This window comes from Nocardiopsis ansamitocini (assembly GCF_030268225.1).
Taxonomy (GTDB): Bacteria; Actinomycetota; Actinomycetes; order Streptosporangiales; family Streptosporangiaceae; genus Nocardiopsis_D; species Nocardiopsis_D ansamitocini.
Map to the genome: position 1 here is coordinate 54,936 of NZ_BSQG01000003.1, position 57,671 is coordinate 112,606.

The 57,671-nt window shown below is 68.5% G+C and carries 48 protein-coding genes and 2 tRNA genes (1 of these 50 only partly in view); 33 read left to right on the plus strand and 17 right to left on the minus strand.

What is annotated here, in order from left to right:
* Window positions 1-139 precede the first annotated feature (139 nt).
* Entirely contained in the window at window positions 140-1,135 is a 996-nt protein-coding gene (locus QSJ59_RS09985; RefSeq protein ID WP_285758901.1) for a hypothetical protein, read from the plus strand.
* 86 nt (window positions 1,136-1,221) lie between these two features.
* Here QSJ59_RS09985 and QSJ59_RS09990 read toward each other — a convergent pair whose 3' ends face one another.
* On the minus strand, window positions 1,222-3,054 hold the full coding sequence (locus tag QSJ59_RS09990; protein ID WP_285758903.1) for a UvrD-helicase domain-containing protein: 1,833 nt from the start codon (window positions 3,052-3,054) through the stop codon (window positions 1,222-1,224).
* 407 nt (window positions 3,055-3,461) lie between these two features.
* Between QSJ59_RS09990 and QSJ59_RS09995 the strand changes: the two genes are divergently transcribed.
* Both QSJ59_RS09995 and QSJ59_RS10000 read left to right on the plus strand, forming a co-directional pair.
* Window positions 3,462-3,791, plus strand: a complete 330-nt coding sequence (locus QSJ59_RS09995; protein ID WP_285758905.1) for a DUF3817 domain-containing protein — start codon at window positions 3,462-3,464, stop codon at window positions 3,789-3,791.
* A 784-nt stretch (window positions 3,792-4,575) separates the two neighbouring features.
* A complete protein-coding gene (locus tag QSJ59_RS10000) occupies window positions 4,576-5,157 on the plus strand; it encodes a DUF1707 SHOCT-like domain-containing protein (protein ID WP_285758906.1) in 582 nt (193 codons plus the stop codon).
* A 17-nt stretch (window positions 5,158-5,174) separates the two neighbouring features.
* Here QSJ59_RS10000 and QSJ59_RS10005 read toward each other — a convergent pair whose 3' ends face one another.
* The 9 genes from QSJ59_RS10005 to QSJ59_RS10045 form a co-directional block, all read right to left on the minus strand.
* Entirely contained in the window at window positions 5,175-5,921 is a 747-nt protein-coding gene (locus QSJ59_RS10005) for an amino acid ABC transporter ATP-binding protein (protein WP_285759549.1), read from the minus strand.
* 26 nt (window positions 5,922-5,947) lie between these two features.
* Complete coding sequence (locus QSJ59_RS10010; RefSeq protein ID WP_285758908.1) at window positions 5,948-6,838, minus strand: amino acid ABC transporter permease; 891 nt, start codon at window positions 6,836-6,838, stop codon at window positions 5,948-5,950.
* Window positions 6,835-7,713, minus strand: a complete 879-nt coding sequence (locus tag QSJ59_RS10015; RefSeq protein ID WP_285758909.1) for an ABC transporter substrate-binding protein — start codon at window positions 7,711-7,713, stop codon at window positions 6,835-6,837. Before QSJ59_RS10015 ends, QSJ59_RS10010 begins: the two co-directional genes overlap by 4 nt.
* Before the next feature lie 436 nt (window positions 7,714-8,149).
* Window positions 8,150-8,596: a hypothetical protein gene (locus tag QSJ59_RS10020; RefSeq protein ID WP_285758910.1), complete on the minus strand. Its 447-nt coding sequence runs from the start codon at window positions 8,594-8,596 to the stop codon at window positions 8,150-8,152.
* Between the two features lie 191 nt (window positions 8,597-8,787).
* Entirely contained in the window at window positions 8,788-9,858 is a 1,071-nt protein-coding gene (locus QSJ59_RS10025) for a hypothetical protein (protein ID WP_285758911.1), read from the minus strand.
* Between the two features lie 626 nt (window positions 9,859-10,484).
* Window positions 10,485-11,114 carry a hypothetical protein gene (locus tag QSJ59_RS10030; protein ID WP_285758912.1) on the minus strand — a complete coding sequence of 210 codons (630 nt, stop codon included), beginning with the start codon at window positions 11,112-11,114 and terminating at the stop codon, window positions 10,485-10,487.
* 239 nt (window positions 11,115-11,353) lie between these two features.
* Window positions 11,354-13,063, minus strand: coding sequence for a hypothetical protein (locus tag QSJ59_RS10035; RefSeq protein WP_285758913.1), 1,710 nt, complete (start codon window positions 13,061-13,063; stop codon window positions 11,354-11,356).
* A gap of 141 nt (window positions 13,064-13,204) precedes the next feature.
* Window positions 13,205-13,654, minus strand: a complete 450-nt coding sequence (locus QSJ59_RS10040) for a hypothetical protein (RefSeq protein WP_285758914.1) — start codon at window positions 13,652-13,654, stop codon at window positions 13,205-13,207.
* Window positions 13,655-13,740: 86 nt separating this feature from the next.
* Window positions 13,741-15,879 carry a UvrD-helicase domain-containing protein gene (locus tag QSJ59_RS10045; protein WP_285758916.1) on the minus strand — a complete coding sequence of 713 codons (2,139 nt, stop codon included), beginning with the start codon at window positions 15,877-15,879 and terminating at the stop codon, window positions 13,741-13,743.
* 240 nt (window positions 15,880-16,119) lie between these two features.
* On the opposite strand from QSJ59_RS10045, the gene QSJ59_RS10050 reads away from it, so the two are divergent.
* On the plus strand, window positions 16,120-17,046 hold the full coding sequence (locus QSJ59_RS10050) for an NADP-dependent oxidoreductase (protein ID WP_285758917.1): 927 nt from the start codon (window positions 16,120-16,122) through the stop codon (window positions 17,044-17,046).
* Between the two features lie 47 nt (window positions 17,047-17,093).
* On the opposite strand, the gene QSJ59_RS10055 is transcribed toward QSJ59_RS10050, so the two are convergent.
* The gene (locus QSJ59_RS10055) at window positions 17,094-19,964 is read right to left on the minus strand and encodes an ATP-binding protein (RefSeq protein ID WP_432707461.1); all 2,871 of its coding nucleotides are present in this window, start codon (window positions 19,962-19,964) and stop codon (window positions 17,094-17,096) included.
* Window positions 19,965-19,978: 14 nt separating this feature from the next.
* Between QSJ59_RS10055 and QSJ59_RS10060 the strand changes: the two genes are divergently transcribed.
* The gene (locus tag QSJ59_RS10060; protein ID WP_285759550.1) at window positions 19,979-20,650 is read left to right on the plus strand and encodes an esterase/lipase family protein; all 672 of its coding nucleotides are present in this window, start codon (window positions 19,979-19,981) and stop codon (window positions 20,648-20,650) included.
* A gap of 61 nt (window positions 20,651-20,711) precedes the next feature.
* On the opposite strand, the gene QSJ59_RS10065 is transcribed toward QSJ59_RS10060, so the two are convergent.
* A complete protein-coding gene (locus QSJ59_RS10065; RefSeq protein WP_285758921.1) occupies window positions 20,712-21,731 on the minus strand; it encodes an alpha/beta hydrolase in 1,020 nt (339 codons plus the stop codon).
* Window positions 21,732-21,899: 168 nt separating this feature from the next.
* On the opposite strand from QSJ59_RS10065, the gene QSJ59_RS10070 reads away from it, so the two are divergent.
* Window positions 21,900-22,538 carry a SanA/YdcF family protein gene (locus tag QSJ59_RS10070; RefSeq protein ID WP_285759551.1) on the plus strand — a complete coding sequence of 213 codons (639 nt, stop codon included), beginning with the start codon at window positions 21,900-21,902 and terminating at the stop codon, window positions 22,536-22,538.
* 7 nt (window positions 22,539-22,545) lie between these two features.
* On the plus strand, window positions 22,546-23,916 hold the full coding sequence (locus tag QSJ59_RS10075; protein ID WP_285758923.1) for a hypothetical protein: 1,371 nt from the start codon (window positions 22,546-22,548) through the stop codon (window positions 23,914-23,916).
* A gap of 52 nt (window positions 23,917-23,968) precedes the next feature.
* On the opposite strand, the gene QSJ59_RS10080 is transcribed toward QSJ59_RS10075, so the two are convergent.
* Window positions 23,969-25,522, minus strand: a complete 1,554-nt coding sequence (locus QSJ59_RS10080) for a DUF885 family protein (protein WP_285758925.1) — start codon at window positions 25,520-25,522, stop codon at window positions 23,969-23,971.
* Between the two features lie 74 nt (window positions 25,523-25,596).
* Here QSJ59_RS10080 and QSJ59_RS10085 point away from each other — a divergent pair, with 74 nt between their 5' ends.
* Window positions 25,597-26,298, plus strand: a complete 702-nt coding sequence (locus QSJ59_RS10085) for a SanA/YdcF family protein (RefSeq protein WP_432707462.1) — start codon at window positions 25,597-25,599, stop codon at window positions 26,296-26,298.
* 159 nt (window positions 26,299-26,457) lie between these two features.
* Entirely contained in the window at window positions 26,458-27,372 is a 915-nt protein-coding gene (locus QSJ59_RS10090; protein ID WP_285758926.1) for a DUF4429 domain-containing protein, read from the plus strand.
* Window positions 27,373-27,480: 108 nt separating this feature from the next.
* Here QSJ59_RS10090 and QSJ59_RS10095 read toward each other — a convergent pair whose 3' ends face one another.
* The gene (locus QSJ59_RS10095; RefSeq protein ID WP_285758927.1) at window positions 27,481-28,395 is read right to left on the minus strand and encodes an N-acetylmuramic acid 6-phosphate etherase; all 915 of its coding nucleotides are present in this window, start codon (window positions 28,393-28,395) and stop codon (window positions 27,481-27,483) included.
* An 86-nt stretch (window positions 28,396-28,481) separates the two neighbouring features.
* Complete coding sequence (locus QSJ59_RS10100) at window positions 28,482-29,438, minus strand: MurR/RpiR family transcriptional regulator (RefSeq protein ID WP_285758928.1); 957 nt, start codon at window positions 29,436-29,438, stop codon at window positions 28,482-28,484.
* Between the two features lie 197 nt (window positions 29,439-29,635).
* Here QSJ59_RS10100 and QSJ59_RS10105 point away from each other — a divergent pair, with 197 nt between their 5' ends.
* The 6 genes from QSJ59_RS10105 (at window position 29,636) to QSJ59_RS10130 (ending at window position 35,072) form a co-directional block, all read left to right on the plus strand.
* On the plus strand, window positions 29,636-31,204 hold the full coding sequence (locus QSJ59_RS10105; protein WP_285758930.1) for an AfsR/SARP family transcriptional regulator: 1,569 nt from the start codon (window positions 29,636-29,638) through the stop codon (window positions 31,202-31,204).
* A 634-nt stretch (window positions 31,205-31,838) separates the two neighbouring features.
* Entirely contained in the window at window positions 31,839-32,783 is a 945-nt protein-coding gene (locus tag QSJ59_RS10110) for an N-acetylglucosamine kinase (protein ID WP_285758931.1), read from the plus strand.
* Between the two features lie 130 nt (window positions 32,784-32,913).
* Window positions 32,914-33,099: a hypothetical protein gene (locus QSJ59_RS10115; RefSeq protein ID WP_285758933.1), complete on the plus strand. Its 186-nt coding sequence runs from the start codon at window positions 32,914-32,916 to the stop codon at window positions 33,097-33,099.
* A 156-nt stretch (window positions 33,100-33,255) separates the two neighbouring features.
* Window positions 33,256-33,328, plus strand: a tRNA-Lys gene (locus tag QSJ59_RS10120).
* A 150-nt stretch (window positions 33,329-33,478) separates the two neighbouring features.
* Window positions 33,479-34,915 carry an MFS transporter gene (locus tag QSJ59_RS10125; RefSeq protein ID WP_285758934.1) on the plus strand — a complete coding sequence of 479 codons (1,437 nt, stop codon included), beginning with the start codon at window positions 33,479-33,481 and terminating at the stop codon, window positions 34,913-34,915.
* Between the two features lie 84 nt (window positions 34,916-34,999).
* A tRNA-Lys gene (locus QSJ59_RS10130) sits at window positions 35,000-35,072 on the plus strand.
* Between the two features lie 141 nt (window positions 35,073-35,213).
* Here the strand turns inward: QSJ59_RS10130 and QSJ59_RS10135 are convergent.
* Window positions 35,214-36,290: a serine/threonine-protein kinase gene (locus QSJ59_RS10135; RefSeq protein WP_285758935.1), complete on the minus strand. Its 1,077-nt coding sequence runs from the start codon at window positions 36,288-36,290 to the stop codon at window positions 35,214-35,216.
* Window positions 36,291-36,548: 258 nt separating this feature from the next.
* Here QSJ59_RS10135 and QSJ59_RS10140 point away from each other — a divergent pair, with 258 nt between their 5' ends.
* Both QSJ59_RS10140 and QSJ59_RS10145 read left to right on the plus strand, forming a co-directional pair.
* Window positions 36,549-37,526: a DUF2157 domain-containing protein gene (locus QSJ59_RS10140; protein WP_285758936.1), complete on the plus strand. Its 978-nt coding sequence runs from the start codon at window positions 36,549-36,551 to the stop codon at window positions 37,524-37,526.
* 164 nt (window positions 37,527-37,690) lie between these two features.
* Window positions 37,691-39,535 carry a bifunctional metallophosphatase/5'-nucleotidase gene (locus QSJ59_RS10145; RefSeq protein ID WP_285758937.1) on the plus strand — a complete coding sequence of 615 codons (1,845 nt, stop codon included), beginning with the start codon at window positions 37,691-37,693 and terminating at the stop codon, window positions 39,533-39,535.
* Between the two features lie 48 nt (window positions 39,536-39,583).
* Here the strand turns inward: QSJ59_RS10145 and QSJ59_RS10150 are convergent, their stop codons facing one another.
* Complete coding sequence (locus QSJ59_RS10150; RefSeq protein ID WP_285758938.1) at window positions 39,584-39,976, minus strand: PPOX class F420-dependent oxidoreductase; 393 nt, start codon at window positions 39,974-39,976, stop codon at window positions 39,584-39,586.
* Between the two features lie 165 nt (window positions 39,977-40,141).
* Here QSJ59_RS10150 and hrpA point away from each other — a divergent pair, with 165 nt between their 5' ends.
* The 16 genes from hrpA to QSJ59_RS10230 form a co-directional block, all read left to right on the plus strand.
* The gene (gene hrpA / locus QSJ59_RS10155) at window positions 40,142-44,095 is read left to right on the plus strand and encodes an ATP-dependent RNA helicase HrpA (protein WP_285758939.1); all 3,954 of its coding nucleotides are present in this window, start codon (window positions 40,142-40,144) and stop codon (window positions 44,093-44,095) included.
* Between the two features lie 785 nt (window positions 44,096-44,880).
* Window positions 44,881-46,113, plus strand: a complete 1,233-nt coding sequence (locus QSJ59_RS10160; RefSeq protein ID WP_285758941.1) for a sensor histidine kinase — start codon at window positions 44,881-44,883, stop codon at window positions 46,111-46,113.
* 60 nt (window positions 46,114-46,173) lie between these two features.
* Window positions 46,174-46,599 (plus strand): roadblock/LC7 domain-containing protein, encoded by a 426-nt coding sequence (locus QSJ59_RS10165; protein ID WP_285758942.1) that lies wholly within the window; start codon window positions 46,174-46,176, stop codon window positions 46,597-46,599.
* Window positions 46,600-46,657: 58 nt separating this feature from the next.
* Entirely contained in the window at window positions 46,658-47,020 is a 363-nt protein-coding gene (locus QSJ59_RS10170; protein WP_285758943.1) for a DUF742 domain-containing protein, read from the plus strand.
* Window positions 47,021-47,033: 13 nt separating this feature from the next.
* Window positions 47,034-47,591 (plus strand): GTP-binding protein, encoded by a 558-nt coding sequence (locus tag QSJ59_RS10175; RefSeq protein ID WP_285759553.1) that lies wholly within the window; start codon window positions 47,034-47,036, stop codon window positions 47,589-47,591.
* Between the two features lie 194 nt (window positions 47,592-47,785).
* Window positions 47,786-48,517 carry a thioesterase II family protein gene (locus QSJ59_RS10180; RefSeq protein ID WP_285758944.1) on the plus strand — a complete coding sequence of 244 codons (732 nt, stop codon included), beginning with the start codon at window positions 47,786-47,788 and terminating at the stop codon, window positions 48,515-48,517.
* A gap of 98 nt (window positions 48,518-48,615) precedes the next feature.
* Window positions 48,616-49,665, plus strand: coding sequence for a lactonase family protein (locus tag QSJ59_RS10185; RefSeq protein ID WP_285758945.1), 1,050 nt, complete (start codon window positions 48,616-48,618; stop codon window positions 49,663-49,665).
* 172 nt (window positions 49,666-49,837) lie between these two features.
* On the plus strand, window positions 49,838-50,422 hold the full coding sequence (locus QSJ59_RS10190; protein ID WP_285758946.1) for a biotin transporter BioY: 585 nt from the start codon (window positions 49,838-49,840) through the stop codon (window positions 50,420-50,422).
* Window positions 50,423-50,450: 28 nt separating this feature from the next.
* Window positions 50,451-51,134 (plus strand): energy-coupling factor ABC transporter ATP-binding protein, encoded by a 684-nt coding sequence (locus QSJ59_RS10195; protein ID WP_285758948.1) that lies wholly within the window; start codon window positions 50,451-50,453, stop codon window positions 51,132-51,134.
* Window positions 51,131-51,727, plus strand: coding sequence for a CbiQ family ECF transporter T component (locus QSJ59_RS10200; protein WP_285758949.1), 597 nt, complete (start codon window positions 51,131-51,133; stop codon window positions 51,725-51,727). The genes QSJ59_RS10195 and QSJ59_RS10200 overlap by 4 nt, the downstream gene beginning before the upstream one ends.
* Before the next feature lie 336 nt (window positions 51,728-52,063).
* A complete protein-coding gene (locus QSJ59_RS10205) occupies window positions 52,064-52,927 on the plus strand; it encodes a serine hydrolase (protein ID WP_285758950.1) in 864 nt (287 codons plus the stop codon).
* A 38-nt stretch (window positions 52,928-52,965) separates the two neighbouring features.
* Window positions 52,966-53,982 (plus strand): threonine aldolase family protein, encoded by a 1,017-nt coding sequence (locus tag QSJ59_RS10210; RefSeq protein ID WP_285758952.1) that lies wholly within the window; start codon window positions 52,966-52,968, stop codon window positions 53,980-53,982.
* Between the two features lie 352 nt (window positions 53,983-54,334).
* Complete coding sequence (locus QSJ59_RS10215) at window positions 54,335-55,162, plus strand: amidohydrolase family protein (RefSeq protein ID WP_285758954.1); 828 nt, start codon at window positions 54,335-54,337, stop codon at window positions 55,160-55,162.
* Between the two features lie 543 nt (window positions 55,163-55,705).
* Window positions 55,706-56,548: a glycerophosphodiester phosphodiesterase gene (locus QSJ59_RS10220; RefSeq protein WP_285758956.1), complete on the plus strand. Its 843-nt coding sequence runs from the start codon at window positions 55,706-55,708 to the stop codon at window positions 56,546-56,548.
* A 190-nt stretch (window positions 56,549-56,738) separates the two neighbouring features.
* Window positions 56,739-57,326 carry an ATP-binding protein gene (locus QSJ59_RS10225; RefSeq protein WP_285758957.1) on the plus strand — a complete coding sequence of 196 codons (588 nt, stop codon included), beginning with the start codon at window positions 56,739-56,741 and terminating at the stop codon, window positions 57,324-57,326.
* A gap of 215 nt (window positions 57,327-57,541) precedes the next feature.
* Window positions 57,542-57,671: the start of a Sco1979 family transcriptional regulator gene (locus tag QSJ59_RS10230; protein WP_285758959.1), read on the plus strand. It continues 746 nt past the right edge of the window; only the first 130 of its 876 coding nucleotides appear in the window; its start codon is at window positions 57,542-57,544; its stop codon lies off the right edge, out of view.

Genomic DNA, 57,671 nt, shown 5'->3' on the forward strand with positions numbered 1-57,671 from the left:
GCTCCGCACCGCCTGCGAGCCCCCCGGGCGCGTACTTCCGCTTCGCCCGATCGTCCTGTGGACAACGCCGAGGTGCCCTGACGCGGCCCCCTAACGTCGGACAAGGACCCAAACGGGTCCCCGACCCGTTGGAGGCGGTATGCACTACGCGGTGCGCATCAACGTGGAGACATCCCCGAAGCAGACCGACCTCGATCCGGAGCAGGCACACGTCGGGGCGCAGCAGATCCTGGCCCAGATGGGCACCATCGCCAGGATCGAAGGCCCGGGAGGGCTCCGGGTGGTGGTGCATACCGCCGAGGCCCGGGCCCATCCCCGGGGGGCTCTGGTCAAGGCCGTCGTGGAAGCGCCCACCGCGTCGGCGGCCGAGACCGGTGTGCGCGTCGCGCTGTCCCGGCTCCTCACGGAATCCGCGCGAACCGCGTACTGGTGGGTGGCGCAATGTGCGGCCGTCCCGCACGCCGGCCCTCCCGTTCCCGGGCTGCGGATCGGGGCGTGCGCGGGGTCTCCCGAAGCCACCGCACGCGCCCGTCGACACGTGCTCGGCCATGCGGCGCGGTTGCGGGCGTTTGGCCCCGCCATGTTCGAGGTCCGGCCCGATCCAGCGGAGCCCGGGCGCGCCGCCCTGCTCGCGGGGTCGATCCTGATGGGGATGCACATCGTCCTCGACGGACTCTTCAACGACCTCGACACGATGCACCGCGAGCAGATCAGTGCCGCGGAGCTCACCGATCCCTGGATCCTGGGCGAACTGCCCGCTGCGGTCGCGACGCGGTGTGATGATGTTTTCGTCCGGCGTTTTCTTCTCGTCGGCGGTACCGCGGCGCACCGCCTGGTCGAACCGGTCTGGCAGCCCCCGACGAGCTTCGCCGAGGCCCTGGCGCTTTACACGATGTTCCAGGCCGCCCACGACTATCTTGTGGGCAATCGCTTGTTGGTCGATCCCGGCCGTCATTTCGACGCCCTGAGGCGCAACGCCTTCGAGCGGTCCCACCAGGAGTGGTTGGGGCTGCTGGGCGACGCAGCCGACCCCTTCGGAGACAGCGCCGACCCCTGGAGGCTGTCCACCTGGTTCGACCCGCTCGACACGGTCTGCGTCGCCCACCCCTACGTCTACGACTCCACCCCGGTCTGACGCGCAGCCGTCATCGGATGGTCCGGATGCCCTCTCTCCAGTCGGTCTGCTGTTTTCTTCCAGACGATCGGTGCGGTTGCGGTTCCCTACTCATCTGCTGTCGCATCCGGTCCGCCCCGAGGCGCCGCCCCGGGCAGCATCCGACTGGGTGTGCCGGAGTAGGAGACGTAGAGCGCGTCCCGGGCTCGTGTGCAGGCCACGAAGAGCAGGTTGCGCTCCTGCTGGTGGAGCTGCTCCAGGGCGGCGGGGTCCCCCTCGGCAGCGTCGATCGCTGCCTTCGGGGGAAGCAGAGGTTCGCTCACCCCGATGATGCCCACACAGCTGAACTCCTGCCCCTTCAACTTGTGCATGGTCCCCACCCGCACGGCATTGGAACTTGAGGTGGAGTCCAGCGGCACGGTCGGAATGGCGCAGGCGTGCAACTCCTTGGCGATGTGGCGAACCACCCACTGGTTGCGTCCGGCCAGTGCGATGGAGGAAGGAGCGACCCCCGCCTCCAGCCACACCCGCACCCACTCGCCCAGCGCGGTCAACTCCTCCAATCGGCTGGAGCAGCCCCGGACCACCGGCTCGGGACCGTGCAGCAGCGAGCGGTAGCCGACCATGGTGTCGGCGTCGTCGTCCAGGCCGACCGCCACTGCACGCCCCAGGATCGGCATCGACCAGTCCAGGATCTCCTGGCTGATCCGGTGGCTGACCCTCAGCCGGTGGCTCCGCCCGCGCACGTTGATCCCCAGCGACGCCAGCGACACCCGGTTGTCGTAGATGCGCTGGTGTGGATCGGCCACGATGAACAGGTCGTCCGGCCCCTTCGCCACGGCGGCGCGCAGCAGCCGCCACTGGGCGGGGTGCAGGTCCTGGCCCTCGTCCACGATGACGTGCCGGTAGAGCGGGCCGGACGCCTTGAGGAGACGGGCCGCCTCCTGGGCCACCTGCGGGTAGGACCACTCACCGGCGGCGTTCATCCGTGCAACGTAACGATGCACCGCCTCCCAGACGTGCGTGCGGTACTCGGGAGCCAGGTGCAGCATCCGTCCGCTTCGTTCGCAGCGGATGTAGGAGGGGAGATCCGTGATCTGTTGGGCCAGGATCACCTGCTCCCACTCGTCGGCGAGGAAGCGTCCGGAGAAGGGCAGCCCGTCGGCGCGCGCCGACGCTCGCCACTGTTCTCCGATGGCTTCCTTTCCCAACGTCTCCGGCGGGATGCCCGTGTGGTCGTAGACGATGCCCCGGGCGACCTTGTCGATGGTCGCGACCTCGATACGGGACCGGACCTCGGGATCGGGTACGAGCCGGTCGAGTTGGCCGGCCAGGGTCTGGGCCAACAGCTTGTTGAAAGTGGTGAGCAGAATCGGGGCGTGCTCGACCGAGCCGAATCGAGCGGAGTCCCGCGCTGCCAGGTGCGCGGCCCGGTGCAGTGCGAGCACGGTCTTCCCGGTGCCCGGGCCGCCGGTGATCTGGGTCGATTCGGTGAACTGGGCATCCACCAGGCGGTGCTGACTGGGGTGCAGGGTGATCTGCCAGTCGGAGAAGGAGAGGCTGAGGTCGTCCGCCAGTTCGGCGGGGCCGATCGCACGGGGGGCCGACATCGTGCTTCCGGGATGTTCGCGCATTTCCACGATGCTGAGCGCGGGGCCGGCCTCGGGGCGGTAGCGCCGCGCGAAGGAGAGGGCGTCGTCATGGCGTCGAACTGCGACCAGGCAGTACACGCCGTTGGCAGAGGGTGCCACCACGCCGGACCAGCCGGGGCCGATCTGCATGACACGGATGCGTGGGTCAGCCGCGTCCGAAATAGTTTCCAGGGGTTCTCGGTCACCGGACATGTACGCCTGCATGACGGTCATGATCGCCGTCTGGACACTGTTTTCGAGCTGCGAGAAGTCGGTGAGAAAGGCTGGTGCGATCGCGAGCTGTGGCACTTCGTCGATTCCTCCGGTCCTCAACCTGGCACGGGCTTCCTGTGGGCAAAAAGGTCCGCTGACCACGGCGTTCACTAGTAGGTATGCGTCCGCGGAAATTCCGGCAAACCACCCGCAAGCGGCGATTCGCGAGTGGCTCGCAAGAGCGTTTCCGGTGTGTGAAATGCCAGCTCAGGACCTGTTTTTCCTAGGTTTCGCGGACGCGGGGGGAGGATGTCCCGTCGGAGTGGCCCCGACGTGCGCATTCTCCTGGCCAGGCGATGTCCGTTTTACTGTTTAATGCCTGTCCGAAATTAGGGAGATGACGGAGGGCTGCTGCACGACCCCGGGTCCGGGCACCCGCCGACCTGCGCCAGACTGGAACGGTCCCGCAGGTGGCGGGAGTCCCGACCCAGCAAGGAGCCCAGGTGTCCAAGTCCGTTCTGACCGCCTTCCGGGTGGTCGCAGCCGTCGAGGCGTTCACGTGGGTTGGATTGCTGGTCGGCATGTTCTTCAAGCGCGTTGTGGTCTTCGACGAGATCGGTGTGCAGATCTTCGGTCCCCTGCACGGTGCGGCGTTCGTCGCCTATTGCGTCATCGCGTTGCTGGCCTGGGTCAAGCTCGGCTGGAGCCTGACGACCGCTTTCTGGGCGCTGGTCGCCGCGGTTCCGCCTCTGGGGACCGTGGTCTTCGAGCGGTGGGCGTCGCGCACCGGGCGGATCGCCCCCACGAGGGAGCGCGTCCCCGCGACTGCTTGAACCGCCTCGCGACTCACCGCCGCGGATCGGCTGCGGGGCTTTCCAGGGTCCCGTGCCGCCGCTGGAGGAGCGGACCACGAGTTCGGGAGGCAGGAGAACCGACTCCACCGGTTCGCCCGCGACCATCCGGGCCAGGACCGCAGCACCGGTCCCGCCGTCACCGACGCCTGCTTGGGGCCACCTGCTGTCGGCCTCCCGACCGGATCTATCGGGAGAACGACTACGCGGTCTTCACCATGACCGTCCGTCCCCCGACGTCTCCGATCGACCCCAGGCGCTGCTCGTGCACGAGGGCATCATCGAGCACGTCAATCAAGCACGAGGATGTCCGCTGGGTCACCTTCGACGAGCTCGCCGCCGACTTCGCCCGGCGCGACCCCGTCCCTGACCCGGCGTCCGGTCGGGGGAGTTCCAACCGCCCACCGGATCGTTCCCCGTGTCGTTCCCGGCAGGAACCGCGACGACGTCCGGTCGCGACGGTTTCCGTCTCGACCGGTCCAGCGCCGAACCGTCACGCCGAGGACCCGGACCGCCCACGCCCTCCTCGTCCCCCTTCCTTCCACGGAGCCCCCGAGTCCGCGAACCCCGACGTCTTGTTGCCGGGCGCTGTGTCGTATCTGCATCGCGACTGCGCCACGGTCGGCCACCGAGTCGGCGCGACACTTGAGGGGCCTGGTCAACGCGGTCTCCGCCGCCCCGTCTTCTAGCATGGAAGGGTGAATCCCCCTCCGAGCGATTGGAACGCGAAACAGTGACCCCGGACAGCGCAGGGCGGCGCCCCGACATGAGAGCCTCCGACGTCGACCGCGACCGGGTGGCCGAAGTCCTGCGCGACGCCGCAGGCGAAGGCAGGATCACCTTGGACGAGCTGGGCGAGCGTCTGGACGCCGTCTACGCGGCACGGACTTACGCCGACCTCAAACCGCTCACTGCGGATCTGCCGGTGGGAAGCGACCGGCCGGCGGTCCCTCAAGCACGGCATGCCGCAATCCAGCCGGGAGCCGATCAAACCCTGGAACTCAACGCCAAAGGCGGGCAGATCAGTCGCAGTGGTTCTTGGCAGGTCCCGGGACGTGTCGTGGTGCGCAACCCCTACGGCGACACCCGCCTGGACTTTCGCGAAGCGACCTTCCTGACCGATGTCGTCGATTTCCAGATCACCGCCAACTGGGGCAGCGTCAAGGTCTTCCTCCCCCAGGACGCCACAGCCGACGTCCAGGTCGACACCTCCTGGTACGGAACCCTGGACAACCGGGTCGGCACGGTTCCCACCCCGCCCATGCCCCACTTTCGGATCACGGGCAACTGCAAGGGCGGGACGCTCAAGGTCATGTACCGCACCAGGATGGACGAGTGGCTGGGCTGACCCCGAAGGCCCGGCGGCTACAGGCGGCCGGCGTCGATGATCCGCTGGAGGAACTGGCGGGTCCGGTGCTGTTCCGGCTCGAACAGCACCTGCTCAGGTGGTCCCTGCTCCAGCACCCGACCCTTGTCGAGGAAGCAGACCCGGTCGGCGACCTGGCGGGCGAAACCCATCTCGTGCGTTGCCAGCAGCATGGTCATTCCTTCCTCGCGTAGCGAGTGGATCAGGGACAGCACCTCGCCCACCAGTTCAGGATCCAACGCGGAGGTCACTTCGTCGAGCAGCAGCAGCCGAGGCGAATTGATCAGCGCCCGCACGATCGCCACTCGCTGCTGCTGGCCGCCGGAAAGCCGGTCCGGGTACTCGCCGGCCTTCTCGCCCAGCCCTACCCGCTCCAGCAGTTCCGTCGCGTGGGTCCGCGCGCTCGCCCTCGACCGACCGTGTACCCGCTCGGGTGCCAGGGTGATGTTGTCCAGCACGGTCATATGCGGGAACAGGTTGTAGGACTGGAAGACCATCCCGATACGTCTGCGCACGTCGTCGGGGTCGACCCGGGGGTCCGTGATGTGCTCGCCGTCCAGATGGATAGCGCCGTCGCTGATCGGTTCCAACAGGTTGACACAGCGCAGCAGGGTGGACTTGCCCGACCCCGACGCGCCGATCAACACGACCACCTCGTGTTCGGCCACCTCAAGGGCGAAGTCGTCCAACACGACGGTTCCGTTGAACTCCTTGCGTACGGCTCGACAGGCCAGGACCGGAGGCATCGCGTCCGGCTCGTGTCCGGTGGTGGTCACCGTGCCCCCTCTGCGGATTGCCTCCTGGCCGCGCGCATGGTCACCCAGTCGGTGACGGCGACCAGGGGGATCGCCATCAGTACGAACAGGACTCCTGCCACCAGGTAGGGCGTGAAGTTGTAGGACTGCGCGGTGGCGATCTGCGCCGCGCGGATAGCATCGATCGGCCCGGCCAGCGAGATCAGCCCGACGTCCTTCTGCAGCGCCACCATGTCGTTGAGCAGCGGCGGTGTGACCCGGCGGATTGCCTGGGGCAGGACCACGTGCCGCATCGTCTGGCGGTAGGTCAACCCCAAGGAGCGGGCAGCCGCGATCTGGCTGGGGTGGACCGACTCGATTCCGGCGCGAAACACCTCCGCCAGGTAGGCGCCGTAGGTGATGACCAGCGCGATCCCGCCCAGCACCAGCACGCTGGGGGTGCCGCCCAGACGCAGGCCCGGGACACCGAAGGTCATCAGGTACAGCACGATGATCAGCGGCGCGCCACGGAAACCGTAGGTGTAGGAAGTCGCCAGTGCACGCAGCGGGAAGAACACCGGACCCCGCAGGGTGCGCATGATCGCTACCAGCAACCCGAGCACCAGCGCGCCCATCGCGCAGAACACCAGAAGCCGCACGTTGAGCCACAGCCCGGTCAGTACGGCGGGCAAGGCGTCGAGGCCGACCTCCAGGTCGAAGAAGGTCTCCTTGACCCTTTCCCACCCGGGCGAACCGACGATCCCGAGGATGAGGACCAGGCCCACCACGCCGGTGGAAACAGCAGCGAGCAGGACCGAACGCACGCTTTGCCTGCGCCGGTAGGACTCCCGCTCACGCTGGAGCTGGCTGGGCCGGTACGGTCCGGGCGGCAGTGGTTCCCCGCCCGGACCTGTCACGGTGGTGGTCACGAGAGTTCGGGCGCCTCTGCGACGTCGGCCAGCCACTGCTGTTCGAGTTCGGCGATGACGCCCTGCTCGACAAGAGAGTCGATCGCCTGGCTCACGCACGGGGTGAGCGCCGACCCCTTGTCCAGGACCAGACCGAACTGCTCAGCGGCCTCCTGCTGGGCAGGGAGCTGCCCGATGATCACGCCGTCGTCCAGTTCGGCGCCGGTGATGTAGAAGGCGGTGGGCAGGTCCACCACGATGCCGTCCACCTGACCGTTCTCCAGTGCCTTCTTGGCGTCGTCGTTGTTGTTGAAGACCTGGGGATCCGCGGTGGGCGCGATCACCTCCGTGAGCGCGTCCAGGCTGGTCGTGCCGACCTGTGCGCCGAGTGTGGCGTCCTTGAGGTCGGCGATCGACGACGCCTCGGAAATCGCTGAACCGGCCACTGTGATCACGGTCTGTCGGACGTCGTAGTACGGCGACGAGAAGTCCACGGCCTGCTTGCGCTCATCGGTGATGGTGAACTGGTTGATGTCGACGTCGAATGCCTTGGGGCCTGGCTGGATCGCGTTGTTGAACGTCACCGACTCCCAGACCACGTCCGCCTCGGAGTAACCCAGTTCCTCGGCCACGGCGTAGGCCACCGCCGACTCGTACCCCTCACCGTTGGTGGGGTCGTCGTCCACGAACCACGGTGGGTAGGCCGGACTGTCGGTCCCGATCGTGAGGGTGCCGGCCGTGAGCGTCTCCATGCCTTCGGGAGTGCACTCGGTCGCGCCGGCGTCGGCAGCGGGTTCGTCTTCGACGGGAGCGCAGGCCGCTGCCGCCAGCAGGAGCGCTCCGAGCGCGGTGGCGCCGAGCAGACGTGCTGGGGCGGACGGGGGAATGCGGCTCATGGGGTACTCCGGTAATCCAGGAATGCGGCTTCGGCGGGAGGAATGCCGAGACAAGGGACATTTCTGAGAGTAGACAACCTACTGAGTCAGTGGGTATTGCTGTGAAGGCTCGATTTCATCACATCACGTCAGGTGATCAACGGATTTCGGGGGCAGCGGGGGGAAGGACTGCCGAAAAACGCCCTGTGCGGTGTTAGGGGCCAGGCGAGGGGGAGTGGAGGCGGGGGTGGTCCAGGTCGTGGTTTCTGTACCACCCCCGATGCCTGTGGCATGACAGGGCTCCGTCGATCAAGTCACCGTGGTTTCGGCGGTTCCTGACGTCGTGTCGGCGAATTACGGCCTCGGCCGGCTGCGGCCCTCCCCCGCCGTATTCTCCTCCTTGGCCTCCGAAGAAAAATGTTCGTTCGGCAAGGTTTCCGTCCTGCCGTGGAGGCACTTACAGGTCGGACGTCACTCCCCGCGCCGTTGCAGTGAGGTCATCTGCTCCGAACCGTTCCGGGGCCAGTCGCACCGAGACGGCCAGACCCGGTTCCACGAGCCAGAACGCGTGGTCAGGAGCGATCCCGCCCAGCAAGTCGCCGTGGGAGAACGGCGCGACGTCCCAGGTGTTGGGATCTTGCTCGTGGTACTCGGAAAGGAAGGCCAGCAGAGCCGCCTGATCGACGAGACGGTCCCCGCGCAGTACCGCCACCGTCAGGTCGACCTGGAAACCGTCGCCGTTGTCGAGCTCGCGTTCCCATACACGAGAGGAGAAGGCGACCTCCTCCCATTCGTAGGAGAAGTCCGACACCTGGGTGCCGACCCCGGCCGGGACCCAACCGATCGTGAAGCCGTCCAGATTCCCACTGGCCGGTTCCTCGGCCTGCGCGCCTGTACCCACCATCAAAACCCCTGTGCTCAGCACGATGATTATCAGAATCCGAAGCATCCGCACCGCGGCCTCCCGCGTTTGTCGGGTGCTCCCGTCGACCACCCGCCTACCCTGATATTCGCGGTCGCCACACGCGCTGGTCCGCGATGATTTTTCCGGCTGTGGAAAACTCCGCTCGGGGCGGGCAGGGGCCGACGTCCTGATCAGCCTTCGTCGATCAGGTACGGATGCGGTGCCGTGTCCACGCTGTCGGGGTAGGGGTCGAACCAGGAGTGGGCGTTGCGGGCCAGAAAACCCAGTGGGTCCGCCGCTGAGTCGTCGGGGTCGATGGCGTCGAGGTCCTCCAGGTAGAGCCATTCATGATCGTGGTGGGCCTGTGCCGCGTCGTCGAAGGCCGAGAACATGGTGTTCACGTCCCCGGCGTCCAGGCCGGCCAGGGAGACCAGGATGTCCTTGGCGTTCTCCACGAGCACGTACAGGGCCAGTGCCTCGGCGGTGGAGGTCGGCCGGGCCCAGCCGGGGCGGGTCAGGCGGGCATAGACCGCAGCCGAGGAGAGCAGGAACTTCTTGGCGAACATGACGTCGTAGTGGTGGCGGTAGCGGACCGGCAGGTCATGGAGAACGAACAGCTCGTCGGAGTCGTCGGCAGTCCAGGAGGTGTCGTCCTCGTCCAGCGAGTGGGCGTCGTCCTCCAGGGTGGTGACGTCCATGAAAAGCTCATCGGTGAGGGCGACGGCCCGGTCGATGAGCGCGCCGGCGGCAAGCAGCCGGGCGTCGTCGACGTCGGTCGACGGACCGAAGGAGTCGGCGTCGAAGGCGCGCAGCTGAGGTGCCAGGCCGAGCAGGCGGCGATGTTGGGCGGCGATCTCCTCCGGGGGGACGCCGACCACCCCGGAAGCGGGGGCGGTCTCGGAGCCGTCGTGGCTTTCCAGCGCCTCGGCGAGTTCGGCGTCGCTGACCGTTACTTCACACTTGCCGACCTTCCAGTCGGCCAGCAGCTCGGTGCGCTCCAGGATCTCGTACAGCAGCGCTTCCGCCCCGTTCTCGGCGAAGCTGAGTGCCGGCGCGTCCACCAGCAGTTCGATCACGGCTCCGCTGGGGTGGGTGTCCAGTTCGTGGTCGTAAGGCGTGATCTCCACGCCGTCAGGGCCCTCTACCGTCGCCACGCGGTCGAGCCACTCGGCCAGTAGCGCTGCTGCGCCCTGTTGTTGCAGGCCGTCGAGCTCGGCAGAGCCCGCGGGAAGCGACAGCTCGGCGGTGATGCGGTATTCCAAGAAAGGCTCCCCAAGCCGGAACGATAGAAGGAATTAGAGCACGACCGACATCCCGCCCGTGGCGGGACCCGAGTCCTCCCTCCATCTTCGGCCCACTCGGCGCTTTTAGCCGCATTGGCGGCCTTCTCGGGTGAGCCGGACGAGTGGGAGGACACGATCCCGGTGTCCGGGGAAGTGGGTGCCCCGGGAGCCGAAGCAATGGTGGGCTGTGCGAAAGACGCTTGTCAAAGACTTCTTGGCAAATATTGGCCGTCCAGAGAGCCGAAGGCGCGTTCCTCGCTGCCCGAAACCAGGGGAGTCGCCCCGGACGGGTTGTACGGACAGAAGATTTTCGGCCGCCCGGGACCGCTGTCGGACGATGGGAGGGGAGAGCGGTCCGGTCGGCGTGTTTTCACCCGGTACCGGCCCCTTGTCGATGAGCCGGCGCGTGGCCGGACGGTGCCCCGGACGATCAGGCATGTGCTTCTTCGTGCTCCGGGTGAAAGCAGGCACATCCGCTGGGAGAGCGGATGGGAACGTCGCGACCCCCTGCCAAGAGTCGGGCCGGTGTCGAGCCGGGGCACCGTACGGATGTCCTGTACGACCGTTGCCGGCTGCCCCGACCAGGGGCGGGGCAGCCGGCGTTCTCACGAAGAGGCGGGAAGGAGCAGTGTTGTGGCATGCCGACCGAGCGGGGTGAGCGCGCAGCGTTCGCCGACATCGAGGTCATAGTCGTGGCGGACCAGGTTCAACGACCCCAACAGTGACACCGCGACCTCAACGCTTGAACGGGGCAGACCTTCCCGCCCGGACGCCTCCACGAACTCCGAGACCGCCACCCCGTTCTCCCCGGATTCGGTGAGCAGGGACAACAGGTGTTCCACCAGCGGTTGGGCAACCCGGTGGTAGATCCGGACGTCGCGCTGGCGCCACAGCAGGGGAAGTCGCTCCACGGCCATTCGCCACAACCGCGCCGCGTCCCTGGGCATCCGGACGTACTCCGGGCCGGGTATCACCCAGCCGTGTTGGCGATGTCCGCCGCCTGGTCGGCGTTCGTTGCGATCCACCACCATTTCCAGTACCCGCGCCTCCAACGCGAACGCCAGCAGTGGCGCCGCATCCCCCATCTCGCACTCGGGGGGTTCGGTGGCGACGTCGTCATCCTCCACCCACGCACCGATGCTCAAAGGGACGTATTCCCGCACGCCCGCAGCCGTCCCCACCTGATCGCGGGAGACCTCCCGACGATCGCCCACCCAGCGCAGGAAAGCCCGCATTCGCTCCACGAACAAACACGTCGTGGCTGCTTCCACCAACGCCCGATCCCGGCCGCTCACACCCATCCGACCCCTCCCAGACTCGTCGAACACCCGCCGCATCAGGCGGATAACCCACGGTAAACAGGTGAGGTGGGGCGAAAGGCAGGGAAAAAGAAATCTGTGGACAACCCGAGCGGGTTCCCCCGAGGACCGGGAACGGCGACCATGCCGTTCCCGGTCCCTTCCCGAGGGTCGGATCAGCCGCGGCGGTCCTGTCCGCTCTGGTAGCGGTACAGCGTCGTGCGCGCCTCCTTGCGGAGCGCGGGGTCGGGGTGGTTCTCACCCAGCCAGGTGAGCAGGAACCCGGTCTCGGGGTGACGGAGCATCCGCGCCAGATCGAAGAGGGACGTGCCGTCGTTGCCCACGTTCACCGGAAGCTCCTGGATCTGCTCGTCGCCGAGCATCCCCATGCGTGCCAGGGCCGCGATTCCGTCGATCATCACCCAGGACAGGTCTTCGGCCTCCAGGTCCGACTCCTTGGCGAAGCCGGCGTCGAACAGCCAGACACGGGCCTGGTGACCAAAGTCGTGGTCGTCGCGCAGCGCCTCGTAAACGGGGTGTGCGGCAGAGGGGTGCTCGGCCGTGACGGCACGCACCGCGGCGCGATGGGTGGAGTCGTCGGTGCGTCGGGCGACCTCCACCAGTTCCCGCATCGCCGCTTCCTCGTCGCGCTCGGCGATCCAGGAGTCCAGGTCGGTCTCGCTCAGTGCTTCGCCGGCAGCAGCGCGCTCCACCAGAACCTCGGCGGACTCGCCCATCAGCTCGTCGAAGTCGCGGATCGTGTAGTCCTCGGCCGTGAGCTCCTCCAGCCCGGCCCACTCGCCCAGCGGGGTCAGCCGGTAGACCGGCTCTCCCGCAAGTTCGGCGTCCTCACCCGAGGTCGCCCCCTCGACGGCGCCGAGGCGTTCCAGCTCGGTGAGCACCAGCCCGACGGCCTCGGTGAACTTCGCCTCCTGCTTGGGGCTCATCCGGAACTCGTCGTCGAGCTGGTCGCCGAGCTCGGCCACCATCTCCACGACGATCGACGCGGGCAACGCGAGCCGCTCGATGAACAACGAGGTCAGGACCGATCCGGTGAACTCGTCGGAGGCCAGTCCGAAGTAGGCCTCGAACCCGTCCTCGTCCAGGTTCAACCGCTCGGCGAGTGCTTCGCCGACGGCGTCGTAGGCCATCAACCACGCCTCTGCCGCGTCCTCGGGAAGTTCCTCGGGGGCGAGCTCGCGCAGCCGGACGATGGTCGGGGCAGCCGTGATCGCGGCGTCCAGTTCCGCGTCCTCCAGCAACCGCGGCGCCCGCCAGGTGTACCCCGCCCGCCCGGGACCGGCGAGAAGGGACTTGGGGCCCTCCTCCTCGCCCGCAGCGATCGCGGCCACCAGGTCGTCGTCCACCGCGATCGCCCCGGCCTCGACCTTCGCCTCGAAGTCCGCGATCTGCTCGGGGTCGTCGATCTCGAAGCCCAGGTCGTCCATCACACAGTGCATGTAAGCGGCGACCCGGTGTTCGGCGGGGTCGTCGATCGCGTGCTGGTAGGCATCGGCGAGCCGGTCCACCATGCCCAGCAGATCCTCGCGCGCGTCCGATCGCCGGTCCAGCAGGTCCTCCTCGTTGAGGAAGCCCAGCCAGGAGTCCAAGGCGGTGCGGACCTCGGCGGTCCGGACAGCGGAGCGGCCGCTCTCGGCCGGCAGCCAGTCCAGCAGGAGCGACACCACGTCGGCGGTGCTCCACCTGGCCAGCAGCCCGTCCCCACCCTTGTCGGGAGCGCCGTACTTGAAGTCCAGGAGCAGTTCGAGCGCGCGCCGGGACACGTTCAGCCCCCGCTTGCGCCCGTAGTCGAGTACCCGGGGTATGAACAGAGCCCGGTACTCGTCGAACGTGTCTTGATCGGCGTTCGTGAACACCAAGCGCATGAGAGACGACCAACCTGATCGGAGACGGCGGAGGGGGACGGGGGAGCGGGCCCGGGGGACCGCGCCTGTCAAGACGTTGCGCGGCCGGGGTGCTTCACCGGCGGCCACCACGAACTTTACCGCCCGATCCCCCGCGCTCCACTACTGTTCGCCGCCCTTGCGCCTCCCCGTGGGCCGGCCGCAGTGCGCTGCGCGTTCCCCGTCGCTCATCGGCGTGCTCGACTGGGGCACCGTTCCGCTCTGCTCGTCGGCCGGACCGGTGGCCTCGAACGGCACGTACCAGTAGTAGTGGCCGTGGAAGCGGCTGCCGAGGCGCATCTCGTACTGTCCGGCCACCCACTCCATCCGCGGAGCGCGTTCGACCCAGCCGACCTCCTTGGGGCCGGTGTCGACGTTGGTCGTCTGGCTCTCGGTGTGCGAGCTTTCCCAGGTCTCCCGGTAGGTCTGCTCATAGCTCACGGAGAACACCGTGCCGAATCCGGCCTCGGCGGTCATGGAGACGCCGACACTGTTGCTCTGTCCGGTCGCCTCCGACCAGGCGACGTCGGACCACTGGACGCCGTCGGTGCAGTTGTAGACGGAAGTTCGCACGGTGCGCGTCCCCCGCTCAATGGGCAAGCCCCGTGACGTCCGTCTCGCGCCCGCCCCGGATCGGGCGCCGTCGAGGGCCGTGCGGCTCAGCCCACCGGCAAGAACGGGCTGGGCTCCCCGTGCCAGCTCACGTACAGCGACTCGCGTGCCCGGGTGCAGGCCACGTAGAGCAGGCTGCGTTGCGCTGCGAGGTCGGAGCGGTGCTGGTTCTCGTCCAGTTCTGGGCCGGTGACGTGTTCCATCAGGGGAAGTGCCCCGGCCGTCGCACCGAATACGGCGATCGCGCGGAACTCCAGGCCCTTCACCCCGTGCATCGTGGTCACCCGGACGGTGCCGGCAGAGTCGTCCACGGTGTGGTGCTGGGGGTTGAACCGCGCGACGGGAAGGCCGCGGGAGCGAAGAAACCCGACGACCTCGGTGAGGACCTTGCGGGTTCGGGTGGTTACGCAGATGTCGCCAGGGGCGACGCCGTCGGCCAACCACCCCCGCAGTTGCCGTTCGAGAGCGGCCAGCTCGCCGGCCGGATCCGCGGCTCCGCAAAGAACCGGAGGGTTTCCGCGAAGGAGTGAGCGGGTGGAGCCGGGGGCCTCGGGTGCACTCGTGCCCAGCTCGTGCACGCTCTGGCCGCGCATGATCTGGTCCGCCCAGGTCAGGATCTCGGTCGTGGTGCGGTAGTTCACGCGCAGCGGGTAGGAGCGTCCCACGATCCTGATGCCGAGCTGTTTGAAGGAGACCGTGTTGTCGTAGATGCGCTGGCGGTTGTCGCCGGCGATGAACATGTCGTTGCGCCCGGGAGACACCGCTGCGCGCAGTGTCCGCCACTGGGCCGGGTGCAGGTCCTGCCCCTCGTCCACCACGACGTTGCTGTAGGGCCGTTCCGCGCGCTCGTCGAGAATGCGTGCCGCCTCCGCGTGCAGTTCCACCGTCGGCAACTGCTTGGTGCGCCGCAGCCAGGCGCGCGCCGTCGCGATGGCGTTCCACACCTCGCGCCGTTGGTCCACGGTCAACGGGGTGGAACGTCCGCGCCGGGCGTCGGGGTCGAGGTAGCCCTCGACGGTGGTGATTCCCTGGGCCATCACCACGTGTCGGTACTCCTGGAACACGAAGTCGGCCGACCACAAAAGCCCTTGTTTCCCGACGACGTTGGCGAACAGGCCGCGCGCGTCGGCGTCGCGGCGCATGCTCACGTCGGGGTGCTGCGCACGCACCACGTCCAGCGCCAGCTTGTCGGCGGTGATCACGTCGACGTCGGCGCGCAGCTCCTCGCCCACCAAGAGGGCCAGATCCCTGCGGATCGACTCCACGAGGGCGTTGGTGAACGTCGTCAGCAACACCTTGCCGCCCAGCGGAAGATTCTCGGCCAGATACTTGACGCGGTGCAGTGCCACCACGGTCTTGCCGGTGCCGGGCCCGCCCGACACCATCGCGGGGCCGCTGAAGGCGGGGCGGTAGGCCAGCGAGCGTTGGGTCGGGTGCAGGAACACCCGCCAGGCGTCGAACTCCCTGCCGAGGACGTCATCGACTTCCTCGTCGTCCTTGACCAGACGGACCCGGTGCCGGGTGTTGCGGATGGCGGCGTCGTAGTCGTCGGGCGGGACGGTCCGACCGCCGGCCGCTGCCCGCCGGGGCAGCACGACCTCGTTCATCACCTGGTCGACAGGCATCCCCTCGGCCAGGTGGATCAGCACCTCGTACTGGTCCTGCGGGACGGCGGGCCCCCAATCGGCCAGTTCGTCCCGGGTGGACAGGGTCCGGCAGAACCGGATGATCTCCGAGTCCACCCCCAACTGCCGCAGGGCCTCGTCACTGACCCCGCTGAACAGCGCGGGGTCTGCCTCCGGCCGGGCCCCCGGAGCGACGGAACGCTCCTCCAGCGCGGTGGCATCGCGCCGTTCGAGTGTGCCCATCACCGTGTTGACGTCGTGGCGCTGGTCGGATGCCCATTCCTCCGCACTCTCCCGCGGCAGCAGGTGCACCAGGAGGAAGGTCTCGCCCGATTCCGGAGCCAACATCACCCCCGTCCAGCTGTCGCTGATACGGAACGTCCGGATCCGTGGATCCTGCCCGGCGGGCAGTGCCTGGATGCGGAGGTCGGGGTGCGCCAGCAGCGCGCGCAACGACAACTCCCTGAACTTCCGGGTCACCGCCGCAAGGCGTTCCCGGGTGGGGCGGTCCAATTTGTCGTACTGCGCAAGGCACGTCGAGTCGATGGCCAGCTGCGGCATGAGCCTCCTTCGCTCGCGGACGCGTATTCGTCCAGGACCCCGCAGGGTCATGTTTCCCCGCACCTTGGTCCTTTGATCATTTAGCACCCGGTAATGACAAGAAGGCCGGATACGGCCACGTCGAACGGGCACTAGTCCGGTCGTGCGGACAACCGGCCGAAGCGACGGGAATTCCTCGTCGGCGCGGCGCTGTTGCCCACAGCCGTACACCGATGACGGAGAACGAACGAGGGAGCGGTTATGAAGGCGGTCGTCTACAACTCCTACGGTGGCCCCGAGGTACTGGAGATCGCCGAGGTGGCCGACCCGAAGGTCGGTCCCGACTCGGTCCTGATCCGGGTCAAGGCGGCCTCGGTCAACCCGGTGGACCGGAAGGTCCAGGCGGGATACCTCGACTCCCTGATGGACGTGTTCTTCCCCGTCGTCCCGGGATGGGACGTGGCCGGCATCGTGGAGCAACCCGGTGTTGCCGTCCCCGAGTTCGCGGTCGGCGACGAGGTGATCGGTTATGTCCGTGAGGACGTGGTCCGCCATGGCACCTTCGCGCAGAAGGTGGCCGCGCCGGTGCGCACGCTCGCGCGCAAGCCGCGCAACGTGAGCTGGGCACAGGCAGCAGCCCTCCCACTGGCCGGCCTCACCGCCTACCAGGCCCTCGTCCACCATTTGGAGGTCGGCCCCGGTGACACCGTCCTGGTGCACGCGGCAGCCGGGGGAGTCGGATCGTTCGCGGTGCAGATCGCCCGCAGCCTGGGGGCCGAGGTGATCGGTACCGCCTCCGAGCGCAACCACGACTACCTCCGCTCGTTGGGGGCCCAGCCTGTCGTCTACGGGGACGGGCTCGCCGACCGGGTCCGTGCGCTCGCGCCGAACGGGGTCGACGCCGTGCTCGACCTCGTCGGTGGGGACGCACTCTCGATCACCTCCCAGGTCGCGGCGGAAGGGGCGCGCATCGCCTCCATCGTCGAGACCGCGGTGACCGATATCGGCGGGGACTACGTATTCGTGCGTCCCGACAGCGAGGACCTCGGCGCTCTGGTCGACCTGGTCGAGACCGGCGCGATCGAGATCGAGGTAGCCGAGGTCTTCCCGTTGGAGAAGACCGCCGATGCCCAGCGCCTCAACGCACAGGGCCGTACCCGTGGCAAGGTCGTCGTCGAGGTGGAGTGATCCGATGCGTGGTCGCCGTCCGCCAGTGAAACGGCGGCGACCACGCATCAGCCGAGCAGCCGCGCCAACTCCACCCTGGAACGGATTCCCAGCCGGCTGAACACGTTGCGCAGATGGTGGTCCACGGTGCGCGGGCTCAGGAAGAGCTGGGTGGCCGCCTCCCTGTTGGTCGCGCCCTCGGCAACCAGACGTGCGATCCGCAACTGCTGCGGGCTCAACTCATCCAACGCGGTGGGCAGGGCCGCGCGTACCGACTCGCCCGTGGCGCGGAGTTCGGCACGGGCGCGCTCCGCCCACACGCCCACGTCCAGGCGTTCGAAGGTGTCCAAAGCGCCGTGCAGGTGTTCCCTGGCCAGCCGGGGCCGGCGTCGACGCCGCAGCAGTTGCGCGAACAACAGTTCGGTGCGGGCCTGTTCGAAATCCCGGTAACCGCCCCGGTGTAGTCGCAACGCCTCGGTGAAGTGCTCTTCGGCCTCCTCCGGGGCGGAAAGCAGCCCGCGGCAGCGTGCGGCCAGGGCACGCGGACCGTCCCGGCCGGTCGCCTCGGCCCAGCGTTGGTAGGCGCTCAGCGCGGCGCGCGCCCGATTGTGGTTGCCGACCCCCACCGCGGCCTCCACGAAGTGCGGAGCGCTCAACAGTCGCACGGCACGGTGCCCCCGCCCGGGACCGGCACCCGCCAGCGAGGTGAGGCGGCTCGCCGCCTCCGCTGCTCTTCCCGACGCCAGCTCCAGGAACGCCAGCGCCCACGCGCCCAGCGCAGCGGGCAGGCCAAGGTCGTGGGCCTCGGCCACCCTCGCGGACTCCCTGGCGTGTGCCCGGCAGGTCGCCGCATCCCCGCGGACGGCCGCGATCAGCGCCAACGCTGCGAAGTGGTGGCTCGCGCAGTTCTCCTGTCCGGTCGCCTCGGCCAGGCGCACCCCCTCCAGCGCGTTGGCGGCCACCAGCGGCTGCCGTCCGGTCCAGAACTCCGAGTAGGACAAGATTTCTATCGCCTGGGGGATGACGGAGACCGCCCCGGCCCGTCTGGCCAGGCCCACCGCCCGGGAGGCCAGGGCGTGGGAGCGGACGTCGTCCCCCAGGAGCAGCCCCGCGGAGGCCCCCCAGATCAGCTGCACGGGTTCGTTGAGTCGTTCCGCGTCGGACAGCACCCGCTCCAGGTGGTCACGTCCTTGCGCGTAGTGCCCCTGGAACATGGCGGATTTCCCCGCCAGATAATCGAAGGCGATCCGCGCCTCGGCCCGTTCCTCGGGTCCGCGCAGCGCCGCGACCCGAGCGGCGGTGGCGAAGTAGCGGGAGTGGTCCCCTGCCAGGCAACTGGCCTCGCCGGCCTGGACGAAGGCATGGAGGGCACGTGTGCGGTGCCCGGGCAGCAGCCGGTGGGCCGCGTCCAGGAGTGTTTCGTGGGCGTGGACCGCGATACCGCTGCGCAGCGTGATCTCGCCCCCTAGCGACTCGGCCCGCCCCCGTCCCCCACTGTCGGTGCCCAGTTCGCGCACCCGGTCCAGGAGCCGCCGGGACCGCACCGGTTGTCCCGCCAGCCAGGCGTCGCGGGCCGCCTCGCCCAGCCGGTCGGCCCGAACCGGAGGGTCCGGGGTCAGGTCGGCAGAGCGTTCGAAGAGCACGGCGGACGCGGCGTATCCGCTGCCGGTGCGCGCCGTCGTTGCGGCCTGGGCCAGTTCGTCGGCCAACTCGGGGTCGGGCCGGACCGCCGTCACGGCGCGGTGCCACGCCCGTCGCAACGGTTGCCGCCCAGCATCGAACACTCCTGCCAGCAGCAGGTGCGCTGCGCGCCGCTCGCCCAGCCCCGCGCCGTAGTAGCTGGCCGAGCGCACCAGTGGATGCCGGAAGGCGATGCGGTCGGCGTCGGCGCGCACCAGCCGACAGGCTTCGGCCGCATCCAGCGCGGACAACGGGATCTGGGCCTGTTCGGCGGCCAGCACCAGCGTCGCGGTGTCCATGTCCTCCTCGACGGCGATGATGAGCAGCAGCCGTCGGGTCGGCTCGGGGAGCGCGCTGATCCGACGAGCGTAGGAGGCCCATAGCTCCCCGCCGGGCGGCAACGGCTGAGGAAGCGGTTCGGCCCCCACAAGTTGTCCGGGAGTGAGGGAATCCGCCAGTTCCACCGCTGCCAGCGGATTACCGCAGGCCGCCGCGACCAGGGCAGAGCGAGTACTGTCGCCGATCGGTACGGGGGAGCGGTCGGCGAGGACCGCGGCGATCGCATCCGCGCCCAGGCCCTCCAGCCGCAGGCGCTCGACCCCGGCCAGCGCTCCGTCCCCGTCCTCGCAGCCCTCACCGGTGGCGATGGCCACGACCATCCGCCCGGCCCCCAGGCGTCTGGCGGCAAAGGCCAGTGCCTCCAGGGAGGGGCCGTCCAGCCGGTGGACGTCGTCCACACAGACCAGGACCGGCCGGTCGCGGGCCGCCTCCGACAGCAGGCCGAGCACCGCGACCGACAACAAGAAGCGCCCGTGCACGGGAGTGTCGCCCAGTTCCAGCGCAGCGGCCAGTGCCAGGCGCTGCTGTTCGGGAAGCAGGGGGAGCCGATCGGCCACGGGAAGGAGCAACCGGTGCAGTCCGGCGAAAGCCAACCCGGCCTCCGACTGCACTCCGCGCGCCTGGAGCACGGCGAATCCTTCCGCTGTGGCGCGCAGAGCCGCCAAGAGGGCGGTCTTGCCGATGCCCGCTTCGCCGGTCACCAGTACCGCCGAACTTTCCCCGGTTCGCGCACGTCTCAGCAGATCAGCGAGATGGGACTGTTCTCGGTCGCGACCGTGGAGCCGCGCGGCTTGTGTGAGCGGGGGCACAATGACCACGGCTACTAAGTTACGCGCTAGTAAACTAGTTGAGAAGAAGACCGGCGAATTAGCCGATGCGCGAGCGCACGACCGTGCCGCAGACTCCGGACAATCCCGCACTCTCCGGAGGTCAGATGCGCTCTTTCCTTGCTGCCGCCTGCGCGCTGGCGGCAGCCCTCGCCCTATCCGTGGTCCCCGCCGCCGCAGCCCATGCCAACGCGCACGATCCGGTGATCTTCGTGCACGGCTTCGGCGGTAAGGGCAACCAGTGGTCGTCCATGCGGCAGAACTTCATCGACAACGGCTACCGTGCCGACCAGCTGCACGTCTTCAGCTACGACTCCTTGCGCTCCAACAAGACCATCGCCTCCCAGTTGTCGGACCGCGTTCAACAGGTCCGGACGAGTACCGGTGCGGCCAAGGTGGACATCGTCACCCACTCGATGGGCGGGCTCTCCTCCCGTTGGTACCTCAAGTTCGGCGACGGGCAGCAGTACGTGGACGACTGGGTGTCCATCGGAGGGCCCAACAACGGGACCAACATCGCCAACCTGTGCACGTCGCTGATCACGCCCTGCAAGGAGATGCGCCAGGGCTCGGAATTCCTCTCCGAACTCAACGCCGACGACCCCACCCCCGGTGACGTGTCCTATGCGACCTTCCGCTCTCCGTGCGACGTCGTCATCAACCCGGTGGACAGCACCCTCCTCGACGGCGCCACCAACATCCGGACCAGTTGTCTGGAACACGTCGCCATGATGTCCAACTCCGCTGTCATCAACCAGGTTCGCGACTTCGTCGCCTGAGCACGGGGGTGCCGCCCGCGCCGGTCCCTTCCCCGCTCCGGGGCCGGCGTGAGCGGCGTTCTCAGGCCAGCGCGGCGCGCAGCCGACCGGCCAGCGCGACGACGGCCCGGTACGCCTCGGGCGCGGCCAGCAGGTTGGCGAACCCGTGTGGCAGGCCGGGGAAATCGGTGTGCTCCACATCGGTGCCGGCCCCTCGCAGCCGCTGCACGTAGGCCAGGCCCTGATCACGCAACGGGTCGATTCCGGCCGTGACGACGTGGGTGGGGGGCAGCCCGGTCAGCCGATCATCGCCTATCACCGAGAACCGCGGATCCGTACGCAGCGCGGGGTCGGGGCAGTACGCCTCGATGAAGGCGTCGACCGACGCCGTCGTCAACAACAGGTCCTGCTCGCCCAGACGGTTCTGGGAGGCGTAGCGCCGGATGTCGGAATCGATGCCGGGGTAGACGAGCAGTGTGTGGCAGGGGCGTATCTCCGCCTCGGCTGCGAACCGGTGGGCGACCGCCGCCGCCAGGTTGCCTCCGGCGCTGTCGCCGCCCACCGCCACCCGACGTGCACCGTACCCGGTGCGGGCGGTCCGGGCCAGGTGGGCGTAGGCGGCGTACGCGTCGTCCACGGCAGCGGGAAACGGATGTTCCGGAGCCAACCGGTAGGCGACCGACACCACGTGGGACCCCGAATACCGGGCCAGAACCCGGCACAGTGCGTCGTGGCTGCGAATGCTGCCCCGAACCCATCCGCCCCCGTGGAAGAACACGAGCAGACCGCCACTCGGCCGCGGCGGAAGATAGGCCCGCGCGGGCAAAGGCCCCGCGCCGCCGGGGACCAGCACGTCGCGCACCGCGATATCGCGCCCTGCGCCCGCTCCCAGCAGCACCGACACCCGGTCGAGCCCGTCCCGGGCCGCCGTCGTGACCGGCTCGGACGGGTCGGTTCCGTTCGCCCCCAGGCGGAGTATCAACCGGATGGAGTCGGGGACACGCTGTCCGTCCACCGGAAGGTCCGGGCCGGCCAGCAGGGGCAGCAGCGGATTCGACGGTCCTAGGAGAAAGCGGACCATGCCAGCCGTGAGTGTGCTCATGTCCCGATGGTAGTGAGACCGTGTCCTCCTGCGGTGGCCCGCGCGGTTCGGGCACCGAAAACCCCTAAGGTCGAGATTCCAGCCGGCGCAGACGTCGTCGGCCATGAACAGGGCGGTGGCGACGCCGCCCCGGTGAGGAGTCGGAAGCGCGTGCGGATCGAGACACTGATGGTGGTGGGCGCCCTCATGGGCGGGGCCGCACTGGCGGCCGGGCCCACCGCGTGGACCTACCTGGCCAGCGCCCGGTACCGATTCGCCCCCGCGGCCGTTCCCGCCCGGCCGGTGGCGATCGTGCTGGGTGCAGGCGTACGGTCCGACGGTCAGCCGACCCTGCTCCTGGCCCGTCGCCTGGACATCGCCGTTGAACTGGTGCGCGCAGGGAAAGTCGGCGCGGTCCTCGTCTCCGGTGACAATCGCCCCTGTTCGGGGCGCGAGACCGATGTCATGACGCGTTACCTCGTCCGGCGGGGAGTTCCCGAGGGCGCCATCACCGCAGATCCGGCCGGTTACCGTACCTGGGACACCTGCGCCCGGGCCCGTGATTCCTACGGAGTGCGTTCCGCCGTCATCGTCACCCAGTCCTTCCACCTCCCGCGCGCGGTTGCGCTGGCGCGCGCTGCCGGGTTGGACGCTGTCGGTGTGGGGGATCCGAGTCTGGCCGGCCGGTCCAGGGCGACCGCCTACGGCTACGTCCGCGAGTTCGGGGCCAACACCAAGGCGCTGCGCGATGCGGTCCTGCGTCCCGCACCCGCCGACACCAGCACCGGAGCAGCGGACGAGGTCGAGCGCTTGGCGAAGGCGACATAATCTCCCCATGGAGTCAAACCACGGATCCGAACCGCTGCACGGCCTGGACGACATCGACTGGACCGCTCTCGCCCCCGAGCGCGGGAGCGAGATCCCCGATCTGCTGCGCGGGGTGGCCACCGAGAAGCAGGAGCAGTCCCTCCTGCAACTCCACGAAATCCTCTGCTTCCCCGCGCCGGGGCATGTTGCCGCACCCGAGGTGGTGGAGTTCCTTGTCCGCCTTGCCGGGGAGACCTGGCTGCGCGGCCGACACAACGTGGTCAACCTGTTGCAGGAACTCACTGTCCCGTCGATGGCCGACCACCTTCCGGTTCTCCGCGACATCACACTGTGGCGCGACGAGATCGCCTGGGCCGCGACCACCGACGTCGAGAAGGTACGCGCCCAGTACCGGGAGTGGCTGGCCGATGCCCCCGACGAACAGCAGTACCGCCGGATCCAGAGCCGTCTGCGCGCGCTGGAGCACGACAACGGAACACATATTCTCGCCGCCGAACTCGCCGTCCACGAAGCAGTGCGCGAGCGACTCCCCGCGCTCCTGGAACTACTGGAGGGCCGGGAGAACCGGGGCGGTGACGCCGTAGCCGAGTGGGTGGCCTACATCCTTGCCTGGTTCCCCGAGGAGGCCGACCTGATCCTGCCCGCTCTGGTGGGCGCCGGCGACTCCTCCTCCCCCTATCCGGCGCTGCGTCCCCTGCCGGCGGAAGTCTGGGCCATGGGAATGCTGTCCGACCCCGCGGACGTCACCGCGACCGTGCACCTTGCCCAGCTCCTCACCGCCGCGGACTCCGACCTCGCCTTCGCTGCTGCGGTCGCCCTGGCCCAGATCCACGGCCCTGCCGTTCCCGAGCAGGCCCTGGCGTTGCTGACCGGCTCCGACTACTGGGAGGACCACCTCGGGGCATCCCTGCCCCAGTCCGGTCCGATCGAGCCCACCCACCTGGGCATGCTTCTGCTCAGCGGAGTCGACGACGAGGACGTACGCCAGGCCGGCGTCGGTCAGCTCAAGAGGGTCTTCGCCTATACCGGCGGCGAAGGCCAGGGCGTGGTCGCCGCCAACGCGCTGGAGATGGCCCTTGGGCCGCGCCACGCCGAGCGCGCCCCCGCCACCGGTCTGGACGGCTTCGAGACGCAGCAGCGCGAAGTCGTCGCCGCGATCGGCGACATCACCGCCGACGCCTGGGAGGAGGGCGGGCTCGCCGAGGTCGTCACCGCATGGGGCCTTCCCGGCAACCGGGCGGACTTCCGTTCCTTCGCAGGCTTGGAATCCGACGAGAAGCCGGCCCAGGAGTCCACCCCGGCGCCTCAGGCCGCCCCCCAGGCCCAGCAGCCCGAGCAGGGCGGCCTGCTGGGCCGGTTCTTCGGCGGCGGACGCTAGTTCCGTCCCGGTGTCGCCGGGGCCGGCAGCCCCGGCGACACGGCCGGTCCGGTCAGCCGCGCTCCACTGCCGTCCCGAGCAGTCCCAGCGGTGGAGCACCCAGGTCCAGCATGGCGGTGTGGAAACGCTTGGTGCCAAATTCCGGGCCCCATTCGCGCCGCGCCCGCTCACGCAGCTCCATGATCTCCAACTTGCCCCAGGTGTAGCGTCCGTAGGTGGGGTCGAAGGTGGCCCGACGCGCCTCCGACAGCGCCGCAGGCCCGGTGATGTGGGTGTCGGCGGCGAAGCGGAGCGCGGCTTCCTCCACGGTCATGGCCCCGGTGTGCACACCGATCGCCGACGCCAGCCGGGTCACCCGGATCAGCGCCTCCAACCAGACGCCCACCTCGAAGTGCGCGGCGGTGAAGCCCGAGCCGGACGTCGTCCGTTCGGCGTAGGGGCCGAACCCCTCTTCCACGCACAGTTCCTCGGCGTAGTGCGCCCATCCCTCGACGAAGGTCGGGGAGAACAGCGTCCTGCGTACGGGGGAGGGAGCCCGACGCAGTGCGCGTCCGTGCGAGAAGTGACCGGGTGCGACCTCGTGCACGGTGATCCCGGGCAGGGTCGTGGCACTGAACACCTCCAGCCACTCCTGGGCCTCGACATCCGGCCACCCGGGGTCGGGCGGACTGATGTGGTAGTAGGTGGGCCCGTCGGGCTCACCGGCCGCCGCCCACGTCAGCATGGCCATCGCCCAGCGCCGTGATGCCGGCGCCGTCTCCACCCGGCAGGCGCCGTCGTGGTAGGGCACGAGGTCGCGTTCGCGGGTGAAGGCGATGGCGTGCTCGGTCCAGGTCCGGGCCGCGTTCACCACTCCGTCGGCGTCGGGGTGGTCGCGTACCAGTTCCCGTGCCACCTCCAGCGGAGGCCGTGCCGAGTCGATCCGGGCGACCGACTCCGTCAACCGCTCCATCAGCCGGTTGCGCTCGGCGTCGGCCCGCTCGGCCAGTCGGCCCAGGTCCACCTCCACGGCTTCGGGGACGCCCATGAGCCGGGCCAGTGCGGCACCGCCCAGCGCCGCGCTCGGCTCGCCCTCGGCCGCTGCGCGCTCCAGGTGGCCGACGAGCCGGGCGTGTGCCGACAGTGCGACGGCGCGCAGGGTTTCGGAAGCATCGTCCGGTACGGCGTCGGCCAGTCCCCGTGCCGTCCCCAGCAATGCGGTTGCGACCGGAGCGCTCACCCGGTCGAGCGCAGCGATTGCGGAGTCGACGGTTTCGGGCCAGGCAGTGAGGTGACGTTCTCTGGCAGCCATGCGCTCGGCCGCGGGAGCGTACTCCTTGTCGTAGCAGGCGAGGTCGAGCTCACCCAGGTGGTAGAGCGGGTTGGAGCGGTGGAGTTGCAGGTCGCCCAGGCTCAGACGCAGGGCGTCCTCGAAGGCGAGAAGGTGGGCTTCGTCATGCCGGTCCTCCAAGGGCTCTCCGGTCCCGAGCCGGGCCAGCCCGGTGATCACTCCTTCTGGTGACAGGTCGGCGGTCCGGCCGTCGTATTCGTGGCGACCAGCCCCCTCCCGTACATCCGAGACCATCAGATCGGCGACGGCGCGCAGCCGTTCGGGCAGCTCATGCATGCGCACGACCCTACGGCGAGATCGGTCCCGGTCGTCCAGGAACAATAGGCGTCCTTTGCTCGTCGGACAGGGATGTGACGACTCAGAGAGAAGACGAGCGGGCCCGGGCCCGCCGATGGTGGCGCAGACCCGGACCCGTCGCCGGGGTGCTGGCCGCCGCGGTGCTGCTTGGCCTCGCGCCGATCACCTGGTTGCACGCCTCCACCAGTGGTGACCGGTTCGCTGCCGGGCAGACCCCCCACCGGCCGGTGGCGCTGGTCCTGGGAGCGGGGGTGCGTCCCGACGGTTCGCCGACCCGTCTGCTTGAGCGAAGGCTGGACCTTGCCGCCCAGCTGTACCACCAAGCCCGGGTGGAGGCGGTTCTGGTCAGCGGCGACAACAGCAGGGAGACCTATAACGAGACCGACGCCATGGCCGCCTACCTGGTCGGGGCCGGGGTGCCCGAGGAAAAGATCGCCGGAGACTACGCGGGATTCAGCACCTGGGAGTCGTGCGTGCGGGCCAGAGAGGTCTTCGGGGTCGAGGCGGTCACCGTCGTCACCCAGTCGTTCCATCTGCCGAGGGCGGTGGCGCTGTGCAAGAGGGCAGGGCTGGACGCCATCGGCGTGGGCGACCCCGGGCAGGGCACCGACCGGGTGACAGCCACGATCTACGGTCATTTCCGCGAGGTCCCGGCCGCCTTCAAGGCCGTCGCCGACGCACTGCTGCGCCCCGACCCCACTTTCCTCGGCCCGTACGAACCGGGAGTGGACGACGCGCTGGCGGTCGAGCGATAGGCGCCGGCGGGCGCTGCGGTCCTCGTCGAGCTGACTCCGCCCTGCCGCGTGCCCCGTACGGGGCACACGGCCGAACCCGAGGGAACCGAACAACCGATCCGACGCCCTGCCCTCGCCCACGGGCGCAACCGTCGCTGCCCGGCTCTCTAGACTCTCCCCATGGTTGAGGTCATTGGGCGGAACGGGACGTGGTCGCTGCACGGCGAGGGGGTACGAATCGTGCCCGCCGCCAACTGGAAGGTGCACAAGCTGCGCCAAGCACTCGGGGAGATCGCCATCCCGTTCGAGGCGATCGCCGGGATCGCCTACGAACCCGCCCGCAAAGGCGGCCGGCTCCGGCTGCGCATGCGCGAAGGGGCCGACCCGTTCATCCAGGTCGCCGCAGGCCGGCTTGCCGACGCCGCCGACCCCTACCGTCTCTTCGTCGAGGCCGGCCGCACCGGGGTGGCCGAGTACTTCGCCGACCAGTTGCGCACGACCCTCCAACTCGAGGGGGTGCCCGCCGGTCCCACCAACCGCTACCTCATGCCCGGCCCCGGTATCCCCGTGACGGGCGGCGGAACCGAGGGGACCGCGGAGTTCGACGGCGAGAGCATCCGCCTGGCCTGGAACTGGGGCGCACCCGCTGCCAAGACCGCCGCGGGGCCGCAACGGATCGAGCTGGCCGAGCTGGAGAGTGTGGACTGGGCCCCTTCCAGCGGTATGGGGTACGGGCGGTTGCAGTTCCACGTCAAAGGGGCGCGGTTGAACCTTCCCATCACCCACGATCCCTATGCGCTGCGCCTCACCGGGTTCGAGAAGGAGAACTGGTCCACCCTGCTCGTGGCCGCCGCCATCCTCGCCAGGCTGCCGCATCCGGCGGCCGATACAGCCGTGCCCGAAGCGGGGGCGCTGCGGCTACGGGAGGGCGGTCGCCCCGACCGTGACGACACCTCCGCGGAGTTGTTGCGCCAACTGCGCGAGCTCGGGGACCTCTACCGTGACGGCATCCTCACCGAGGACGAGTTCACCGCGGCCAAGCAGTCGCTGCTGCCGCGCCTGCACGCCGCCAACCGGTTGCCCGAAGACAGTTGATCCGGGGGAGCAAAGCCGCTGGGAGCGGGGTCCGCGCAGACCCGTTCTGCGCGGACCCCGCTGGGAAGTGCCGGGCCAGGGGAAGGTACGGGGCCCGACACGCCCGTTCTAGCCGCCCTGGAGTTCGCGGAGGGCGGCCCGGACCGACCCGCTCGCGGCGTGCAGGGCTCCGGCTGCCACTGTGACCTCGGCGCCGGTCAGCAGACACACCAGGGCGATCCTGGTGTCGCCGTCAGCACGGTTCAGGGCATCGGCGCACGCGGCTTCGGGAAGTCCGGTCGCCTCGGTCAGGATGGTGACCATCCGGCCGCGCAGCTTGGCGTTGCTCGCCACCACACCGACCATCAGGTTGGAGTAGGTGTAGCCCATCCTGATCATGACCGCGGTGGAGAAAGCGTTGAGTGCCAGTTTCTGTCCGGTTCCGGCCTTCATCCGGGTCGATCCGGCGATCACCTCGGCGCCGGTGTCCACTCCCACGTGCACGTCGCACTCCGTGGCCAGTGGCGCGTTTGGATTGGCGCTGATCAGTACGGTGTGCGCCCCTGCCTCACGTGCTCTGCGCAGGGCTCCTGCGACGTAGGGTGTGCGCCCGCTGGCGGCCAGGCCGACCGCCAAGTCGCCCGAGGTGACTTCGGCGGCGTCGGTGCGGCCCAAATCGAAATCGTCCTCGATCCCCTCGACCGCCTGGACCAGGGCGTTTCCGCCGCCGGCATGGTGAGCGACCACTCGGTCCCCGGGGATTCCGAAGGTCGGGGGGAGTTCGGCCGCGTCCATCGTGGCGAGCCGACCCGAGCTGCCCGCCCCGAAGTAGTGCAGTCTTCCCCCGCCCCGCAGAGCCGTTACCCCGAGGTCGACGGCGGCGGCCAGCTCGGGGAGGACCTGCGCCACCGAGTGCGGGACGGTCGCGTCCTCGCTGTTGATCCGGCGCAGGACGTCCAGCGTGGACAGTAAGTCGATGTCATGTGTCGCGCGGTTCCTGGCCTCGGTCGGAACACGCACGATCTCCACCGGTGTCGGTCTCATCCCGTCTCCTCTCCCCGTGGCGGCCGCCACACAGTCATCGTCCATGCCCGGTCCGCGTGTCGGACCCCCTATTTCGGCTGGTCACTCTAACCCTCGCGGCCGCGTGGCCTGCGTCGGTCCTCGCGGTCCACCCGTAGGCCGCGTACTGCGTCGTAGGTCGACTCCAGCGCGTCGCGAGTATCGGCGTAGCGCAGTTGGGCCAGGCCGACGAAGACGCAGTCGATCACGGTCAGCTGGGCAAGACGGCTCGCGGTGGCACCGGAGCGGAAGGTGGTCTCGCGAGCAGCGGTGGTGAGGACGTGATCGCTCACCTGACTGATGGCCGATCGTGGGAAGTTGGTGATGGCGACCGTGGTGGCCCCTCGCAGGCGTGCCTCGGTCAGCGCATTGATGGTGTCCACGGTGGAGCCGCTGTGGGAGATCGCCACCGCCACGTCGTCGGCGTTGAGGACCGCCGCGCTTGTCAGCATCACGTGGGAATCGGACCAGCAGTAGGAGACCAAGCCGATACGGTGCAGCTTCTGCTGGAAGTCCGCTGCGACAAAGGCGCTGGCTCCGACGCCGTAAATGTCGATGCGCCTGGCCGTGGCCAGCGCCTCGACAACTCGCTCCAGGACCGCCACGTCCAGTTGTGATCCGGTCTCCTCGACCGCACGCGCGTCGGAGAAGGCGATTTTCTGCACCACGGTGACGAGTGTGTCGTCAGGGTTGATGTCGCCGACCGGTTCGACCGTGCTCCCGCGTGCGCCGCGTTCCTGTCCGACCTCGGTGGCCAGGGCAAGGCGCAGTTCACGGTAGCCGGTGAACTCGATGGTGCGGCAGAACCGGATGACCGTGGCCTCGGAAGTGTCGCAGTCCTTGGCCAGCTGGGTGATCGAGGAGGCGGAGACCCGTTCGGGGTCGTCGATGATCCGCTGGGCTACTCGTTGTTCGGCCGGAGCGAATGAGGGCAATAGGGAACGTATGCGCAGCACGGTGTTGGGTGCCGGACGGTCCTCGGTTGTCGAGGCGTCCGTGTCGGTTCTCTTCGCCGCCTGGTTCATGCCCGAAAGTTTCTTTCTTCAGAAGGGTCGGAGTCAATGGGCTCCGAGGAGCGATGGCTAATTCTGGCGGTTACACAAGTGTGGGCTTGCCGGACTGTCGATTGCGTGTCGCACAGGCCGCCGGGCACCCTGTAGTCGCTCGGGACCCTCAAGCCGCACACGGCAAGGGAAAGTGCGTCCAGCTTACGGGGGCCACAGTGACGGACCTCTCGTTCGGAGTGCTCGGCCAGCTCACGGTTCAGAGCGCGGGCACCCCGATCCGGATCCAGGGGCGGAAGCGGCGCGCGCTGCTGGCAGCCCTCCTGCTGCGTGCGAACAGGACGGTGCCGGTCGCCGAACTCATCGTGCGGATGTGGGGACCGGAGGCTACCGAGGACGCCTACCGCGGCGCACTTCAGGTCCATGTGGTGCGCTTGCGCGCACTGCTGGGACGACAGGGCGCCGCTGTCCCGATTCTCAACGGTGCGAACGGTTACCGGATCGAGTTGACCGAGAATCAGTTGGACCTCCTGCAGTGTCGGGCGCTCCTCGCCGCGGCCCGTACCGCAAGGGCCGCAGGAGACCTTCCGGGTGAGTCCGATGCGCTTGTCCGCGCCCTGCTGCTGTGGCGCGGTCCGATTCTGGACGACGTGGCTTTTGCCGCTCCCCGGGCGACCGACGAGGACCGACCGGTCGAAGAACTCCTGGGCGCGGCTGAGCGGTGCGCCGAAGTCGAGCTGCTGCTGGGGCGCTACGAGCGCGTCGCCTCCGCAATGGCGCCTTTGCTGGCCTCTTTCCCCCATCGAGAGGTATTGGTGGAGCGGGTGATGACCGCGCTGTACCGGGTGGGACGCCAGAGCGAGGCGCTTGAGGTCTACGAGCGCACCCGGGCCGTGCTGGCCGATCGACAGGGGATCGATCCCGGGCCCGCCCTGCAACGCGTTTTCCACGCCATCCTGCGTGGAGAGCCCACTGTCGTGCCCCGGCAGCGCGGCATACACGAACCCTTCCCGCTGTCCCGGGCGATTCCTGCTCAACTTCCTCCTGACATCGCCCACTTCACCGGGCGTCGTGCGCATCTGAGCGCCGTGGAGCTGCTGGCCGCGGACCAGGGCCACGGTGTCCTGCTCAGCGGGCGTCCGGGGAGCGGGTGCAGTGCCCTGGCGGTGCGATGGGCGCACCTGGCCGCCACGCGCTTCCCCGACGGCCAGCTCTACGTCGACCTGCGAGGAGCCGGCGGAGTGCCCAAGGCCCCCGGCGAGGTGTTGAGCGGTCTTCTGCGCGCACTCGGTACGGATACACCGCCCTCGGCCGACATCGACGAGGGCTCGGCACTGTTGCGCTCGGTACTCGCGAGCAGGCGGTTGCTCATGGTGATGGACAACGCCTGGTCCGCCGACCAGGTTCGACCGCTGTTGCCGGGTACGGGTTCGTGCGCGGTCGTGGTGACCAGCAGATTCTGGCTTGCCGATCTCATCGTCCGCGACGGCCTGATGGCGCTGGAGGTCGATGCACTCACCGAGGCCGAGGCGTGGGAACTGCTCATAGAAGTCCTCGGTATGCAGCGGGTCGTGGCCGAACCCGATGCCGTGGCCTTGTTGTTCGAAGTCACCGAACGCCTGCCCTTGCCGTTGCGCATTGCCGCGGCCTGGTTGGTGACACATCCGGACAGCGGTGTGGGTTCCGTGGTCCGCAGGGTGATGGAACGGTGCGTCGGCGACCCTGTCGAACGGATGAGGGGGGCGCTCGGCGGAGATCCCAGGTTCTTGCTGGGGGAGCGGCCGTGAGGATCCGGGGGAGGGGCGGGGCGCTCGGAAAGATAGCAAGACCCCCCGCCGATCTCGCCAAGCGCCCCCACAGGGCCCACGCGGTTTCCTCGCACAGCCGCGTGACCGTCCCACCAACCCCCCGCAGAGCGTGCTCTGCGAGTCCCCTGCGGCCGCGGGGAAGCCGGCCGCCTGAGTTCAGGATGCCCCACCCGGCTTACAGCCCGCTGATGATCGGCTTTCACCGGGGGCGCAGGGATGAAAGCCGACGGAAGAGCGGACTCCGGGCCGTTGCGGATCACCTTGCACGTCGGGTTCGGGGAGGCTGTCGGAAGCCGAGGCGGACCTGACGGCCGGTTCGGACGCGTGATTGTTGCGCGGCACCCCTCGGTACGGCACAACAACAGGCGTGTGCTCCCGGAGGTTCCGGGAATCCCGGACAAAGCAGCGTGGCCGACGTGCCGCCTCTGTTCGCCGAACCGAGTTCCCAGGTCGTTGACCTAAGGAAAGATGGATAACCAGTTTTCGGTTAATCCAAAAATCGGGAGTTCGTCGGCCGGACTTCGTGACTGATATTCGGCACGGTCAACCGAAACTCGCTCGCCTTACGGAATGTCGCCATAGTCGATTATCGACCCTTCTGTAAGGTTCGGGCATGAGTGAGCAAGTCGTCATCGGGGTTGACGCCGGGGGGACCTCTACCCGTTGCCTCGTCGCTGCCCTGGACGGCCGGGTACGGGCGCGAGCGCGCGCAGGAGGCGCCAACCAGCGCTCCAGCGCAGACCCGGAAGCCGCGCTGGGTCAGGCCGTAGGGGAGGCTCTTCACCTGGCAGGGCCGGTAAGCGTCGTCGGCGGGGTGTTCGGTGTATCCGGTGCCGGCGCTGCCGGGCACGGGCACGCCGAGGACATCGCTCTGCGGGCGTGGAAAGGGCTCGGCCTGCCAGGCACCCCGCACGTCGGAGACGACATCACCGTGGCGTTCGCTGCGGGCAGCGCCGCGGGGGACGGGGTCGTACTCATCTCCGGTACCGGAGCGGTCGCCGCACGGCTGTACGGAGGCGAGGTGGTGCGGCGCTGCGACGGGTACGGCTGGTGGCTCGGGGACGAGGGATCGGCGGTCTGGTTGGCGACCGAGGGAGTACGCGCCGCGCTGGCCGCGTTGGACGGTCGAGGCCGTCCAACGGTCCTGGTCGACCTGATCGCCGCAGCCCTCGGCGTGGCCCGGGGACGACCGCAGGCGATCATCGGTGCTGTCTACCAGATCGCGCCGGCCGAACTCGGGAGGCTGGCCCCGGAGGTGTCGGAGGCGGCACGAGCCGGAGACGAGGTCGCAGCCGCGATCACCGCGTCCGCGGCCGAACGTCTGCTCGCCGGTTTCGCCGCGGTCGCCCCCGAGATCGAACCGGGACCGGTGGTCCTGTCCGGTGCGGTCCTGGCCACGGGACCGGTTGCCGACCTGGTCCGCGAAGGTCTCACGCGGCGCTTCGGTATCACAGCGGTCGGAGCGGCTCCCGGCGAGTTCGGTGCGGCCGGGCTCGCACTGCGCAGAAACGGACAGTCGATCCTCGCGCATGCCCGGTTGATCGACGGTGTCCGGTAGGCGTGGAGCGCGTCTTCGCCCTCTCACTACGGGAAAAACCTTCGGTCCGGTCGTGAAAGTCGTGCGACGCGACCGGATCCATGTTCCCGGGCGCTTCGAGGAGTGGCTGTGAGTCGCTAGTGTCGAGCCCATGTCACAGAACGAAGAACCGAAGATGGATCCCGCCGGCTCGACGCAGATGTTCCGCCGCTTCGTCGCAGAGAACAATGAGCCCGAGGCCGCGCCCAAGCGTCCCGTCACCCCGTACGTCCTCGCCGGTATCGGCGTGGTCGTGGCGATCGGCATCATCGTCGCGGTGGTCCTGGCGTGGTCTTGACCACTCCTGTCCGCAAAAGCCGCTGATCACCCGCATCCAACGGGTCGGGTGATCAGCGGACCCCAGGTCCAAACCGTTCGCGATGCCACTTTCGGGCTGCTAAGGTTGTCCACGTCGCAACGGCCGTAAGTCCGGGGCGACGACGCCGCGAGGCGAGCGCCATTAGCTCAATTGGCAGAGCAGCTGACTCTTAATCAGCGGGTTCGGGGTTCAAGTCCCTGATGGCGCACACGAGCACACAACGGCCCGCACTGACAGGTTCTCCTGATCGGTGCGGGCCGTTTTTCGTGTTTCCCAGGGTGGATGTACCAACCGATTTCATCCTTTGGCAGGATGTAAGCGTTGTTTACTTACCCCTCCCAGGAAAGTCAGGTACGGCGTGGCGCTCTCGTCCGCCCAGCTCACCGTGTCCCCAAGACCCGCTCGCATCATCGCCCCGTTGGTATTCGCCGGGCTTACCTACGCCGTCGCGCAGACCACCATCGTGCCCGTCGTCCCCCAGATCCAGGCCGCGACGGGGGCCGATGCCAGCAGCGTCGCCTGGGTCATCACCGGTTTCTTCGTCTCGTCGGCGGCACTCACCGTCCTCTCCGGACGGTTGGGCGACCTCCTGGGCAAAAAACCCGTGTTGATCGCGATCTTCCTGCTCTTCGGCCTAGGGGCGGTGGTCTCCGCGACGGGGGCCTCGCTGGAGATGGTGATCGCCGGCCGGGTCATCATGGGCTGCGCAGGCGGGGTCTTCCCACTGTCCTTCGCCATCTTGGGACAGAGCCTCTCCCGTAATCAGGCCGCTTTCGGCATGGGGCTCATCAGCTCCACGTTCGGGCTGGGTGGCGCGTTGGGGCTTCCCGTCGGCGGACTGATAGCCGACCAACTCGGCTACCAGGGGCTGTTCTGGGCCACCGCGGTGATGACGCTGATCTCACTCGTGGGGATCGTCGTGTTCGTCCCCGGGGGCGAACAGCGCGCAGCCGGCCGCGTCGACTGGGCGGGTGCCATCCTGCTCGGTGTCACGCTGGGCGGGCCGCTCACCGCGATCAGCAGGGGAGAGGCATGGGGGTGGACGGCTCCCCAGACCCTCGTGCTGCTGGCAGCGGGCGCGCTGTCCCTCGTGCTGTTGCTGGTGGTCGAGAGCCGGGTCCGTGACCCGCTCATCGACCTGGCCCTGATGCGGCGACGCAACATGTGGGTCGCCAACCTGACCGCGTTCTTCATCACGGTCGGTCAGGCGGCCGCCTTCTTCCTCATCCCCCAGATCGTTCAGCTCCCGGTGGAGAGCGGAGTCGGCCTGGGAATCGGTGTGGCCCACGCCGGTCTGTTCATGCTTCCCGCTGCACTGGCCACCATGCTGGCCGGCCCGGTGACCGGTCGTGCCGTTGCCCGCTTCGGGGTCCGGCCGCCATTGTTCATCGGCACGGTGGGCAGCGTCGCCGGCCTTCTCGTCATCGGCCTCGGCGGCGCCGACCCGGCGGCCATCCTCGTCGGCGCAGCCCTGCTCGGCCTGGCCGGAGGAACCGCCTACGCAGTGCTCCCCGTGCTGATCGCGGAATCGGTTCCGCTGCAGAACCTGGGAGCGGCCAACGGTGTGAACACCATCGTGCGACACATCTCCATGGCAATCTCCGCCCAGCTCGCCGCAGCCGTGCTGGTCATCGGTACGCCCCAGGGAGAGCTCTACCCGACCAGCGGCGCCTTCCTGGTGGACTTCGGAGGGAGCGCGGCTCTCGGACTGGTCGCCCTCCTGTTGATCCCACTGATCCATGTCGGTGCGCGTGCGATGGCCCCGGAACCGGTCTACGCCGAGGCCGGCCGCTGATCCTCGCGATGGCGTGCACGGTTCGTCCCGCTGATCGGGTAGAGTTTCCCTCGTCGAAAGGGACGCCGTGAGGCCCCGCGACAGGCGCCATTAGCTCAATTGGCAGAGCAGCTGACTCTTAATCAGCGGGTTCGGGGTTCAAGTCCCTGATGGCGCACCGCAGGACACCTCGTCGCCCCCGGCAGGACGCTGATCATCGCGTACCGGCCGGGGGTTTCGGTGTTTCGGTACCCGGTTCGACCGACCCGGGCCGCGCTCGTGACCGTTGGTACGCCGTTGCGCCGACGCATCTGATGTGTCAGCTGCTGCGCGGCCGGTTCCCGGTGTCCCGCGCCCATGGCAGGACAAGAGGCGGTTTGGGGAGACGGGCGTACACCCCGGTCCATTCCGCATCCAGCAGGGCGCGTACCCGGGTGCGTTCCGTCGCGTCAGGCGAGGGCGGCGGGCCGGCCATGGGCAGCACCGCGGCCAAGAGCTCACCGGGAGTGGGGCGGTCGGCCGGTTTCTTCGCCATCGCGGCCAGAACCAGTTGCTCCAGCCTGGATGGCAGGCCCGACAGGTCGGGCTCCTCGTTCAGGACGCGAGCGGCGAGTTCCTTGGGGGTGCCGTGCCCGAAAGGGTCGTGCCGGGCCGCTGCGAAGGCCACCAACGCACCCCAGAGGAAGACGTCGGAGCGTTCGGTGACCGGCAACCCCCTGTACTGCTCGGGGCTGATCCAGCCGGGGGTGCCCAACTGGCTGCGTCTGCGGGGGGCGGCCGAGTCGGGCCCACCGGGGCGCATCGGTGTATCGGGCGGGTTCGTGATCCCCAGTGCTCTGGCCCGCCGCCGCATCCGGCGCAGCCGCAGATGCAGGGTCGCGTCCTCTTCGGCCTGGGCGATACCGAAGTCCAGGATCTTGGGTCCCCCCGGAGCCAGGATCACGTTGCTCGGCTTCAGGTCACGGTGGACGATGCCCGCCGTGTGAATCGCCCGTAGCGCCTCTGCGGCCCCTGCCGCCAACCCCAGCAGCATGCCGCGCCGCAGCGGCGCGAACCGTTCCACGTGGTGGCGCAGGGTCGGACCGGCCACGAACTCGGTGACCAGCCACGGTTGTCCGGCCTCGACGTCGGCATGGATGAACCGTGGCACGCATGTGCTGTCCACCCGCACCATCAGTCGGGCCTCCCGTGCGAACCGCTGCCGAAACTCGGGGTCGACCGCGTGCTCGGGGTGGATCACCTTGATCGCCAGATAGCCGTCGATCCCGGAGCCCGCACCCGCGTACACGGTTCCCATCCCGCCGGTACCGACCCGGCCGATCAGCCGGTATCCGCCGATCTCGGCCGGGTCCTCGGCGTGCAGCCGACCGAGGCGACGCGGGCCACGCGCCTTCACGACGTGTGCCTTGACGCGGGGAGGACGGCGGGGAACCGGGCTGGGGGCAGTGCTGTCACGCGGACGTCCGTCCCATGGTCGCGAGGGCGGGGGCTGGACCGAGCTTAGAACGCGATGGTCCACCGCACCACCGAGGGGCGAGCCGGCTACTCACTTCCGTGATTGAGTACCCGGCGGGGTGTCACTGGAGCGCGCGGCAGCGAGGATGGGAGTGTCGGGTCGTTCATCGCGACACCCAGCGAAAGAGGAGCCGATCATATGGCCCAGGACGGCGCGGAAGCCCGCGCGCACGCGTTGCACGGTCTCGTCGACGACGGGGTTCTCACCCCCTCCCAGGCGACCGCGGTCACCGAAGCGCTGCGCGCTGCAGAGGACAGCGGCGCCGGAGTCCGTTGGACGGAGCTCGTCGGTTTCCTGGGGGGCGGCCTGGTCTTCGCCGGAGCGGTCGCGCTGGTCTCGGCCTCCTGGGACGATCTGACCCAGGTCCTGCGCACCACGATGCTGGTGGCGGTGTCCCTGGTGGCCGCAGTCGGTGGACTGGTCGCCGCGGGGGAACGACTGCTGGGGTCGGCGACCATGACCGATGCGCGCCGCCGTATCGCCGGGACCCTGTTCGTGCTCACGGCCTGCACGGCGGCCATGGCCATGGGGGTGGCCCTCGAACCCGACTCCTTCCTCGCCCCGACCCTGGTGGGACTCGTCCTGGCAGTGGCCGGATACGCGGCGGCGCCCACGGTCGTCGGTCTCTTGGCCTGTGCCGTTTTCAGCCTGTGGGCGGTCACGTCCACGTGGGACTTCTTCGGGGCGTGGAACTCCTCGTTGCCCTACGGGTTGAGCGTCCTGGCCCTGGGGCTGGTGTGGGCCGTCGTCGCACTCTCTGGGGTGCTGCCCAACCGCAGGGTCGGGCTGGGGGTCGGTGCCGCGCTCGCCCTTCTCGGCGTCCAGGTGCCACTCTCCGACACGGACCTGGCGGAGGTCTTCTACGGGCTCACCCTGGTCGTGGCCGCACTCGCGTTGCTGCTGTACCGCTGGGAGCGCAGTTGGATCCTGCTGGTCACCGGGGTCATCGGGGTCACCCTTGCCGTTCCCGAGGCGATCTGGGACTGGACCGACGGAGCGATCGGCGGTGCCGCCGTCATTCTGGTCGCAGGGGTGGTCCTGCTCGCCGCGAGCGGTCTCGGCCTGCTGCTGCATCGGGAGCGCCCGTCGGTCGAGTCTTCTGACACCACCGCCTGATCCGGCCCCGGTCAGAGGTGCAACGCCGGTAGCGGCGTGTCCGGCGATTGCCCTATCGGTAGCCAAATCGCTACCTCTGCCACTTTTTTGGTCATCTTCCCTGCCCTAGCATTTATGCCTTCCAGGACAGTGGGTAACCAGGCCATTCCTTTCGGGAGTCATGCATGCCGACATCCTCCAGATCCATAGCCAGGGCGGCTGGGGCGCTCCTTCTCGCCTCGGCCGTGCTGACCGCGGCGGCCCAGCCGGCAACCGCCCACAGCGGCGGCCGGGGCGCGGTCACAACCGATTTCACCCTGACGATCCTGCACGCCAACGACGGGGAGTCCCAACTGCTCGGTGCCCCCGCTGACGCCAACTACGGGGGCGTGGCCCGTTTCACCACCCTGGTCGAGAAGCTGCGCAAGGCCGAGAAGCGTCCCGCGGCAGCCCGCCAAGGCGAGTCCCGTACCAATCGCGGCGTCGTCACACTCTCCTCCGGCGACAACTTCCTGGCCGGCCCCCAGTTCGCCGCAAGCCTCGACCGCGGTGTCCCCTTCTACGACTCCATCGCGGTCGGCCACATCGGCTACGACGCCTTGGCCCTGGGCAACCACGAGTTCGACTTCGGCCCCGATGTGCTGGCCGACTTCGTCTCGGGAGTCCCGGGTAAGCCGCCGTTCCTCTCCGCCAACCTCGACGTCGGCCCCGAGCCCTCCCTCGCCGAGTTGGAGCGCCGCGGTCGGATCGCACCCGCAACGGTCGTCAAGGAGCACGGCGAGCGCATCGGCGTCGTCGGCGCCGTCACCCCTGACCTGGCCTCCCTCTCCAGCCCGCGCAACGTCGTCATCGGTGAGGTCCGCGATGCCGTCCAGGGCCAGGTGGACAAACTGACCCGCAAGGGCATCGACAAGATCATCCTCGTCTCCCACCTGCAGGACATCCAGGAGGAGCGCGCACTCGTCCCCCAATTGCGCAACGTCGACGTCGTGATCGGCGGCGGTGGCGGCGAGCTGCTGGCCACACCGGATGCGCCCCTGGTTCCGGGGGACACCGTCACCACCGACCCCACGACCGGTGAACCGCTCGCCTACCCCCTCTACGCGAAGGACGCCGGCGGCGCCACCGTGCCGATCGTCACGACCAACGGCGACTACAAATACGTGGGACGCCTCGTCGTGAACTTCGACAAGAAGGGCCGGGTCCTCTCGGTCGCCGACCGCTCCGACCCCGTCCGCGTCTCCGGCCTCGCCCCCGACGCGGTCGCCCCCGACCGCAAGGTCCAGCGCACCGTCGTCGAACCCGTTGCCGCCTACGTCGAAGGCCTGGAGGCCAACGTGGTTGCCACCAGCGACGCCCCGCTCGAAGGCCGCCGCGACCCGGGGGTGCGCACGGTCGAGACCAACCTGGGCAACCTGTTGGCAGACGCCCTTCTGGACGCCGGGCGCGACCAAGCCGCGGAGTACGGGGTCGCACCCCCGCAGGTGGCGCTGCAAAACAGCGGTGGTATCCGCAACAACTCGCTGATCCCCGCGGGAGGCGTCACCGAACTCGACACCTACTCGATCGCGCCGTTCTCCAACTTCGTCGCGGTCGTCCCCGACGTCCCCAGGGCCCAGCTCAAGGAGCTCCTGGAGAACGCGGTCTCCAGTTCCCCCGCGGCCGACGGACGCTTCGCCCAGGTCGCCGGACTACGTTTCGAATACGACGTCGCCCGGACCGCTCAGCAGGTCACCGATGAGGGCACCGTCACCCGGGCCGGCGAGCGCGTGCGCGACGTGGTCCTCGACGACGGCACCGTCCTCGTGATGGACGGCGCGGTCGTGGAAGGGGCCGGAATCCCGGTCGTCACCAACGACTTCTCCGCTCGCGGGGGCGACCAGTATCCGTTCCGCGGTCTGCCCTTCACCTCGGTGGGTCTGACCTACCAGCAGGCACTGCTGGGCTACCTCACCGATGACCTGGCCGGTCGCGTGACCGCTGTCGATTACCCCGAGGGCGGCAGCGGCCGTATCGTCCGCCTCGGTTAGCCGCGGTCGAGGGGCCGGGAACTCCCGGCCCCTCGACCCGTCGCCGGTTCACTGCTTGGTCGCGTGCTCCGGCCGGACGTAGAGCACCACACGGTGGTCGCCGGGCTGCTCCCACGGATAGACGTCCTGATTGATGTACTTCTTGGCCATCTTGTTGATGAAGGCGTTGTCGACGTCGTCCTCGACCCGCTCGATCCGTCCACGGATCTCCAGGTACCGGTGGGGTTCGTCCGGATCGTGCGCCGACAGCGCGATCCTGTTGTCGCGCTGCAAGTTGCGGTACTTCTGTCGTCCTGTCGTCTGGCTGAACTTGACGAACTCGCCGTCCCAGTCGATCCACACCGGGTTGGACTGGGGCTCGCCGTCCGGCCCGATCGTTGCCACGTGTGCGAAAGAGCGCTTGGTCAGGATCGCCACCCGGTCCTGCGGAACCACGGACATCTCGTCCCCCTGTTCTGCTTCGTTCGGTGAAGCCCGTGCCTCCTTCATTGCCCCCACGGCGACCTCGGCAATCCCCCCATCGCCCCAGGCAGCGGACGAGCTCTTCCCCGTGTTTGCCCACCCGGTCGAAAACCGCTTGCCAGGCTGCCTATCCTTGCCAATGGAATGAAAACGCCGCCTGTTGACTCCCCGTTCACCGATCTCCGACGACGACTGCCCGAGCTGATGCCGCGCGACCGGCATCGACTCCGCCGCCGCATCGAGGGGGCCGGAAAGATCCGTGATCCCAAGAAACGCCTGGCGGTCGCCAAGGCGATCACCGCCGATATCGACACCGCACTGGCACGCGTCGAGCGGCGTCGGGCCGCCGCCCCGCGGGTCGACTATCCGCCGGAGCTGCCGGTCAGCCAGAAGAAGGACGACATCCTCGCTGCCGTGCGCGATCACCAGGTCGTGATCGTGGCCGGCGAGACGGGATCGGGCAAGACCACCCAGCTGCCCAAGGTCTGCCTCGAACTGGGCCGCGGAGTCCTCGGCCAGATCGGCCACACCCAGCCACGCCGGCTCGCCGCACGCACCGTCGCCGAGCGGATCGCGCAGGAACTGCGCACCCCGTTGGGTGAAGCGGTGGGCTACAAGGTCAGGTTCACCGACCAGTCCGGCGACGACACCCTGGTCAAACTGATGACCGACGGCATTCTGCTGGCCGAGATCCAGCAGGACCGCATGCTGCGCGCCTACGACACCCTCATCATCGACGAGGCGCACGAGCGCAGCCTCAACATCGACTTCATCCTCGGCTACCTCAAGCAACTACTGCCGCGCCGTCCCGACCTCAAGATCATCATCACCTCGGCCACCATCGACCCCGAGCGGTTCTCCCGACACTTCGACGACGCCCCCATCGTGGAGGTGTCGGGGCGGACCTACCCGGTGGACGTCCGGTACCGGCCGTTGGCCGCCGAAGGCGAGGTCGAGGACGACGAGGACGGCCCGGCCGCCGTCGACGACCGCGACCAGACACAGGGGATCTGCGACGCCGTCGACGAACTCTGCGCGGAGGGCCCCGGAGACATCCTGGTCTTCCTCAGCGGAGAGCGGGAGATCCGTGACACCGCCGACGCCCTGGACAAGCACCTGGGCCGCAGACACCCCGAGAACAGTCCGCACGCGGTCGAGGTCCTGCCTTTGTACGCGCGACTCTCCTCGGCGGAGCAGCACCGTGTCTTCCAGCCCCATACGCGGCGCCGCGTCGTGCTGGCCACCAACGTCGCCGAGACCTCGCTGACGGTCCCCGGCATCAAGTACGTCGTCGACCCCGGTACCGCGCGAATCTCGCGGTACAGCCACCGGACCAAGGTGCAGCGCCTGCCCATCGAGCGGGTCTCGCAGGCATCGGCCAACCAGCGCAAGGGACGCTGTGGACGTGTCTCGGAGGGGGTGTGCGTTCGGCTGTACTCCGAGGACGACTTCCTCTCCCGCCCGGAGTTCACCGAGCCCGAGATCCTGCGCACCAACCTCGCCTCGGTCATCCTGCAGATGTCGTCGCTGGGGCTGGGCGACATCGCCGCCTTCCCGTTCGTGGAGGGCCCCGACCACCGTCAGATCAAGGACGGTGTCTCGCTTCTGCACGAGTTGGGCGCACTGGACACCGACGAGGACGATCCGCGTCGGCGCCTCACCCCGATGGGCCGCACACTCGCCCAGCTTCCGGTGGACCCCCGCCTGGGCCGGATGGTCCTGGAGGCGGAGAAGAACGGTTGCGCCCGCGAGGTCATGGTGATCGCCGCGGCGCTGTCCATCCAGGACCCGCGGGAGCGCCCCGTGGACAAGCAGCAGTTGGCCGCGGAGAAACACGCCCGTTTCGCCGAGAAGGAATCGGACTTCCTCTCCTATCTGAACCTGTGGAACTACCTGCGCGAGCAGCAGAAGGAACGGTCGGGCAACCAGTTCCGCAAGATGTGCAAGGCCGAGTTCCTGAACTACCTGCGGGTTCGCGAGTGGCAGGACATCTACTCGCAGCTCAAGCAGATCGCCCGCGGCCTGGGCGTCAGCATCAACGACACCCTGCCCGACCCCCAGCGGGTCCACGTGTCGCTGCTGTCGGGGTTGCTCTCGCACGTGGGGCTCAAGGACCCGGAGAAACACGAGTACGTGGGGGCGCGTGGCGCGCGGTTCGGGATCTTCCCGGGGTCGGCGCTGTTCAAGAAGCAGCCGCGCTGGGTGATGTCGGCCGAACTGGTGGAGACCTCGCGGCTGTGGGCCCGGGTCAACGCCCGGATCGAGCCGGAATGGGCCGAAGACCTTGCGTCCCACCTGGTCAAACGCAGCTACAGCGAACCACATTGGGAGAAGACCCGTGGGTCGGTCATGGCCTACGAGAAGGTGACGCTCTACGGCGTCCCCATCGTGGCCCAGCGAAAGATCGACTACGGCCGGGTCGACCCGCCCGTCGCCCGGGAGCTGTTCATCCGACACGCCTTGGTCCAGGGTGAGTGGGAGACCCACCACCGCTTCTTCCACGACAACCGCACGTTGCTCGGCGAGGTCGAGGACCTGGAGCACCGTGCCCGCCGCCGCGACATCCTCGTGGACGACGAGACGCTCTTCGACTTCTACGACCAGCGGCTGGCCCCCGAGGTCGTCTCCGCGGCGCATTTCGACAGTTGGTGGAAGCGGACCAGGCGGGAACGCCCCGAACTTCTCGACTTCGAGAAGTCGATGCTGATCAACACCTCGGCGGCCGGGGTCAATGAGGACGACTATCCCGACTTCTGGAATCAGGGGGACCACCGTTTCCCGCTGACCTACCAGTTCGAGCCGGGCAACGAGGCCGACGGCGTCACCGCGCACATCCCGTTGAAGGTGCTCAACCAGGTCGCGGCCGATGGTTTCGACTGGCAGATCCCGGGATTGCGCGAGGAACTGGTGACGGCTCTGCTGCGTTCGCTGCCCAAGCCCATCAGGCGTAGTTTCGTGCCGGTGCCCGACCACGCCCGCTCGGTACTGGGCAAGCTCACGCCCTACACCGAGCCGATCATCGATGCCCTCTCCCGTGAGCTGAGCGCGATGGGCGGCACCCGGGTATCGGCCGAGGACTGGCAACTGGACCGGGTGCCCGACCACTTGCGCATCACCTTCCGCGCGGTCGACGGCAGGGGCCGCAAGCTCGCCGAGGCAAAAGACCTGGAAGCGCTGCGGCGTAGGCTGCAGCCAAAATTGCAGAAGGCGATCTCGGCGGAGGCCGCGGGCATCGAACGCAGCGGCCTCACCTCGTGGGACTTCGGGACGCTGCAGCGCACCTTCGAACGCCGCACGGCCGGACACGTCGTCAAGGGCTATCCGGCGCTGGTGGACGAGGGACAGAGCGCGGGGGTCCGGATCTTCGACAACGAGGCCGCCCAGGCGCATGCCATGGTCGCCGGGACGAGGCGCATGCTTCTTCTCAACGTCCCCTCCCCGGCCGCGTTCGTGCAGCGTCATCTCGGCAACCAGAGCAAGCTCACACTCAGCCGCAACCCTGCCGGTTCGGTCCAGGCTCTGCTCGACGACTGTGTCTCGGCCGGAGTGGACTCCCTGGTCGCCGAGGCGGGAGGCCCGGTCTGGGACGCCGATGCGTATGCCAGGTTGCACGAACACGTACGCACGGGCCTGGTGGAGCGCACGATGGCCATCGTCGCGGTGGTCGAGAAGATTCTGGCTGCTGCGCAGACCCTGGAACGGGGACTCAAGGGCACCACGAGTCTTGCGGTGCTGCCGTCGTTGGCCGACATCCAGGCCCAGTTGGCCCGACTGGTTCGACCGGGGTTCGTCACGACCACCGGTTACCCGAGGCTGGCGGACCTGGTGCGCTACCTCAGGGCAGCCGACCGCCGGCTCGCCAAACTGCCGGAGAACCCGCGGCGCGACCAGGTCGGTATGGCCAAGGTCGAGCAGATGCGCCAGGCGTATCAGCGACTGGTGGACGGGCTCGCACCGGGAGTACCTCCCGGTCCTGCCCACGAGGACATTCGTTGGATGCTGGAGGAGTTGCGGGTCAGCTATTTCGCCCAAGAGGTGGGGACGGCCTACACGGTGTCGGAGAAGCGCATTCTCAAGGCCATCGAGCAGGTCCGGTAGATCTTTGGGCCGTGCGGGGGCGAGGTGCCGCGCGGCCTCGGCCGGACCTCGAACACCGGATGCCGTAGGCGTCACCAGGCTCCCACCGTTCGTGACATCGCAGGTGAAGGAGCGGTTGTCCGTTGTACCGGAAAATTCGCCGGTCGGACCGCGGTAGGGATTTTCCGAAGCGCCGACGTGATTGCGTGTCGGGTTGCGAAGGGGCGCCGAACCGCTTCGGAAGAATGCACCAAAAGACGGATGATGTTTTTTCGGAAAGATGAAGAGTGATTCGGCCTCACGATCCGCGTCGGTCGAATGGTAGAAAAAAGCCGTCCGGGGATTCGGGGGCCAAGGATCGGCGGGAGTGACGATCGTCACTCTTCATGAAAACCTAGAGTCCCTGCGGAGTGGGGCTTGCGTGGGCGACCCGCTCGGCGGCGGTGCGGAGGTCGCGCTTCGAGAGATGCGGGGCAAAGATGGCAAAAAGGAAGTTTAGGGGCTTTTGGTCGTTGTCTGCCCGGTACTTCGGAAAGCGCGCACTTCCCTGACCGGCTAAGGGTTTTTGTGCTAGTGTGACCGCCGATTCGGTTGTATATCGGCGGTTAAAGTCGGCGTTTTACCGACTGAGTGGTGGCGATCACCGTATGATCGTTAGTCCATTCCCGGTTCGGCGAACGTTCTCTACGTGGCCGGTGCACACCATCCCGGCTGACCGGGTGGGTCGTACCTGCGTGGAGACGGTGCCGTACCGCCGATTCACCGTCGTTGGTCAGCCCCCCTGTTAACTAACGAGGAGATGTGCTGTGGCACAGGCGCCATCACCGGCTCAGCGCACCGATCATCCACTGTCGCACCTGATGAAGGCCGAGTCTGGCGCCTCCAACGGTTTTCGAGGCAAGGCGCTGCGTCTTCTGCGCAGACTCGGTGCTCGCTCAGGTGGACCCTCGGCCGCCCCTCAGCCGCGGGAGCCGGAGCCGAAGGAAACACCGGCTTCGATCGGTATCGCCGAGCCCGTCGCACCGGAGCCTGCTGAGCCCGCCCTGGCGGCGCCCGGCGTTCCCAGTCGCGACCTGATCAGTGAGGCCCTCGCCAGCCTTGCGATGCGCGACCTCACCCTGGTCGACTCGTTGCTGGCAGTCGTCGAGAAACTCGAGGACACCACCGAGGACCCCGAACTGCTCGAACAGCTGTTCAAGATCGACAACCTCGCCACCCGTATGCGGCGAAACGGCGAGAACCTGTTGGTCCTCGCCGGGCAGGACACCGGTGACCCGAGCCTGGAGCCGGTTCCGCTGCTGGACGTCTCCCGTGCCGCGATCTCCGAGATCAGCGACTACGACCGGGTTCGCCTGGGGCGGCTGCCCGAGATCTTCATCTCGGGCCGCATCGCCGACGACCTCAGCCACCTGCTCGCAGAGCTGATGGACAATGCCACGGCGAAGTCCCCCGACCACGCGCAGGTCGTCATCAGTGCCCAGGCCATGGCCGGCGAGCGCCTGCTGCTCACGGTCGAGGACGAGGGGATCGGAATTCCCGAGGCCAACCTGGAGGTTCTCAACAAGCGTCTCAGCGGCAGCCCGGTCCTCGACGAGCAGACCATCCGACACATGGGCCTCTACGTGGTCAGCCGCATCGCGCACCGCTACGGGCTCGAAGTCCAGTTGCAGGCGCGGGCGTTCCGCGGAATGAGTGCCCACGTCGTCGTTCCCGCGGAACTGCTCAGTGAGACCGGTCCCGTACCCGTCGCCGAGCCCGAGGAGCAGGCCCCAGTGGTGGTTCCCGACCCGATCCGGCCCGCCCAGCCGCCGCGGATGAGCCAGCGCGCCAACCCCGATGACGCGTCCGCCACGACCTCGGCCGGCCTCCCGCGCCGTGGGTCCAACCGGCCCACCGGGCCGGTCCCGGTTCTGCCGACACCGGGCTCCGCAGATGACACCGCGCGGGAGCCCGAGGACGCGGAGAGCCGAGCCGAACGCATTCGCGCCGACCTCGAGGGCTTCCTCGAGGGCGAGCGCGCCGCAACCAAAGACGAGTAGCGGGAGCCGGTAAAACCGGGCCCTGCGACCTCCCTCGCCACAACCAGAAGCTGGACGGACATGGACAACCGCTTGAGTGAGAGCGCTGAGAACTTCACCTGGCTCATCTCCAACTTCGTCTCTGAGGTGCCAGGCGTCGAGCACGCGGTCGTCGTTTCCTCCGACGGGCTGCTCCTCACCGCCTCCCGAGACTTTCCCGAGGAACACGCCGAACAGCTCGCCGCTATTGCCAGCGGCCTGCAGAGCCTTGCCGACGGAACGGCTCGGATGTTCGGGAAAGGAGACTCGGAGCAGCTCATCCTGCGCATGAGACACGGCTATCTGTTCGTCATGTCCATCAGTGACGGTTCCTCGCTGGCCGTCCTGACCTCGGCAGAGGCCGACATGAAGATCGTCGCTTACCAGATGACGCTGCTCGTGGAGAGCGCCGGCCACGTCCTGACCCCGCAGTTGCGTACACAGCTGCGTGAGGTCGTCGTCCGTTGACCGCGCTTTTCAACGGTCTCCCCATCCCGGAGCGAATCATGAAGAGGTTGCACACCCTATGAGGAGCCATCGCAGGAGGCGGGGCACGCGGATCCGCCCCTACACCTTCACCGGCGGGCGAACCCGTTCGCGTCATCCGCTGATGGTGCAGACCCTTGTCTCCACCGCCGATCCCGCAAACGAGCCGCCGGCCAACCTGATGCCGGAGTCGCAGCGCATCTATGTGCTGTGCGCGGAAGCCCGCTCCGTTGCCGAAGTCGCCGCGGAGCTCAAGATTCCCTTGGGGGTGACCCAGGTGCTCCTGAGCGACCTGGCCGACCAGGGACTCGTTTACATTCACCCGACCATCACCGGGCACAGCCCGTCTGAGAACCAAGTTCTGGAAAGGGCGCTCCGTGGCCTCGAACGTCTCTTCCAATAGCGCTTCGTCGATGATGTCGACCAAGATCGTCATCGCGGGCGGCTTCGGCGCGGGCAAGACCACCCTGGTCGGCTCGGTGTCGGAGATCCCACCGGTCACCACCGAGGCGGTGATGACCGAGGCCAGCGTCAAGCACGACGACACGTCCAGTACGCCGGAGAAGGTCACCACCACCGTCGCCATGGACTTCGGTCGGCTCACGCTCGACCGCGAGCTGATCATGTACATGTTCGGCACGCCGGGCCAGGCGCGGTTCTGGTTCATGTGGGACGACCTGGTACGCGGTGCCGTCGGCGCGGTCGTCGTCGTGGACACCCGAAGACTGGCCGACTGCTTCGACGCGGTCGACTACTTCGAACGCAACCAGAACATCCCCTACGTCATCGCCTTGAACAAGTTCGACGGTGAGATCGGCTACACCATCGAGGAGATCCGCGAGGCCGTCGAGGTCGGGCCCGAGGTTCCCATCCTGGAGTTCGACGCCCGGGACCGCGCCTCTAGCGGCAACGTCCTCAAGACCCTGCTCTCCTACACGCTGTCGCGTCCGGCCCAGCCCGAACCCGTCGGCTGAGCCGTCCCGACCGGTATCCCCGGCCCCGAGGTCCGTTCCACGGCCTCGGGGCCGTTGCTCGTCCGGGAGGCGGGCCGCGCGTGTCGTCCGACGGCACGGAAGCGGGTGCCCGCGGGGGAGGGACTGGTGGCGGCGGTCGCGGTTCAGAGAAGATGTCCTGGCACGGAACCCGTTCTCACCCCCGAGGTTGACGAATGCCCCAGGCGTACACCATGAGCACCCAGCCCGGTCTCTACCGTTTCACCGGAGCCCCTGCCGGCGCGAACGCGAATCTCGTCTGCTTCTGCCATGCGGGAGGCGCACCCAACACCTACCAGTCCTGGGCGGCTCCCCTCGCCGGTCGTTTCCAGGTGTGGGCGGCCAGACTGAACCCGCGCGACTTCGCCGAACTGGGCTCTACCGGCTGGGACCGCTACGCCGAGCTCCAGGCCCAGGCGCTGCTCGCCGTCGACGGGCCGATCACGCTGTACGGGCACAGCATGGGTTCGATCGCGGCTTATGAGACCGCCCGCGCGTTGCGTCGGCTCGGCAGGGACATCGACCGGCTCGTGGTCAGCGGGAGGAACGCCCCGGATGCAGAGCACGACCACGACTTCCCCGATGACCCCATCGCCATGGTGCGGGCCGTGCACGACCGGTACGGCGGTATCCCGGAGCAGTTGTTCGACGAGCCCGAACTGATGAAGCTGTTCGGTACCGCGATGGTCGCCGACTTCCAAACGATCCGGGCCTACACCCATGTCCCGGGAACTCCTCTTGCCGTGCCGCTCACCGTCGTCGCCGGCGAGTCCGACCCCGCGGTCACCGAGGAGGGACTACAGGCATGGTCGGCTCACACCAACGCGGAGTTTCGCCTGGAACGGGTTCAGGGCGGCCATTTCCTCACCGATATCGAACGGCCCGCGCTACTGGCCCTGCTGGACTGATCCTTCGCTGAAGGGGCGCCCGTTCCGGGGCGCCCGGGGCGACATACAGTGTCGCTGACGCCCCGGGACACCGGGGGACAGCGACGTGAAAGGCCCCCATGACCCAGCGGCTGCTTCTGTGGATCGGTTCCTACACCTCGGGCTCGGCCGCTGCGGCCACCGGTGTGCAGCGAGTATGGCTGGATCCTGCCGACGGACGGTTGAGCGGAGCCGGAACGGCCGCACCGGCAGTGGATCCCTCGTTCCTGGCGACCGACGGCGCTGGATGCGTCTTTGCCGTCAACGAAACGATGGAGGGAGGAGTCACCGGCTTCGTGCGGACAGGGGAGGCCGCCCTGGCCGAGTCGGGTGCGACGCACACCGGAGGCTCCTCGCCGTGCCATCTGCTCGTCCATCCGGCCGGGCGCCATGTGATCACCGCCAACTACGGTGACGGCAGTCTGAGCGTCCATCCGATCACCGCCGACGGTGTGCCCGGCACGTCCATCCAGCGTGTCGAGCACACCGGCAGTGGCCCCGACCGGCAGCGGCAGGAGGGGTCGCATGCGCACAGCGTCTGCCTCGCGCCGGGCGGCACCCACCTGCTCGTGGCCGACCTCGGCACCGACGAACTTCGCTGCCACCCCTTCGACCCCCGGTCGGACCAACCGTTGGGGGCCGGCCACCTAGCCGCACAGCTGGAGCCTGGGACCGGCCCCCGGCATCTGGCCGTGCACCGGTCGGGACACATCTACGTCGCCGGGGAGTTGGACGCGCGTGTCCACATCCTGCGCTGGGACCCCGACACGGCAACGGCGCAGCCCCTCGCCGCCCTGCCGGCAACCGAGGATGCCCCGGACGTCAACTACCCGGCCGAGATCGCGCTCTCCGCGGACGGATCGCGCCTCTACTTGAGCAACCGGGGCCCCGACTCCATCACGACCTTCGCCGTCACCGAGGACGGCGCCATGTTGACCAGGCTCGCACAAACCCCCACCGGTGGTACGTGGCCGAGGCACTTCGCCCAGGTCGGCGACTACATTGTGGTGGCCAACCAGAACTCCGCCACGGTCACCGTCCTTCCGGTCGATCCGGCGAACGGGATTCCCGGTCCGGTCCGGCACAGTCTGGAGTTGCCCTCGCCCGTGTGCGTCCTGCCCGCGGTGTAGTGCCGCGTCGGCGGTGCGCGCTCGGGGCCGTGCGCACCGCCTTTTGGCTGGTTCCCACAACTCCCGGTGGGGGAAAGCTGTCGTCTCGAACCCGGTCGCCCAACGCCGGCGTCCAGCAGAATTGGCGCGGACACTTCACCGCAAAATGGGCACTCACACAAGGACTGGATCCATGACCGACTCCCCCCGGCCGCGCTATCGTGGGCTCACCACCCGCGACCTCGCGCTGATCGCCCTGTTTGCTGCGCTGCTGGCGGCGCTGAGCATCGTTCCCGGAATCCCGGTCGGGCCCGCCCCGGTCACGCTCCAGACCCTCGGTGTCGTTCTCGCCCCCAGCATCTTGGGCGCCAAACGCGGGACGTTGGCGATCCTCACGTTCTTGGTGCTCGCCATCGCGGGACTGCCGATCCTCTCCGGCGGGCAGAGCGGACTGGCGGGTCTCGCCGGCAGCACCGGCGGTTTTCTGATCAGCTGGATCTTTGTCGCGCTGTTCATCGGCCTGCTCACCGACCGGATGCTTCCGCGCTACCGGTTGGTACCGGGACTGGCCGTCAATATCGCCGGGGGACTGGTGGTGTGCTATCTGATCGGCGTTCCGTGGATGGCAGTCGTGGCCGAGACGGGTGTTCTGGGCGCTTTGAAGATCATGCTCGTCTTCGTCCCCGGAGACATCGCCAAGATCGTCGTCGCGACCATGATCGCCTCCGGCGTGCACCGCGCCTACCCCGTCCCTCCGGCCGGCAACCGGGTCCCGTGACCACCGGCGATTCCATCGAGGTCCCCGTATGATCCAGCTCGAGAACGTGACCCACGCCTATGACGGCCGCGTGGTCCTGAACGATGTCTCGGCCACGCTCGCCGAACGCAGGATCGGTCTCATCGGTGCCAACGGATCGGGCAAGTCCACCCTGGCGCGCACCCTGAACGGCCTGGTCGTCCCCGACTCGGGGCGGGTGCTGGTCGACGGGGCGGACACCCGTGAGGATGTCCGGACGATTCGGCGCAGGGTCGGCTTCGTCTTCTCCAACGCCGACACCCAGATCATCATGCCCACGGTTGCCGAGGACGTCGCGATCGGCCTGCGCGGCAACGGACTGAACAGGGAAGAGACGGCCGACCTGGTCGATGCGATCCTGCGGCGCCATGGGCTGGCCGCGCACCGCGACCATCCCGCACACCTGCTCTCCGGCGGGCAGAAGCAGATGCTGGCGTTGGCGTCCGTGTTGGTCACCGAGCCGGAGGTGCTGGTCTGCGACGAACCGACCACTCTGCTGGACCTGCGCAACGTCGGAATCGTCACCGAAACGCTGCGGGCCCTGGAGCAGCAGGTCATCCTCCTCACCCACCACCTGGACACCCTTGTCGGCTTCGACCGGGTGCTGGTCATGGACGACGGACGGATCGTGTTCGACGGGGAGCCCAAGGCTGCCATCAGCCACTACGTGGATCTGATCGGGGCGCGACCGTGAGCATGATCGGTCTCTACGTCCCGGGGACCTCCCTCCCGTACCGGATGGGCGCCGGTACCAAGCTGCTCCTGCTGGTCGTGGTGGTCACCACGCTGCTGGCCCTGCGCGACCCGTGGGTCTCCCTCGGGACCGCTCTCGTCGTCCCGCTGCTCTACCTGGCCTTCGGCCTCTGGTCCCACTTGCGACACGCATTTCGCCCGGTCCTGCTCTTCCTGGTCCTGGTGGCGCTGTTTCACCTTCTGTTCACCGGATGGGAGGTGGCCGTCCGGGTCTGCGCCCAACTGGCAGCCGCGGTGCTGTTGGCGGGGCTGGTCACCCGCACGACCCCGGTCACCGAAATGCTCGACCTCTTCGCCCGCCTGGCCCGGCCGCTGCGGTTCGTCGGGGTGCGGCCCGACCGGGTGGCCCTGGTGCTGGCGCTGACCATCCGGTGCATCCCCATGGTGGCGACCGCGTGGACCACCTCCCGCGAGGCGTATCTGGCCCGGGGCCTGCGGGGCGGGCCCCACCGGATGGTGGTCCCGGTGATCGTCAACCTGATCCGCTCCGCCGAGGCGCTGGGGGAGGCGATGAGCGCACGCGGGATGGACTAGTCCTTGTTCGGGCAGGTATGCGGACGGCGAGCGATCGTGGGCCTCTTCCGTCCGGGGAACACGCTCCGCCCGACGGGGGCCACCGTGTCGACGGCCCGCTGCGGCTTAATATGAGATGTGACCGAATGGGGTTTTCGGCGGCTGCTCCTGAACATGTCCCGGTCATGGGCTGCCCGTGCTCCCCACCGCCGTCGCCGCTCGTCCTCTCCCGGTCACCACGGCGGCGAAAGGCGCCGGATCCGTGCGGCAGGTGTCCGCACACCGCGAGAGCACCATCGCGCAGGAGGCCCGAGAAGGGCGTTCGTCGCGGCACTGCTGTCCACGTTTCTCCTGACGGTGACCGCGCTCACCGCTCCTGTCCCGGGGGCCGGCCCGTACCCGGGAGGTCCCGATCGCTACCTCGATCAAGACCCCCGGTTTCTCGATCCCCGCCCGACCGAAGAGCCGCGTCCGCCGACCCTGCCGCTGGAGGAGGCCGAACGGCTCACCCGGGTAATCGACGCCTACCTCGCCGACCAGGAAGGGCGGTTGGCCATCTCGGTGCACGATCTCGCTTCGGGGGCGACCTATTCCTACGGCCCCCAGACGACGTTTCACACCGCCAGCCTGGCCAAGCTCAACATTCTCGTCCTGCTCCTGCTCCACGCCCAGGACGAGGGCCGTGTGCTCGCCGCCGACGAGCGTTCCCTGGCGGCCGACATGATCCGCTACAGCGACAACGATGCCGCCGATGCCCTCTACGCGCGCATCGGTTTCGAAGAAGGCCTCACCGAAGGAAACGATCGCCTTGGCCTGCACGCAACGGAGCCCGGGGCCCACGGTGTCTGGGGCGCGACCCGGACCACCACTGCGGACCAGCTTCGGTTGCTGCGCGTTGTCTTCACCGGCCGCGGACCACTGTCGCGGAGCAACCGGTCCTACGTCCGTGAACTCATGGGTTCGGTCGCCCCCGAGCAGGCGTGGGGGGTCTCCGCCGCGGCGGGGCCGGTGGACGCCGTCGCACTCAAGAACGGCTGGATGCCGCGTGACGCCGACGGAGGCCGGTGGACGGTCAACAGCTCGGGACACGTTCTCGGCGCCGACCACGAATACTTGATCACTGTGCTCTCCGACCACCATCTCGACTCCTGGACCGGGATCCAGTGCGTCGAGCACGTGGTCGCCGAAGTGGTGGCCGCCATCGAGGACGGCCCTGTCTAGGCTGGGGCGCGGCAGTCACGACGGAAACGGGGAACTCCATGATCGACCTGAGGTCGGACACCATCACCAGACCCACCGCCCGGATGCGTCGGGCGATGGCCGAGGCCGAGGTCGGGGACGATGTCTTCGGGGAGGACCCGACGGTTCGCCGGTTGGAGGAGGAGACCGCCCGACTGTTGGGCAAGGAGGCCGCGCTCTACGTGCCGTCGGGACACATGTCCAACCAGCTCGCCATCTACGCCCAGGTCAACAGCGGCGACGAGATCTGGGCCCATCGATCCAGCCATATCCTGGCCAACGAGCAGGGGGCTACCTCGGTCCTGGCCAGGGCGCTGCCCCGCGCCTACGACGATCCGCGCGGCTACCCGGACCACGATCTCCTGGAGCAGTGGGCGGCGGGCAGCAACGACGTGCACCGTGCGAGGCCGCGGCTCATCTGCCTGGAGAACACCTTCACCGGTCGGGTGGTTCCTCTCACCGAACAGCAACGGGTGGCCGACTTCGCCCACGCACTGGGGATGTCCCTGCACATCGACGGAGCGCGACTGTGGAACGCGTCCGTCGAGCTCGGTGTCCCCCCTTCCGAGGCCGCGTCAGGCGCGGACACCGTCTCGGTCTGCTTCTCCAAAGGACTGGGCGCACCGGTCGGTTCGGCCCTTGCCGGTAGCGCCGAAACGGTCGATCGTGCCCGGCGTGCCCGCAAGCTTCTCGGTGGCGGGATGCGTCAGGCCGGGATCATCGCGGCGGGCGCCCTCCACGCCCTGCACCACCACCGGGACCGCCTAGCCGAGGACCACCGGCGTGCCGCCGAGCTGGCCGTGGCCCTGGACGCGCTGCCGGGAATGTCGGCACTGGCCCGAACCAACATGGTGGTGGTGACGACTCCGCCCGACGAGGCTGCCCGCTGGGCCCGCGCCTTCACCGAGCACGGGGTGGGTTGTGTCCCCATCGGCCCCGACCTGATCAGGCTCGTACTCCATCTGGAAGTCGACGACGCGATGCTCGACCAGGCGATCAAGCGGATTGCCGAGGCCGCGGCCGCTGCTCGGCGCTGAGAAGGGGGTCGTGTCCCGGCGGCGCGGCCGGGACACGGGACTCTGCGCCGGAGGAAGGTCCACCAGGTCCGCGATGCGGGCTCGGTGCCGGTCGGCCGCGCCCGGGGCGATCGCAACGCGGGGGGCATGGGGCCCTCCAGAAAGGGACGACATGTGGCGTGTGCCACATGTTCGGGCAATCCTGGTCGTCTCATACCGACCAGGTGGTAGGCAGGGCGGGTTCTTTCCGGTCAAATCCCGTACTCCACCCGTCCCGGAGGACCGCGCGGTACCGTTGCAGGGCGCCGTCCCTGAGTCGGTCCGAGCTGTCATGGGCAGGGGCGTCCCCCACTCCCCGATGGAGGAGAAGGCGTTGTTCGACGCTCACCTGCACATCATCGACCCCCGTTTTCCGCTGGTCCCCGATGCAGGCTTCCTGCCCGAGCCCTTCACCGTGGCCGACTATCGAGCGGTGGCCCACGAACTCGGTGTCACCGGCGGTGCCGTTGTCTCCGGCTCCTTCCAGGCATACGACCAGACCTACCTCGTCGAGGCGCTCCGCGAACTGGGCCCGGGATTCGTCGGGGTGGCGCAACTGCCTGCCGACACCTCCGACTCGCTGCTGCGCGACCTCCACGCCGCAGGGGTCCGGGGCCTGCGGCTCAACCTGAGGCGCGGTGTCGTCGGTGATGTCGACGCCATCGTGCAACTGGGGAGGCGTGCCGCCGACCTGCTGGGCTGGCACACCGAGCTCTACGTCGACTCCCGCGACCTGTCGGGACTGCGCGCCGCTCTGGCGCCCCTCCCGCGAATCAGCATCGACCACCTCGGCCTCTCCGGAGCGGGGCTGCCGGCGGTGCTCGACCTGGTCGCCACCGGAGCCCGGGTCAAGGCCACCGGATTCGGCCGTTTCGACGGCGACCTTGCGGCCGCGCTGCGTGCGGTCGCCGCGGTGAACCCCGGAGCGCTCATGTTCGGCACCGACCTTCCTTCCACCCGTGCGCCGCGTCCCTTCGCGCTGACCGATCGTGATCTCGTCGCCGGAATTCTCGGCCCCGACCTCGCCCGGCGCGCTCTCCGGTCGAACGCGGCGGACTTCTACGGGGTCCCGGAACCGGCACCCGCCGGGGGCGGCACGTGCGGTGCGGTGCAGGGGCCCGTGCGAGAAGTCGGTGCCGGTAACCGTTCGGAGCAGGGGTAGGGGGGCGGTGTCCTGGGAAGTCGGAGTGCCTGGGGAGGTCGATGTGCGTGAGCACCACCGTCGGGCCCGGGCAGTTGGCCGGAGGCACGGCACCGGATCGGGAGCGCGTTCCCATCCGACCGGCCACGGACGTGCGCCAGTGCGCGGTCGTGCCGCCGGTCTGGTACGGGTACGTCGTGTTTCGCATGGCTGGTCCCCGCGTGGTCGTTTCGGGGGGAAGGGGGCGCCGGCCGCGAGTGGACTCGCCAGTGCGGCCCTACTGCCAGACGGCGGATCCCCGTTGCCGGACGCATACCGGGCGAAGGGGGAGAAGGGCGATGCCCGGCGAGTCGCGAACGCCGGCCGTGTATCGACTCGAACCGGTCGGGTCGCACTCTGTGTAGCCGATTTCCCCCCTTGGGCACGGTATGGTGACGCTACGAGAACGTCCGCGTCTGCGCGCCGTCCGCTTTCGGCGTGGTCGCGCGCCGTCCCGTTTTCCGGCACTGCCTGCTCGTCCCGCCGTCACCGTACGTTGTTCGGGATCAGCCACAGTGATACCGGATGCGTCTGGAGAGCGGGGCCGCAGATCGCCCGCGCACTGCAGGAGGGATCAGCGGCGATGCCGAATCCGGGGAGCCAGAGGTGATCGTCGTCGCGCATCGCGGCGCTTCCGCCTATGCGCCTGAGAACACCCTCGCGGCGTTGCGCGAGGCGCACCGCCGCGGTGCTCACATGGCCGAACTGGACGTACGCCAGACCGCAGACGGGGAGTTCGTGGTCATGCACGACCCGACGCTGCGCCGTACCACCAACGTGGCCGAGGTGTATCCGAACCGTCGGTCCTGGCGGGTCGCGGATTTCACGCTCGCCGAGATCCGTCGCCTCGACGCAGGATCCTGGTTCGGTCCGGAGTTCGCCGGGGAGCAGGTCCCCACGTTTCTTGAGGCCCTGGCCGTGCTGGAGCGCGCCGGACTCGGCGCGCTGGTGGAGTTGAAGGTACGCCGCCGCGATCCGGCCACGGCCGACCGGCTGGCGGCCCTGATCGGTGCCGACCCTTATTGGCACGGTCATGGCGAAGCAGGACGGCTCATCCTGCAGAGTTTCGAGTGGACGACGCTCAAGCGGCTGGCCAGGCGACTGCCGGACGTGCGCACCGCAGTGCTGGGCAAGACCTACGGCAGCTTCGGTCTGCGCAGGGTCGCTCGGTACGCCCACCAGGTCAACCCGCACCACCTGCGCGTCAGCGCACCCTACGTGCGTCACGTCCACGAGCACGGACTCACCATGTTCAGTTGGACGGTCAACTCGCACTCGGCTATCCGGCGGGCCATCCGCGACGGTGTCGACGGAATCATCTCCGACTACCCGGACCGCGTCACCGGCCATCTGACCGTCGCTGCCTGACGTTTCCTGGCGAAAAGTACCCCTCCTTTACAGGATGGACGCAGAAACTGCGTCTTTTTTGTCCAGACTTCAACTGATGGATGGGCCTACATGTTCTAGGATTACCTCCATAGGACGCGTGCACGTGCATCCGGACCTTGCATTTGCATAATCCTCGAAGAACATCCGGCGTTGTGGCGCCGGCAGACCTGTGAGCGATCGAGACGACTGCAAGGGGATCGCGGTGACCGGACATTTTGCCCAGGAGTCCATAAGGGGGGTGCCCGGTTCGCAGTGGGCACCGGCAGCCACTCTTGAGGCAGGGGCAGTGCACTCCTGGTGGCTTCCCGCCCTCGAACACGGTGCGTCCCGCTGGGACGCCCATCCCGGCTCTGCAAGCCACGACAGCGTCTCCTGGGGGCTCGACCCCGACTACGGGGCGGTCAAGACCGCGCGCGAGCTCGTCATGGGCGTTCTGCGCGACTGGGGGATGGCCAGGTTGGCCGGAGACGTCGAACTGGTCGTGTCCGAGCTCGTCACCAATGCCCTGCGCCACGCCGAGACAAGTGCCTTCGACTCGCCCGGATGTGAAAGTGTTATCCAGATCAGTGTCATGCGCCGCGGAGGCGAGCTGATCTGTGCGGTTCGGGACTGCAGCGACGTGCTTCCGGCGCGGCGCGATCCCGACTTCATGGCCGAAACGGGGCGAGGGCTGCATCTTGTTTCCTGTTTCAGTCGCAGCTGGGGGACGGTTCCCGCCATCGCCGGCGGAAAGTTCGTCTGGGCCCTCTTTACCTGAGCCGGTCCGTCGTACCAGGGCCCGATAAGCTCACCGTTGCGGCCTCCGACAGTCGAATCGGGCTCTCCCATTGCCTTTTCGGAACCCACCGGGCCGATTGGCGGTCCGCTTCGGCTATATCGTGTAGGCGTCGGTACACGACGCGCGCCGGACGGAGCCCAGGGGAGGGGAACCGGGCCCGGCACGATAAAAGCGGGTTAGGGGAGGCAGCAGCGGTGAGCGTGGCTCAACCAGAGCCGGGCAGCGGCCCGACCGTGCGTCGAATCCTGCTCGGGTACCAACTTCGCAAGCTTCGCGAGGCCAAGGGAATCACCCGCGCTGACGCTGCTTACAAGATCCGCGGTT

What these genes read in the sequence shown, in the direction of transcription:
- QSJ59_RS09985 (WP_285758901.1), top strand. Translation starts at nt 140, where the DNA reads ATGCACTACGCGGTGCGCATCAACGTGGAGACATCCCCGAAGCAGACC.
- QSJ59_RS10000 (WP_285758906.1), top strand. Translation starts at nt 4,576, where the DNA reads ATGAGAGCCTCCGACGTCGACCGCGACCGGGTGGCCGAAGTCCTGCGC.
- QSJ59_RS10005 (WP_285759549.1), bottom strand. Translation starts at nt 5,921, where the DNA reads ATGCCTCCGGTCCTGGCCTGTCGAGCCGTACGCAAGGAGTTCAACGGA.
- QSJ59_RS10015 (WP_285758909.1), bottom strand. Translation starts at nt 7,713, where the DNA reads ATGAGCCGCATTCCCCCGTCCGCCCCAGCACGTCTGCTCGGCGCCACC.
- QSJ59_RS10020 (WP_285758910.1), bottom strand. Translation starts at nt 8,596, where the DNA reads ATGGTGGGTACAGGCGCGCAGGCCGAGGAACCGGCCAGTGGGAATCTG.
- QSJ59_RS10030 (WP_285758912.1), bottom strand. Translation starts at nt 11,114, where the DNA reads ATGCGGGCTTTCCTGCGCTGGGTGGGCGATCGTCGGGAGGTCTCCCGC.
- QSJ59_RS10035 (WP_285758913.1), bottom strand. Translation starts at nt 13,063, where the DNA reads ATGCGCTTGGTGTTCACGAACGCCGATCAAGACACGTTCGACGAGTAC.
- QSJ59_RS10045 (WP_285758916.1), bottom strand. Translation starts at nt 15,879, where the DNA reads ATGCCGCAGCTGGCCATCGACTCGACGTGCCTTGCGCAGTACGACAAA.
- QSJ59_RS10050 (WP_285758917.1), top strand. Translation starts at nt 16,120, where the DNA reads ATGAAGGCGGTCGTCTACAACTCCTACGGTGGCCCCGAGGTACTGGAG.
- QSJ59_RS10060 (WP_285759550.1), top strand. Translation starts at nt 19,979, where the DNA reads ATGCGCTCTTTCCTTGCTGCCGCCTGCGCGCTGGCGGCAGCCCTCGCC.
- QSJ59_RS10065 (WP_285758921.1), bottom strand. Translation starts at nt 21,731, where the DNA reads ATGAGCACACTCACGGCTGGCATGGTCCGCTTTCTCCTAGGACCGTCG.
- QSJ59_RS10070 (WP_285759551.1), top strand. Translation starts at nt 21,900, where the DNA reads ATGGTGGTGGGCGCCCTCATGGGCGGGGCCGCACTGGCGGCCGGGCCC.
- QSJ59_RS10075 (WP_285758923.1), top strand. Translation starts at nt 22,546, where the DNA reads ATGGAGTCAAACCACGGATCCGAACCGCTGCACGGCCTGGACGACATC.
- QSJ59_RS10080 (WP_285758925.1), bottom strand. Translation starts at nt 25,522, where the DNA reads ATGCATGAGCTGCCCGAACGGCTGCGCGCCGTCGCCGATCTGATGGTC.
- QSJ59_RS10090 (WP_285758926.1), top strand. Translation starts at nt 26,458, where the DNA reads ATGGTTGAGGTCATTGGGCGGAACGGGACGTGGTCGCTGCACGGCGAG.
- QSJ59_RS10095 (WP_285758927.1), bottom strand. Translation starts at nt 28,395, where the DNA reads ATGAGACCGACACCGGTGGAGATCGTGCGTGTTCCGACCGAGGCCAGG.
- QSJ59_RS10100 (WP_285758928.1), bottom strand. Translation starts at nt 29,438, where the DNA reads ATGAACCAGGCGGCGAAGAGAACCGACACGGACGCCTCGACAACCGAG.
- QSJ59_RS10110 (WP_285758931.1), top strand. Translation starts at nt 31,839, where the DNA reads ATGAGTGAGCAAGTCGTCATCGGGGTTGACGCCGGGGGGACCTCTACC.
- QSJ59_RS10115 (WP_285758933.1), top strand. Translation starts at nt 32,914, where the DNA reads ATGTCACAGAACGAAGAACCGAAGATGGATCCCGCCGGCTCGACGCAG.
- QSJ59_RS10140 (WP_285758936.1), top strand. Translation starts at nt 36,549, where the DNA reads ATGGCCCAGGACGGCGCGGAAGCCCGCGCGCACGCGTTGCACGGTCTC.
- QSJ59_RS10145 (WP_285758937.1), top strand. Translation starts at nt 37,691, where the DNA reads ATGCCGACATCCTCCAGATCCATAGCCAGGGCGGCTGGGGCGCTCCTT.
- QSJ59_RS10150 (WP_285758938.1), bottom strand. Translation starts at nt 39,976, where the DNA reads ATGTCCGTGGTTCCGCAGGACCGGGTGGCGATCCTGACCAAGCGCTCT.
- hrpA (WP_285758939.1), top strand. Translation starts at nt 40,142, where the DNA reads ATGAAAACGCCGCCTGTTGACTCCCCGTTCACCGATCTCCGACGACGA.
- QSJ59_RS10165 (WP_285758942.1), top strand. Translation starts at nt 46,174, where the DNA reads ATGGACAACCGCTTGAGTGAGAGCGCTGAGAACTTCACCTGGCTCATC.
- QSJ59_RS10170 (WP_285758943.1), top strand. Translation starts at nt 46,658, where the DNA reads ATGAGGAGCCATCGCAGGAGGCGGGGCACGCGGATCCGCCCCTACACC.
- QSJ59_RS10175 (WP_285759553.1), top strand. Translation starts at nt 47,034, where the DNA reads ATGTCGACCAAGATCGTCATCGCGGGCGGCTTCGGCGCGGGCAAGACC.
- QSJ59_RS10180 (WP_285758944.1), top strand. Translation starts at nt 47,786, where the DNA reads ATGCCCCAGGCGTACACCATGAGCACCCAGCCCGGTCTCTACCGTTTC.
- QSJ59_RS10185 (WP_285758945.1), top strand. Translation starts at nt 48,616, where the DNA reads ATGACCCAGCGGCTGCTTCTGTGGATCGGTTCCTACACCTCGGGCTCG.
- QSJ59_RS10190 (WP_285758946.1), top strand. Translation starts at nt 49,838, where the DNA reads ATGACCGACTCCCCCCGGCCGCGCTATCGTGGGCTCACCACCCGCGAC.
- QSJ59_RS10195 (WP_285758948.1), top strand. Translation starts at nt 50,451, where the DNA reads ATGATCCAGCTCGAGAACGTGACCCACGCCTATGACGGCCGCGTGGTC.
- QSJ59_RS10210 (WP_285758952.1), top strand. Translation starts at nt 52,966, where the DNA reads ATGATCGACCTGAGGTCGGACACCATCACCAGACCCACCGCCCGGATG.
- QSJ59_RS10220 (WP_285758956.1), top strand. Translation starts at nt 55,706, where the DNA reads ATGCGTCTGGAGAGCGGGGCCGCAGATCGCCCGCGCACTGCAGGAGGG.